This window comes from Pseudomonas sp. SDO5532_S415, from assembly GCF_054071155.1.
The window spans coordinates 1-55402 of the sequence record NZ_JBSVWS010000009.1; the positions used below are offsets into that span (position 1 = coordinate 1).

The window sequence follows — 55402 nt, forward strand, 5'->3', positions numbered from 1 at the left end:
CACAGGGATCTCTGTGGACACATTATTTTTGAACAACAAAGAAACCTGTGGGAGCGGGCTTGCCCGCGATGGGGCCAGTCAATTTACCGCAAAACTCAGTTCTCCTGCGCGCGATAAGCCCCAGGTGTCAGCCCCGTCCACTTTTTGAACGCCCGATGAAACGCCGATGGCTCGGAGAACCCCAGTTGCTCGGCGATCTGCTGCAAGGGCAGATCGTTGCGGCTCAGGTGATAGATCGCAATGTCGCGGCGCAGATGGTCCTTCAACGCCTGAAAACTGGTGCCTTCCTCGCGCAGATGCCGACGCAGCGTCTGTGGGCTGATGTGCAGGTGCGCGGCCACGGCTTCCAAGTCCGGCCAGCGTGAGCTGTCGCGGCTGAGCAAGCGCCGCAACTGACTGCTCAGGCTGTGGCCGTCGTCCGGGCGCGACAGCAGGTTGGCGGGTGAGTGTTCAAGGAAATGCTTGAGGGTACGTTCGTCCTGCAGCAACGGCATGTTCAGGTATCGGCTGTGGAACAGCAGGCTGCTCTGTTCCGTCGCGCTCGTTGTTGTAGAAAAAACCAGCGGACAGGAAAACAATAAATCGTATTCAGCCCCGTGTTCCGGTCGTGGATAGCTGAACGTGGCCTGCTCCAGCCGTATGCGCTGGCCGATCAGCCAGCTGCCGAACCGGTGCCAGATCACCAACAGGCTTTCGGTGAGGAAATGATCCGGATCCCAGAGCTGCGAATCGTCCAGGCTCAGGCGGATCATGTCACCTTCATGCGTCAGAGTCAGGCACGGTGCATCAGGGAATAGGCTATAAAACAATAGGCCGCGGTTGAGCGCCTTATCCAGGCTGCGGCAGTGGATCACGGCATGGCACATCATCGCAAAGCTGCCCGGTTTGCTCGGCGCCTGGCCGAACCCCAGGTATTCGTCGCCCAGCGCCAGCCACAGTGCCTGGATCAGTCGGGTGAACTGCTCCGGCGCGATGCGCGCCCGCGGCTCGTCGAGCAACTCGGGGCTGATCCCCACTTGCTGCAGCAGCTGTGAATAGTCGTAGCCACGACGTTGCGCGCCACGCAAGGCAGCGCGGGCGAAATGACTGGCGATGGTGCGTTCGCGCATAACAGGCAAATCCGTCCATTGAACGACGGATGGTAGCTGCGGTTTGAAGCGATGAACAAGGCGGATATCCGCCAATTTACGGGATGGGTTTTGGTCGAGGGGCGGAAATCCGCCACTACGTTGTAACCGTTCGCGGGCATTGATAAACCTGCAACCCTTGATATCAAAAGGCTTGCAGGGGTTTTGCGCAAGGTGGCACGGGCTTTGCGATACAACGAGCAGATGTCTGCCGTCGCGCAGCTCGAAAAAACAAATCCCTCCAGTGCAGGAGGGTTCGCAAATGAGGTGTCGAGGGCAACAGATGGATGTTGTCGGCGCGCACTCTTGAGGAACTTTGCAATGACGACTCGTCAGCCACTGTACAAATCCCTGTATTTCCAGGTGATCGTTGCAATTGTCATCGGTATTTTGCTCGGTCACTACTATCCGCAGCTCGGTGTGGCGGTCAAGCCACTGGGTGACGGGTTCATCAAACTGATCAAAATGATCATCGCCCCGATCATCTTCTGCACCGTCGTCAGCGGTATCGCCGGCATGCAGAACATGAAGTCGGTCGGCAAGACCGGCGGTTACGCGCTGTTGTACTTCGAAATCGTTTCGACCATCGCTTTGATCGTCGGTCTGGTGGTGGTCAACATTGTGCAGCCGGGCGCCGGCATGCACATCGACGTGACCACGCTGGATGCCTCCAAAGTGGCTGCCTATGTCTCGGCCGGTGCTGATCAAAGCGTCGTGGGCTTCCTCCTCAACGTGATCCCGTCCACCATCGTCGGTGCGTTCGCCACGGGCGACATCCTGCAAGTGCTGATGTTCTCGGTGATCTTCGGTTTCGCCCTGCATCGCCTGGGTGCCTACGGCAAGCCGCTGCTGGACTTCATTGATCGCTTCGCCCACGTGATGTTCAACATCATCAACATGATCATGAAGCTCGCGCCGATCGGTGCCTTCGGTGCCATGGCCTTCACCATCGGTGCCTACGGTGTCGGCTCGCTGGTGCAACTGGGTCAGTTGATGGCCTGCTTCTACATCACTTGCCTGCTGTTCATCCTGATCGTGCTGGGCGGTATCGCTCGCGCTCACGGCTTCAGCGTACTGAAACTGATCCGTTACATCCGTGAAGAACTGCTGATCGTGCTGGGTACTTCTTCTTCGGAATCGGTACTGCCACGCATGCTGATCAAGATGGAGCGTCTGGGCGCGAAGAAATCCGTCGTGGGTCTGGTGATCCCGACCGGTTACTCGTTCAACCTCGACGGTACCGCGATCTACCTGACCATGGCGGCCGTGTTCATTGCCCAGGCCACTGACACTCACATGGACATCACGCACCAGCTCACTCTGTTGGTCGTGCTGCTGCTGTCGTCCAAAGGTGCCGCGGGTGTGACCGGTTCGGGCTTCATCGTACTGGCCGCCACCCTGTCCGCTGTTGGCCATCTGCCGGTTGCCGGCCTGGCGCTGATCCTCGGTATCGACCGCTTCATGTCCGAAGCACGTGCCCTGACCAACCTGATCGGTAACGCTGTTGCCACCGTGGTTGTTGCCAAGTGGGTCAAGGAACTGGACACCGACGTACTGCAAGCCGAGCTGGCCTCGGGCGGTCGTGGCATCTCTAACGAGCGTGAAGAAGACGACCTGGGTGTGGCCGAAGGCCAGGCCTCGAACGTCAAGTAAGACCTCGTGAATTGAAAAACCCGCTTCGGCGGGTTTTTTATTGCCTGCGACTTGAGCGTAACGGTCAGCGTCACTGGCGCATACGGTGATTGCTCCCGCGCGTTCGCCTGCCTAGTCTGGGGGCAACTTAGGGGGAGAATTTCATGCTCGGTCCACTGGCATCACTCAAGGTTCTGGATTTTTCGACACTGCTGCCGGGGCCGTTCGCCTCGTTGTTGCTGGCAGACATGGGCGCCGAGGTGCTGCGCATCGAATCGCCATCGCGCATGGACCTCGTTCGCGTGCTGCCACCCCACGATCAGGGCGTATCGGCCAGCCACGCCTATCTCAATCGCAACAAACGCAGCCTGGCCCTGGACCTCAAGCAGCCTGCGGCGCTGGAGGTGATCAAGCAGTTGCTCACGGAGTACGACATCGTGCTGGAGCAGTTCCGCCCCGGCGTCATGGAACGCCTGGGCCTGGGTTATGAAGCCTTGAAGGCGATCAATCCCAGGCTCATTTATGTGTCGATCACCGGCTACGGGCAGACCGGTCCTTACAAAGATCGCGCGGGCCATGACATCAACTACCTGGCGCTGGCCGGGCTGGCGAGCTACACCGGCCGCGTCGACAGTGGTCCGCTGCCCTTGGGCGCGCAGGTGGCGGATGTCGCCGGTGGTTCGCTGCATGGCGTCATCGGCCTGTTGGCGGCAGTGATTGCCCGGCAGCACACCGGACAGGGGCAGCATCTGGATGTGAGCATGACCGACTGCGCATTTAGCTTGAACGCCATGGCCGGTGCCGGGTACCTGGCGTGCGGCGTCGAGCCGGGGCGGGAAAACCAGATGCTCAATGGCGGCAGCTTCTACGATTATTACCGTTCGCGGGATGGGCGCTGGTTGTCGGTGGGCAGCCTGGAGCCGGGCTTCATGAAACAGCTGTGTGCGGCGTTGGGCGTGGAAGAATTGGCGAGCCTGGGGCTGTCAGCCCAACCGGCACAGCAGAAAAAGCTCAAGGACGCGCTGAGGGTTGAGTTCGAGAAGCATGACTTCACCGAGCTGTGCGCCTTATTCTCCGAGCTGGATGCCTGTGTCGAGCCGGTATTGAGTCTGGGGGAGGCGGTGCGGCATCCGCAGTTTCAGGCGCGCAAACTGGTGACAGATGTGCCGCGCGGTGATGGATCGACGCAGGCGCAGATGGCTTGCCCATTGAAGTTTTCCAATGGCTTGCCCGAGCCGAAGCATATTGGTTCGGCGCTGGGGGAGCATACGGATCAGGTGTTGGAGGCGTTGGGGTTCAGTGCTGCGCGGGTTGAAGAACTGCGGCGTGCCAAGGTAATTCTCTAGCGCCTGTCAGGCCGTCTTCGCGAGCAGGCTCGCTCCCACAAAGGATCCATGTCGCACTGGACAGCCCCTGTGGGAGCGAGCCTGCTCGCGAAGGGGCCAGCCCAAACACCACAAGTCCAACTACTCGACCCTCATCTCCCCACTGAATATCAACGTACTGCGACACCGCCGACACAAATATCGCCGCCCCTGTCGTACCAGGCCATGGCGCTGCGCTGAAAACGGGAAATCGCTGTCCGGGCAAGGGCATCTGTAGATATAGCGGGTCACGCTGCGGCGTTTGACGTCGTAGGTGTGGCATCGGTTCGGCGGCAGTTCGTACACGCCGCGCATGATCAATTGCCACTCTTCGCCATGGGGCTGGATACGGTCGCCGAACAGTTGATGGGCGATCAGGTGGGCGACTTCGTGAGCCACGGTTTGCTTGAGGAAGTCTTCGGTGTTTTCCCGGTACAACTGCGGGTTGAAGCGCAGCAGGTTCTCGTGCAAATGCGCGACACCGGCTTTTTGCCCGCGCAGCTTGAGGCTCACCACCGGGCGTTTGAAAGGTCGTTTGAAAAAGGATTCAGCTTGTTGGAAACAGTCTTCGACGCGGGTATTGAGTTGCTCGGGCATGCTTGATGGATCTCCAGAGACGTCGAGTATGCCGCAACCCTCGGGCCTTGCGAATCGCTCAAGTGCCGAATGGTCGTTGCCGTTCCAGTTGCTCAAGCATTGAAAGGCCGCCTTGCGGCGGCCTGTGTTGGCAGATCTAGTTTTTTGGGTGGTGAGTTGCTAATTGGTATAGACCGGCCCCACGCCGAGTCCCCAGACAATCACGGTAAACGCCATGATGGCCACCAGCACCACCAGGCCTACCGCGAGCACCGAGCTTGAAAACAGGAATCCCTCGTCCGATGGAATGTTCATGAATGTCGGTAGCCCGACGTACAGCAGGTAGACGGTGTAGCAGATCGCCGCGGTGCCGACGATCATCCCCAGCCACAAGTGCGGATACAGCGCCGCTATGCCGCCAATGAACAGCGGAGTCGCGGTATAAGTCGCAAACGCGACGCAGCGGGCCAGGCTCGGGTTGGCGTCATAGGTGCGGGCCATCCAGTGGATGAATGCGCCCATGACCGCAACGCCGCCGAGCATTGCCAGGTACGACATGATCGACATCCAGAGTGCGCTTTCCATGGTCAGCATCACGGGCGCTCGATTGCCGATGACCCAACCGACCTGGGTCGTGCCGATAAACGCCGACACTGCAGGGATCGCCGCCAGAATCAGCGTGTGAGTCAGGTACATGTGGCTGATGCTTTCCTCCTGGTCGCCACGGATTTCTTTCCATTCCTGGTCAGGGTGGGTGAAGAGCCCCACTACGTGATGGATCATGCCAGTCACTCCTCTTGTTTTTACCGTCGCCCCCCAGTGGAGCGCCTACGGGCCAAATTGGCCAAGTCAGTAATAGGTCTGGTTATGTCTGCGACCTTATGACGCAGTATAGGAAGGAGTTAACCCTACAGGTGGTAGGGCTTAGAGCAAATTGCGCTGTAAAGCGCTGGCTTAATCGCACTTGTGTCTGTAAGGCAGCAATCTGTCAGGACGCTTCGCCCCCGAAGGGTTTTTGCGTAAAATGCCCGCCTTTCGTCACACCTCACGGATTTCGCGTCATGGGCACTCTTACGGTCAACCAGAACAAACTGCAAAAGCGCCTTCGCCGCCAGGCCGGTGAGGCTGTCGCCGACTTCAACATGATTGAAGACGGCGATAAGGTCATGGTCTGCCTGTCCGGAGGCAAAGACAGCTACACCATGCTTGATGTGCTGATGCACTTGCAGAAGGTCGCACCGATCAAGTTCGAGATCGTGGCCGTGAACATGGACCAGAAACAGCCAGGCTTTCCGGAGCACGTGCTGCCGGCCTACCTCAAGGAACTGGGCATCGAGTACCACATCGTCGAGAAAGACACCTACTCGGTGGTCAAGGAGCTGATTCCCGAAGGCAAGACCACCTGTTCGCTGTGCTCGCGCCTGCGTCGCGGTACGCTCTACACCTTCGCCGACGAAATCGGCGCGACCAAGATGGCGCTCGGTCACCATCGCGACGACATCGTCGAGACCTTCTTCCTGAACATGTTCTTCAACGGTTCGCTCAAGGCCATGCCGCCGAAACTGCGCGCCGACGATGGTCGCAACGTGGTGATCCGCCCGCTGGCCTACTGCAACGAGAAAGACATCCAGGCCTATTCGGACCTCAAGCAATTCCCGATCATCCCGTGCAACCTCTGCGGTTCCCAGGAAAACCTGCAACGTCAGGTGGTCAAGGAAATGCTGCAAGACTGGGAACGCAAGACCCCTGGCCGTACCGAGAGCATTTTCCGCAGCCTGCAGAATGTGATTCCGTCGCAATTGGCCGACCGCAATCTGTTCGACTTCACCAACCTGAAGATCGACGAGACGGCGGCTTCGCGCTTCGTCAACGTAGTGAACCTTTAAGCAAGATTAAATGTGGGAGCGAGCCTGCTCGCGAAGGCGTGGTGTCAGCCGACATCAATGTTGAATGACACACCGCCTTCGCGAGCAGGCTCGCTCCCACAGGTTTTTTGTTCACAGGTATAGGTTTTTAGTTTCCCGGGAGAGGGCATGCGCGACTACAAGTGGCTGAACGAATACTGCTTGAACCGCTTCGGTTCGGCGGCTGAACTGGAAGCCCATCTGCCCGTTCCCAAGACGGCGGCGCAATTGCGCGACATTACCGACGATCGCTACCTGTCGACCATGGCGCTGCGCGTGTTTCGCGCGGGTCTCAAGCACAGCCTGGTGGACGCCAAGTGGCCGGCTTTCGAGGAAGTGTTCTTCAAGTTCGACCCGGAGAAAGTCGTGCTGATGAGTGCCGAACACCTGGAGCGCCTGATGCAGGACGCGCGGATCATCCGCCATCTGGGCAAGCTCAAGAGCGTACCGCGTAACGCGCAGTTCGTGCTGGACGTGGCCCATGAACAGGGCAGCTTCGGCGCGATGATCGCCGATTGGCCGGTGACCGATATCGTCGGGTTGTGGACCTTGCTGAAGAAGCGTGGCCATCAATTGGGCGGCCTGTCGGCTCCGCGTTTTCTGCGGATGGTCGGCAAGGACACCTTCGTGCCGAGTTATGACGTGGTGGCGGCGTTGAATGCACAGGACATCATCGACAAGGTGCCGAGCAGTCTGCGCGACCTGGCGTTGGTGCAGGACGTGTTCAACCAGTGGCATGCAGAAAGTGGCGGACGGCCCATGAGCCAGATCTCGATGATGCTCGCGTATACAGTGAATCATTGAGACCGAGTAGGTCCAATCGCCAGCAGGCTGGCTCCCACAGGGGACTTGTGTACGGCACAGATCCAATGTGGGAGCGAGCCTGCTCGCGAAAGCGGTGTGTCAGGCGACGGAGATTTCGCCTTCGCCCGCCAATTTGCGATTCAACTGATACCGCCACCGCACGTACAACAGCGCCGAGCAGAACACCGCCAGGCTTGCCCCCATTTCCAGCAAACCGAACATCTGCCGGTTCGGGTCATACGCGGCCAGTGCGCCCTTGATGAAATACAGGTTCACCACAAAACACATCCACGAATGCCCGCGCGGGCTGCCGATGATCATGCCAGGTGCCAGCAACAGCAACGGCACCAGCTCGATCAGCAAAATCACCCATGGCCGGGCGCCGTGCAGGTCGGCCAACAGCAGGTAGTAGATACACAGCAAGCCCACCAGGCCGAAAAAACACAGCAGACTGATGACGCGCATGGCCCGGACACGGGGTTCAAGCCATTCGATGGCGGGCAGGATCTTCGGCTTCTTGGCCACTCTCAACCCTCCAGTTTCTGCGCCGTTTTGGCCAGGCGCATGCCCAGTGCGCGGCACAGCGCCACTTCATGGGCATCCAGACCGCTTTTGCCATCGGCACCGGCGTGGTGGCTGGCGCCATAAGGCGTGCCGCCACCCTGGGTTTCCAGGAGCGCGGACTCACTGTAGGGCAGGCCGGTGATCAACATGCCGTGGTGCAGCAGCGGCAACATCATCGACAGCAACGTGGTCTCCTGGCCGCCGTGCAGGCTCGCGGTGGAAGTGAACACGCCGGCCGGTTTGCCCACCAGGGCGCCGGTCAGCCACAGGTTGCTGGTGCCGTCGAGGAAATACTTGAGTGGCGCCGCCATGTTGCCGAAGCGGGTCGGACTGCCCAGGGCCAGGCCAGCGCAGTTTTTCAGGTCGTCGAGGCTGGCGTAGAGCGCGCCTTCTTCCGGAATATCCGGCGCCACGGCTTCGCATTCAGTGGAAATCGCCGGCACGGTGCGCAAGCGCGCTTCAAGCCCCGCCTGTTCCACGCCACGGGCAATCTGCCGGGCCATTTCATTGGTTGCGCCGCTGCGGCTGTAATACAGCACCAGAATGTACGGCGCGCTCACGGCAACAGCTCCAGGATTTGCTCCGGTGGACGACCGATGACGGCTTTGTCGCCGACTTCGAGAATCGGTCGCTCCATGAGTTTCGGGTGAGCGGCGATGGCGGCGATCAATTGCGCCTCGCTCAGGCTGCTGTCGGCCAGGTTGAGGGTTTTGTACTCGTCCTCGCCAGTGCGCAGCAATTGTCGGGCGCTGATGCCCAGCTTGGTCAGCAGGCTCTGGATTTGCTTGGCGTCCAGCGGGGTTTCCAGGTAGCGGACCACGGTCGGCGTCAGGCCACGGACTTCGAGCAGTTCGAGCGCACCGCGGGATTTCGAGCAGCGCGGGTTGTGATAAAGCGTCAGATCGGTCATGAGCGGGTCGCATCTTGCGTAAGGTGGCGGCTATTCTAACTGTGCAGCGCGTAATCCAGAACCTCGGGAGGCGATGGGTCGCAGGCGCATTCAATTTTTGACAAGGAACACGACATGACTAGGCGACTGGCAGCGGCATTGACGATCATCGGGACGTTGATGCTGGGGGGCTGCGGTAACGACTACGGGATCGATCAGAGTGGACAGAAAGTCGCTGCCGAGCGTCTGGACAAACAATGGCTGGTGCTCAATTACTGGGCCGAATGGTGCGGCCCGTGCCGGACCGAGATCCCGGAATTGAACGCGTTGGCCGAGCAGCTCAAGGACAGGAAAATCGGTGTGTTCGGGGTCAACTTCGACAATGTGCAGGGCCAAGAGCTGAAAAGCGCCAGCGAGAAGCTCGGGATCAAGTTCACCGTGTTGGCGCAGGACCCTGCCGAGCTGTTCGAACTGCCGCGCAGTGAGGCGTTGCCGGTAACCTACATCATCGATAACAAGGGCAAGGTGCGGGAACAGTTGATGGGCGAGCAGACAGCGGCGGGGGTGATGGCGAAGCTGGAGGCGTTGCAGGCTAAAAACTGATCAGGATGCTGGTCTATGGCTTAGAGTTTTTTGTGGCGAGGGAGCTTGCTCCCGCTCGGTTGCGGAGCAATCGTAAAACCAGTGCATGTGGTGTATCTGTCGAAACGAGTTGGCCGGGTTTAGGGCTGCTTCGCAGCCCGGCGGGAGCAAGCTCCCTCGCCACAGTCATTTGCCAGGAGGCAGAGGAGGGTCAATCAACCCTCTTCAAGCCACCAGCGCAGCGGCTTGCCTTCAGCCGGCCAGAAGCGCATCTGGTCGATCGATGAAACGTCCCAGCGCTGCACGTTTTCCAGGGCCTGGAGGAAGCGTTTTTCCTGCTCCATCAGTGCTGGGGCGCAGAGTTTGCGGGTGCTGCCGATCTTGCCGAAGCTCAGCTTGTTACCTTCCAGGGTATATGGCGCAAACCAATGGTTGCAGCCGCCGCTACCGTAGGCGCGACCGTCCTCATCGAGCGTGATGGTCAGGTGGCTGTAATCCATCAACGGCCGTTCGCCGATCCACTCCAGGATGTAGCTGCGGTTTTGTTGCAATTGCACAGGCTCGGCGGCGCAACCCAGCAGGCTTGCACCGACCATGCCGGCCAGAGCGAGGCGTTTCATCACGCGGGCTCCTGGCATTTCGGGCACAGGTGTTTCTCGCCGACGGTGCTCCAGCCCAACTCGGTAATCCGCGCGGTGGCGGCAGGCTTTTCGGCCTTGTTGCCCAGTTTGGCGTCGACCGCGAACTCGAAGCTCAGCTCCTTGGCGCAGTTGTCGCAGTTCACTTTCCACGTATGGATCGCCAGTTCGCCGAACACCGGACCACTGGCCACCGCGACCCATTGGCCGGGCGGATTGATCAAGTGGCGAACCGTTTCGACGGTCAGGCGCATGGACAAGTCCTTGGCGCCCTTGAGGGTCACGACCAGCACGTCATTGTTGCGAATCGAGCCGCCGTTGCCGGTGACTTGATAACGCCCCGGTACCAGGGCGCGGCATTCGGTGAGGGTGTGTTGCGGGTTCATCAGGCTGTAGCGGAAATCGTGTTCGACCATGGGTCCTCCAAATATGCGCGATATGCTAGCACGGGCATACGCGCAGCATGGCGCGGGCAGATGACCTTCGATCAGGTTCAGTCGTCCGTTACACGATTCTCGGGGGTGCCCGCCATCCAGGCCGCGATATTGCGCAAGGTGGTGGTGGCAATCGCGCCGAGGGCTTCGCGGGTCAGGAAGGCCTGGTGTGCGGTGACGATCACGTTAGGAAAGGTCAGCAGGCGTGCCAGTACATCGTCCTGCAGCGGCAGGTCGGAACGGTCTTCAAAGAATAGCTGTGCTTCCTCTTCATACACATCCAGTCCCAGATAACCCAGCCGACCTTCCTTCAATGCGTCGATCAGCGCAGGCGTGTCCACCAGGCCGCCGCGGCCGGTGTTGATCAACATCGCACCCGGTTGCATGTGCGCCAGCGATTCGCGGTTGATCAAATGTTTGCTCTGTTCGTTGAGCGGACAGTGCAGGCTGATGATCTGCGATTCGGCCAGCAACTGCGGCAAGCTCAGATAGTGCGCACCCAGGGCTTCGACCTGCGGGTTCGGGTAAGGATCGTAGGCCAGCAACCGGCAACCGAATCCGTTCATGATTTTGGCGAAGGTCGCACCGATCTGCCCGGTGCCGACCACGCCGACGGTCTTGCCCACCAAGTCGAAACCGGTCAGGCCATGCAAACTGAAATCGCCTTCGCGGGTACGGTTGTAGGCGCGGTGCAAGCGGCGGTTCAGCGCCAGGATCAGCGCCACCGCGTGCTCGGCCACGGCGTGGGGCGAGTAGGCCGGGACGCGCACAACCGCCAGCCCCAGGCGTTTCGCTGCCGCCAGGTCGACATGGTTGTAACCGGCCGAGCGCAGGGCGATCAGGCGCGTGCCGCCGGCCGCCAGGCGTTCGAGTACCGGGGCGCCGAGGTCGTCATTGATGAAGGCGCAGACCACCTCGTGATGCTCCGCCAACGCCGCCGTATCCAGGCTCAGTCGCGCCGTTTGAAAGTGCAGTTCAATGCCGGCCGGCAGGTCGGCGGCAAGGAAACTGTCGCGGTCGTAGCTCTGGCTGCTGAAAAGTATCGTGCGCATGCGGTCCTCCTGGCAATTAAATCTTCAAGGCTTTCCCCCAACCCTGTGGGAGCTGGCTTGCCAGCGAAGAGGCGCTTAAATCTTGTGTTGTTCTTGAGGGTGCCTTCGCTGGCAAGCCAGCTCCCACAGGGATGAGGGTGAGCTTAGCGCCTGGTACTCACAGCGTCATTGCGCCATATCAAGCATTGATACGCGCCTGGGCGGCCAGGCGATTGATCGCCCGGTCGAGTTCTTCGAGGGCGCCGAAGGCTTTCGGGTCCTGCTGCTTGAGCAGGGTTTCGCTGCGTTGGCAGGCAGCGCGCAATTGCGGTACGCCGCAATAGCGGGTGGCGCCATGCAGGCGATGAACCCGTTCGATCAGGGCATTGTGGTCGTGGCTTTCCTGCGCCTGGCGGATCGCTTCGCGGTCGGCCTCCAGCGATGCCAGCAACATCGCCAACATGTCCGCCGCCAGATCGGCCTTGCCGGCCGCCAGGCGCAAACCTTCTTCGTGATCCAGCACCTGCAGTTCGTAGGCGCCGCCGTGGCTTTCGCCGGAGCGCTCCGGACCCTGGTTGCGCAGCGCCAGGCCGCTCCATTTCAATACCACCTGGGCCAGTTGCCGCTCGCTGATCGGCTTGGTCAGGTAGTCGTCCATGCCACTCTGCAACAGCGCACGTTTTTCGTTGGCCATGGCGTGGGCGGTGAGGGCGACGATCGGCAGCGGCGTGCAATGCCGTTCGCTTTCCCACTGGCGGATGGCTTCGGTGCTCTGGCGTCCGTCCATACCGGGCATCTGCACGTCCATCAGCACCAGGTCGAAGGTCTCGCTCTGTACCGCCCTGACAGCTGCGTAACCGCTTTCCACTGCAAGTACTTTGGCCCCCATGTCTTCGAGCAGGGTTTGTACCAGCAGCAGGTTGGCCGGGTTGTCGTCGACGCACAGCACTTTCGGTGCGCGGCTCGAGACCGGTTCACCGGGTTCGTTGCGGGGCTGGCGCGGGTTGACCAGATCGGACAGCGCCCGCCGCAATTTGCGCGTGCAGGCCGGTTTCGCCTGGAGCTGGCTGTGAGGGTTGGGCACCGAAAGGTGGAACAGCGTCTGTTCCGTGGTCGGGCACAGCACCAGCACTTTGCAGCCCAGGTGTTCGAGGTCCCAGATGTACTGGTTGAGGCGCTCCGGCGGCATGTCGTTACTGGTGACACCCAGCACCGCGAGGTCGATCGCCTGATCGGTCTGATGGGCGACGGTCACGCCGTTGGTCAGGCTTTCCAGGTTAGTGAACGGGGTGACAGCCAGGCCGCAGTCCTCCAATTGGTGCTGCAGCGCCTGGCGCGCCAGTTCGTGGTTTTCCAGCACCGCCACGCGGCGCCCGGACAACGGCGGACCGGGCAGGTCTTCAGTATCGTCGCGGGTTTTGGGCAGGCTCAGGCTGATCCAGAACTCCGAACCTTCGCCCGGCGTGCTGTCGACACCAATCTCACCGCCCATTTGTTCGATCAACCGTTTGGAAATCACCAGCCCCAGACCTGTGCCGCCGGGTTGCCGGGACAGCGAGTTGTCGGCCTGGCTGAATGCCTGGAACAGCGCGCGCACGTCCTGGTTCGACAGGCCGATGCCGGTGTCCTGGATGCTGATGCGCAGTTGCACGCTGTCTTCGTGTTCTTCTTCGAGCATGGCACGGGCAACGATGGTGCCTTCGCGGGTGAACTTGATGGCGTTGCTGACCAGGTTGGTGAGGATCTGTTTGAGCCGCAGCGGATCACCCACCAGCGACAGTGGCGTGTCGCGGTAAACCAGGCTCACCAGTTCCAGCTGTTTGGCGTGAGCGGCCGGGGCGAGGATGGTCAGCGTGTCTTGCAGCAGGTCGCGCAGGTTGAACGGAATATGATCGAGCACCAGTTTGCCGGCCTCGATTTTCGAGAAGTCGAGAATCTCGTTGATGATTCCCAGCAGGCTGTCGGCGGACTTTTCGATGGTGCCCAGGTAGTCGAGCTGGCGCGGGGTCAGCTCGCTTTTCTGCAGCAGGTGGGTGAAGCCGAGAATGCCATTGAGCGGCGTGCGGATTTCGTGGCTCATGTTGGCGAGGAATTCGGACTTGATCCGGCTCGCCTCCAGGGCTTCCTTGCGCGCCAGATCGAGCTCGATGTTCTGGATCTCGATGGTTTCCAGGTTCTGGCGTACATCTTCAGTGGCCTGGTCGATGCTGTGCTGCAATTCTTCCTGGGCGTTCTGCAAGGTGCCAGCCATGCGGTTGATGCCGGACGCCAGTTCATCCAGTTCCTGGCTGCCGAGGGGCGGCAGGCGGGTTTCCAGATGGCCGTCCTTGAGCTGTGCCACGGCTTGTTTGATCTGGCTCAAGGGGCGATTGATCGTGCGACCCATGCGCAACGCCAGCAGCGCCGCGCCCCCCAAACCTGCGAAGATCATCAGCAGGCTGGCGAACAGGCTGCGGTAACCGCGCAGCAGCATGCCGTTGTGGGACAGTTCGAGTTCGACCCAGCCCAGCAGGCGGTCGGCTTCATCGGGAATCACATCGCCCGCCAGATTGCGGTGTTTACCGAACACCGGCAGCAAATAACGCGTTGCATCATTGCCACTGCGGCGCAGCATCTGCGAGCCATCGCCCAGTGGCGCCTGATTGAGCATGATGGGGCCGGCGTGGGCGAGCAGCGAGCGGTCCGGTGCGAGGAAGGTCACGGCACGCACGTCCTGTTGTTCCAGGGACTCGGTGGCAATCCGCTCCAGCAGCTCGTTATTTTTGTGCCCCATGGCCGGCGCCACCAGCGGCGCGAGCTGCTCGGCGATCATTTCGCCGCGTTGCATGAGTTGGGCTTGCAGGTCGGATTGCTGCATCCAGGTAAAATAGCCGCCCAGGACCAACGCCATCAGGCTGGTCGGCAACAGGGTCAGCAACAGCACGCGGCCTTTAATTCCCAGTTTCTTGAGCACGCATCTCTCCTGCTTCCAGCGATCGATAGACCTGCACATGCGTCCCGCACGCGCCACTTGCGCAGTGTAGCGATTTGCAGGCAGGCAATCCTCGTAAAATTGAAGTCGTCATTCGTCGGTCGGTTCGACACTTTTGCGCGCAGGACACCCCCCTGGGTTGCCCTGTGCCGCGCAATCTTGAATAATTATCAACTGAGAATTATTTGCAGATACTCATGACTCCCATCACTGCCGACCATCCCCGTATCCTCTCCATCGAAGACGACCTCGTGCTCGGTGCCTATGTGCATGAGCATCTGGGGCGTAGCGGCTTTCAGGTGACCTGGTGCCAGAATGGACAGGAAGGCCTGGACGCTGCCCGTCGGCAAGCCTTCGATGTGGTGCTGATGGACATCCTGCTACCTGGCCTGGATGGGCTTTCTGTGTTGACGCAACTGCGCCAGAGCCATTCCACCCCGGTGCTGCTGATGTCGGCGCTTGGGGCCGAGGCGGATCGCATCAGCGGTTTTCGCCTGGGGGCCGATGATTACCTGCCCAAGCCTTTCAGCATGGTCGAGTTGCGGGTGCGCATCGAAGCGATTCTGCGTCGGGTGGCGCTGGATCGTCGGCCGACGCCGGTGGCCGTTGCTCAGGCGGCGGACAGTCTGCGTTTCGACGATGAGCTGTTCGAGGTTTTCTATGGCGAGCAGGCGGCCGGGCTGACCCGCAGTGAGTATCGGCTGCTGGAAACCCTGAACCGCAACGGCGATGAAGTGTTGAGCAAAGCCTTCCTTTATCAGCATGTGTTGCAGCGTGGCTACGCGGCCCACGACCGTAGCCTGGACATGCACATCAGCCAGATCCGTCGCAAGCTCAAGGCCATCGGCTATACCGAACGCGAAGTGCGCACGGTGTGGGGCAAGGGTTACATCCTGAGTGCCGGCGATGAAATGTAAGCTGCCGGGGCGGCATTCGCTGTTCTGGAAACTGGCCTGTCTGCTGGTGGCGTTCTGTCTGCTGATGATCTGGCTGAGCTGGTCCTGGGGGCGCTACATGGAGCAGCGCAACCAGTTCCTGTCGGATGAAGCGCGCGGCACCCTGACGCGCTATGCCGCCGAGGCCGAGCAAGCGTGGCGGCAGCGCCAGCAGGAGGGCGTCGATAACTGGCTGCAGAGCATGTACCAACGCGAAACGGGTTGGGTGGGTGTCATTGGTGGTGATTTACAGTCGTTGAGCAGCTATACGCTGACGGACAGGGAAATCGAGCGACTGACCTTTCTTCGGGGTCTGGATTGGCCCATCCACAAAAAAGGCCGGCCATGGATGCGTGTACCGTTTCCGGGTGACTCGTCTGCCGGCAGCCTGGTGATCGAGCTGCCCGAACGTTTTGTACCCGGGCGCTATCGGGTGTTCTGGCGCGTGATCACCAACGGTGTGATTCCAGGGCTGTTCACCTTGTTGCTCTGTGTCGGCCTCTATCGTTTGCTGGTGGTACCGCTTAACCACCTGCGCGCCCAGGCCAACGCCTGGCGCGCCGATCAGTTGAATGTGCGGTTGTCGCGTCGTACCACCAACCGTTCCGACGAATTGGGCGAACTGGGCAGGGCGTTCGATCACATGTCCGAGCGCCTGCAAAGCACCGTGGCGTTGCAACAGCAACTGCTGCGCGACTTGTCCCACGAGTTGCGCACGCCGCTGAGTCGCCTGCGGGTGGCCAGTGAAAGCGAGCAGGGGCTGGACGCCTTGCGCGAACGTATTGGCCGTGAGGTCGATGGGATGCAGCGGCTCGTCGAAGACACGCTGCAACTGGCCTGGCTCGACACCGAGCGCACCCGTTTGCCCGACGAAGCGATCCAGGTCCAGGCCCTGTGGGAAATGCTCACCGAAAATGCGTGTTATGAAAGTTGCTGGCCGCAAGGGCAGTTGCAGTGCTCGGTGGATTCCTCCTGCTGGGTGCGCGGCCATCTCAATACCCTGGCCCAGGCCCTGGAAAACATGCTGCGCAACGCGATTCGACATTCACCCGAAGGTGGTGTGGTCACGCTGGGTGGTCGACGTGATGGCAAATACTGGCATTTGTGGCTGGAAGATCAGGGCGGCGGTGTGGCGGAAGCTGATCTGGAGCGGATTTTCCTGCCCTTCACCCGTCTTGATGGCTCACGGCCGGGGGATGGTGGATTTGGCTTGGGCTTGAGCATTGCGAGGAATGCGGTGCAGCGTCAGGGCGGCAGGCTTTGGGCTGAAAACACCGGGAGCGGGTTGCGGATGAATATGCGGTTGGTGGCGCAGGGCGCCTTCGCGAGCAGGCTCGCTCCCACCCTGGACATTGATTGCCCGCAGATTACGTGACCGACCCCGATCCCGGCGGGAGCGAGCCTGCTCGCGAAGATGGCCCACCCAACAACGACCGTTCTGATTTTGCCAGAGCGTTCCCGAGATTCTGTACGACTTTTCCCAAAGGGTATCACCGGTCATTTCAAACATCCTTGGCGGTTTAAGCTCACGCTTTTACTCATGTTCAAGGAGTCATGCATGACTGTACCCCAGGCGCCCGGTAGCAGAACCGACGACCGTTTCAATGAAGTACTTGCACTGATTCAAAGCGCCAGACGACAGGCCATGCAGGCGGTGAATACGCAACTGATCGAGTTGTACTGGCAGGTTGGTGCTTATATCAGCCGTAAGCTCGAGAAAGCCGAATGGGGCGATTCCGTGGTCGGTCAACTGGCCGAGCATCTGGCTCAGACGCAGCCAGGATTGCGTGGCTTCACCCGGCGCAATCTGTTCCGGATGCGGCAGTTTTATGAGGCTTATCAGGGCAATGAAAAAGTGTCAGCACTGCTGACACAATTACCCTGGACCCACAATCTGCTCATTCTGACTCAGAGCAAACGTCCACAAGAACGCGAGTTCTATTTGCGTCTGGCCGTGCAGGAAAAGTGGTCGACGCGTGAATTGGAGCGTCAGCTCAAAGCTGCGCTGTTTGAACGCAGCGTGACTCAGCCGGCCAAAGTCTCCGCAGCACTCAAACAAACGCAGCCCTCAGCACTTGAGATATTCCGTGACGCCTACATGGTCGAGTTTCTCGACCTGCCCGGCGCCCACTCCGAAACTGACTTGCATCAGGGCTTGCTGGCGCGTCTCAAGGAGTTTTTGATCGAGCTTGGCCGCGATTTCTGCTTTGTCGGCTCCCAATACCCGTTACAAGTCGGCGGGCGTGATTTTGCGCTGGACTTGTTGTTCTTCCACCGCGGTCTCAACTGCCTGGTGGCCATCGAGCTCAAGGTCGGACGCTTCGAACCGGAGTATTTGGGCAAGTTAGGCTTCTATCTTGAAGCCCTGGATCGCGAAGAACGCAAACCTCATGAAAACCCTGCAATCGGTGTCTTGCTCTGTGCCAGCAAGGAGGATGAAGTTGTCGAGTACGCCCTTAACCGCAGCCTGTCGCCAGCGCTGATTGCGGAGTATCAGGTCCAGCTGCCGGATAAACAGTTGTTGCAGGCCAAGCTGCATGAGTTCTATGCCTTGAATGTCACACAAACGGAAGAGGGCTGAATCAGTCGCTTATTCCCATAAACCATAAGCACCACACTTTGCGTGATATGGGCTTGCGAGGTTTGCCGGTATGATAGGCGCCCCCGCAGTCTGGATTGCGAATACGCCATGACCTTGCAGTACCCAACCATCGCCGATTGCGTCGGCAACACTCCGCTGGTCCGTTTGCAGCGCCTGCCCGGCGAAACCAGCAACACCCTTTTGCTCAAGCTCGAAGGGAACAACCCGGCGGGTTCGGTCAAGGACCGTCCGGCGCTGTCTATGATCACCCGTGCCGAGTTGCGCGGGCAGATCCACGCCGGCGATACGCTGATCGAAGCGACCTCGGGTAATACCGGGATCGCCCTGGCCATGGCTGCCGCGATCAAGGGTTACAAGATGATCCTGATCATGCCGGACAACTCCAGTGCCGAACGCAAGGCCGCCATGACCGCCTACGGTGCCGAGCTGATTCTGGTCAGCCAGGAACAAGGCATGGAAGGCGCCCGAGACCTCGCGCAGAAGATGGAAGCCGAAGGCCGCGGCAAGGTACTGGATCAGTTCGCCAACGGTGACAACCCGCAAGCGCACTACACCACCACCGGCCCGGAAATTTGGCGCCAGACCGAAGGCACCATTACCCATTTCGTCAGCTCCATGGGCACCACCGGTACCATCATGGGTGTTTCGCGCTACTTGAAAGAGCAGAACGAAAACGTGCAGATCATCGGTCTGCAACCTATGGAAGGTTCGGCGATTCCGGGTATCCGTCGCTGGCCTCAGGAATACCTGCCGAAGATTTACCAGGCCGATCGTGTGGATCGCATCGTCGACATGGCCCAGAGCGAAGCCGAAGACGTGACCCGTCGCCTGGCCCGCGAAGAAGGCATCTTCTGCGGCGTGTCGTCGGGTGGTGCAGTGGCCGCCATGCTGCGTCTGTCGAAGGAAGTTGAAAACGCGGTGATCGTCGCGATCATCTGCGACCGTGGCGACCGTTACCTGTCGACCGGCATTTTCGACGCGCCCAACTGATGGCCAAGCATGAGAGAGGCTTGCGTTTCCAGCCCACGGGCGGCAGCAAGGCCCCGCAAGTCCCGACCGGCAAAAAGCAGCGCCTGACCATCGAGCGTCTGGCCAATGACGGTCGTGGTATCGCGTTTTTCGAAGGACGTACCTGGTTCGTCATCGGCGCATTGGCCGGTGAAGAAATCGAGGCGCGCGTGCTCGGTGCCCACGGCAAAGTGGTCGAGGCGCGTACCGAGCGGGTGTTCAAGGCCAGCGAACTGCGTCGCCCGGCGCCGTGTGCCCATGCCGGTCGCTGCGGCGGTTGCAGCGTGCAACATTTGCCTCACAGTGAACAGCTCGCCCTGAAACAGCGCATGCTCGCCGAGCAATTGACCCGGGTCGCCGGTGTAGAACCCGAAGAATGGGCGGCGCCTTTGAGCGGTCCGGAATTCGCTTACCGTCGTCGCGCCCGGGTAGCGGTGCGCTGGGACATGAAGGCGAAAAAACTCGAAGTCGGTTTCCGCGCGGCCGGCAGCCAGGACATCGTCGCCATCGATGAATGCCCGGTGCTGGTACAGCCCTTGCAACCCATCATGACCCGCTTGCCGGAGATGCTGCGGCGCTTGAGCAAACCCCAGGCGCTCGGGCACGTGGAGTTGTTCAGCGGTTCATCGCTGGCGGTCTTGCTGCGACACATGGCGCCGCTGTCGGAAAGTGACATGACCATCCTCAAGGATTTTTGCGCGTTCCATGAAGCCCAGTTGTGGCTGCACGGCGATGGCGAGCCGCATCCGGTCGAAGCCGATCAATCCTTGGGCTATCGTCTGGAACAGTGGAACCTGGAGTTGGCGTATCGACCCGGAGATTTCGTCCAGGTCAATGCGGGGGTCAACGAAGCCATGGTGGCCCAGGCTCTGGACTGGTTGAAACCGACAGCGGATGAGCGAGTACTCGATTTGTTCTGCGGCCTGGGCAACTTTGCCTTGCCGCTGGCCCAGGCCGTTCGTGAAGTGGTGGCGGTGGAAGGCGTGGAGGTGATGGTCGAGCGGGCAGCCGCGAATGCCGTCAGCAACAATCTGAATAATGCGAAGTTTTTTCAGGCCGATTTATCCCAGCCTCTGACCGATGCCGAATGGGCGCGTGAAGGCTTTTCTGCGGTACTCTTGGACCCACCGCGTGACGGTGCTTTCGAGGTGGTGCGCAAGCTCAAGTCCCTGGGCGCCGAACGGTTGGTGTATGTGTCGTGCAACCCGGCAACTCTGGCGCGCGACACGGTCGAATTGATCAAGCAGGGCTACCGGTTAAAACGTGCCGGGATTCTCGATATGTTTCCTCAAACGGCGCATGTCGAAGCCATGGCGTTATTTGAAGCGAGCTAGGAAGGCTCGTCTGGTCCGACTGACCAGTCCGTGCAGCCGCGTACCAGCCCGGCGTGGGCTCACGGGCAATGAAGGTCAGCGATTCTGACGCATTGAATCTGCGTCGTAGGGAAGGTAAGCAAGATGGTACAGGTGAGAGCACACCAGCCGATCAACACCGACGGCAGTATCAATCTCGAGGCTTGGCTCGATCATGCGGTCAGTGTCGATCTGGCACTGGATCGCGAAGCCTTGAAGGAAGCCTGCGAGTACGCTCGCGAGGCGGAACAACAAGCCAATGCGGCAAAGAATTTGTGGTCCGAAGGCAACTCGAGTTTCCGCACCGGCCTTGAAATCGCCGAGATCCTCGCCGACCTCAAACTCGATCAGGATTCGCTGGTCGCCGCGGTCCTCTACCGGGGTGTGCGCGAAGGCCAGATCCAGTTGCCGGCGGTCAGCCAGCGCTTCGGTCCGGTGGTGGCCAAGCTCATCGACGGCGTGCAGCGCATGGCGGCGATCAGCGACAGCCTGAGCCCGCGTAAATCCCTGGTGCTGGGCACCCAGGGCCAGGTGGAAAACCTGCGCAAGATGCTGGTGGCCATGGTCGACGACGTGCGCGTCGCCCTGATCAAACTGGCCGAACGCACCTGCGCGATCCGTGCGGTGAAAACCGCCGATGACGAAAAGCGCAACCGCGTGGCCCGCGAAGTGTTCGACATTTACGCGCCACTGGCCCATCGCCTGGGTATCGGTCACATCAAATGGGAACTGGAGGACTTGTCCTTCCGTTACCTGGAGCCTGACCAGTACAAGCAGATCGCCAAGTTGCTCCACGAGCGGCGACTGGATCGCGAGCGCTTCATCAGCGACGTGATGAGCCAACTGAAAAACGAATTGCAGGCCACCGGTGTCGAGGCCGACATCAGCGGCCGGGCCAAACACATCTATTCGATCTGGCGCAAAATGCAGCGCAAGGGTCTGGAGTTCAGCCAGATCTACGACGTGCGCGCCGTTCGCGTGCTGGTGCCGGAAATGCGCGACTGCTACACCGCGCTCGGCATCGTCCACACCTTGTGGCGGCACATCCCCAAAGAGTTCGACGACTACATCGCCAACCCGAAAGAGAACGGCTACCGCTCGCTGCACACGGCGGTGATCGGACCCGAGGGTAAGGTGCTGGAAGTGCAGATCCGTACCCACGCGATGCACGAGGAAGCGGAGCTGGGTGTTTGCGCGCATTGGCGCTACAAGGGCACCGACGTCAAGTCCGGCTCCAATCACTACGAAGAGAAAATTTCCTGGCTGCGTCAGGTGCTCGAGTGGCATGAAGAGCTGGGCGACATTGGTGGTCTGGCGGAACAGCTGCGAGTCGATATCGAACCTGATCGCGTCTACATCTTCACGCCGGACGGTCACGCCATCGACTTGCCGAAGGGCGCGACGCCGCTGGACTTCGCCTACCGCGTGCATACCGAAATCGGTCACAACTGCCGCGGCGCCAAGATCAACGGGCGCATCGTGCCGCTCAACTACAGCCTGCAAACCGGTGAACAGGTCGAGATCATCACCAGCAAGCACGGCACGCCGAGCCGCGACTGGCTGAACCCGAACCTGGGTTACGTCACCACCTCGCGGGCACGGGCGAAGATCGTTCACTGGTTCAAGTTGCAGGCGCGCGACCAGAACGTTGCTGCCGGTAAAACCCTGCTTGAGCGTGAGCTCAATCGCCTCGGTCTGCCGGCGGTGGATTTCGACAAGCTGGCCGACAAGGCCAACATGAAAACCGCCGAGGACATGTTTGCCGCGCTCGGTGCCGGCGACTTGCGCCTGGCGCAACTGGTCAATCTGGCGCAGCAACTGGTCGAACCGGAGCGCGGCAATGAACAGCTGGAACTGATTCCGCGCAAGGCCACCGGTTACAAGCCGGGCAAGCGTGGCGACATCCAGATCCAGGGCGTCGGCAACCTGATGACCCAGATGGCGGGCTGCTGCCAGCCGCTGCCGGGGGATGCGATCGTCGGTTACATCACCCAGGGCCGTGGCGTGAGCATTCACCGCCAGGATTGCGCCTCGGTGCTGCAACTGGCCGGGCGCGAGCCGGAGCGGATCATCCAGGTCAGTTGGGGACCGGTGCCGGTGCTCACCTATCCAGTGGACATCATCATCCGTGCCTACGACCGTTCGGGACTGCTGCGTGACGTTTCCCAAGTGCTGCTCAACGAGCGGATCAACGTGCTGGCGGTCAACACCCGCTCGAACAAGGAAGACAACACCGCGTTGATGTCCCTGACCATCGAGATTCCGGGGCTGGATGCGCTGGGGCGGTTGCTGGGGCGAATTTCCCAATTGCCGAACATCATCGAAACGCGGCGTAACCGTACCCCATGATGATTGGCGCCGATCCAATGTGGGAGCGAGCCTGCTCGCGAAGAGGGAGTGCCAGCCGACATCAATGTTGTCTGACATACCGCTTTCGTCGGAACGCCGCCCGGAGCCTGCTCGCTCCCACAAGGGTTTTGCAGTGAGAGTGACCGATGTACAGCCTTGAAGACCTGCTGCACCTGATGAACCGCCTGCGCGACCCGCAGTTCGGCTGCCCGTGGGACATCAAGCAAACCTACGCCACCATCGTCCCGCATACCCTTGAAGAAGCCTACGAAGTCGCCGACGCCATCGAGCGCGGTGACTTCGATCACCTGCAAGGTGAGCTGGGCGATCTGCTGTTCCAGGTGGTTTATTACAGCCAGCTGGCGCGGGAGGAAGGGCGCTTCGAATTCGACGGTGTGGTCGACAGCATCACCCGCAAGCTGATCCGTCGTCATCCCCATGTGTTCCCCACCGGCGATCTGTACGCGCCGCTGGATGTGCCGCGTCTGAGTGAAGAACAGGTCAAGCAGCGTTGGGAAGAGATCAAGGCCGAAGAGCGCGCGGAGAAATCCGACGCTCCGCAACAACTGTCCTTGCTCGATGACGTCCCCGCCGCGTTGCCGGCGTTGTCCCGCTCGGCCAAGTTACAAAAGCGTGCAGGGCAAGTCGGTTTCGACTGGCCCGATGCGCTGCCGGTGCTGGACAAGGTCCGTGAAGAGCTCGATGAAATACTCGAAGCGATGGCCGACAACGACCCGACGGCGATTGCCGATGAGGTCGGCGATCTGCTGTTTTCCGTGGTCAATCTGGCGCGACACCTCAAGGTCGACCCGGAAACTGCGCTGCGTGGCGCCAACAGCAAGTTCGAACGACGCTTCCGTTTTATCGAACAGGCATTGCGCGACACCCACCGTCCCATGGAAGATTGCACCCTCGAAGAGTTGGACGCCCTATGGGGCGAAGCCAAACGTCAGGAAAAGAATGTGCCCAGCTGCGGTTGAGCAGTTGCCTAAGTGAGTAATAAGCACCATGAGCATTTCCCTTCGCGACCAGTTGCTCAAAGCAGGGCTGGTCAACCAGAAGCAGGCCAAGCAGGTCAGCAAAGAAAAGCAGAAACAGCAGCGCCTGGCCCACAAAGGTCAGATCGAACTGGATGATTCCCAGCAGCGTGCCGCCCAGGAAGCCATGGCCGAGAAGGTCAAGCGCGATCAGGAGCTCAACCGCCAGCAGCAGGAAAAAGCCGAGGCCAAGGCCCGTGCCGCGCAGGTCAAGCAATTGATCGAAGCTACACGCCTGCCGAAGTTGACGACCGAGGACTACTACAACTTCGTCGACGACAAGAAGGTCAAGCGCCTCTCGGTCAACACGCTGATGCGCAACAAGCTCAGCAATGGATCATTGGCCATCGTGCATCACGCCGGCGGTTATGAAGTGATCCCGCGTGAAGCAGCCCTGAAGATCCAGGAGCGCGATCCGCAGCGCATCGTGCAGATGAACGTCAAGACCGAAGAGGTCAGCGCCGAGGACGATCCGTACGCGGCGTACCAGATCCCTGATGATCTGATGTGGTAAACCGCTGAGGACGGCTACAACGACAAACCCCGTCATGGATGTGGTTTTGTGTAGGAGCTAGCTTGCTCGCGATGGTCGTTAACGATTACGCGTGTTTACTGGCTAAGCGCAGCGCTCTTGAGTCCATCACGAGCAAGCTCGCTCCTACGCGGAGCGTAGCGCTCGTTGCTGCTCCAGAACTTCCAGTTCGGCCTTGTAGTTGTGGGCGTCTTTCTCGGAATGGAACATCCCGACCAGCAGGTCCTGTTGGTACACATCCCAGATCCGTACACCGGCGGCTACGCCTTCATGGGACATGTGTGAATCGTCGCGTTCAGTTACTTTTACAGTCATCTGCTAGCTCCAATCTCTGTTATCTGCAGCAAGGCGTGTGCAGGACTCTGTTATAGGTTTTGTTAGCCTGCTAAGTAAACGACTGAGTTTGGATAGGGTTTTTTGCAAAAATGGAAACAGTCCTGCAGCCCGCGAAATCCGTGGCATTCAGTCGCAGGGCGTTTGGTTTCATGACAAAAGCTTCATGTTCTTGCCGAAGATCTGCGGGCAAAACACGACCCTGTGGGAGCGAGCCTGCTCGCGAAGAGGCCGGTACCTTCAACATCAATGTCGCCTGACACAGCGCGTTCGTCGGGGCGCCGCCCGGAGCCGGCTCGCTCCCACAGGTTTTTGCGTTTTTGGAGGACGAAAAAAAACGCCCCGAACCAGTCGGGGCGTTTTCATGTGCGGCTCAGCGGCGGGGTATTACTTACCCTGCCAGCGCTTCAGTACCAGGGTGGCGTTGGTGCCACCGAAACCGAAGCTGTTGCTCATCACGGTATCGATCTTGGCGTTTTCCTGGGTCTTGGTCAGTACCGGCAGGTCGGCCACTTCAGGGTCCAGCTCATCGATGTTGGCGGAGCCGGCAATGAAGTTGCCTTCCATCATCAGCATGCAGTAGATCGCTTCGTGAACGCCGGCGGCGCCCAGGGAGTGACCCGACAGGCTCTTGGTGGAGCTGATGGCCGGAGCCTTGTCGCCGAACACTTCACGCACACCTTTCATTTCCGCGACGTCGCCGACCGGGGTCGAGGTGCCGTGGGTGTTCAGGTAGTCGATCGGGGTGTCGACGGTGGACAGCGCCTGCTGCATGCAGCGGATCGCGCCTTCGCCACTTGGGGCAACCATGTCGTAGCCGTCGGAGGTCGCGCCGTAGCCGACGATTTCCGCGTAGATCTTCGCGCCACGGGCCAGAGCGTGTTCCAGCTCCTCGACCACGACCATGCCGCCGCCGCCAGCGATGACGAAACCGTCACGGTCGGCATCGTAGGCACGGGAGGCTTGTTGCGGGGTGTCGTTGCGCTTGCTGGACAGGGCGCCCATGGCGTCGAACAGGAACGACTGGCTCCAGTGTTCTTCTTCACCGCCGCCGGCAAATACGATGTCCTGCTTGCCCATCTGGATCTGTTCCATAGCGGTACCGATGCAGTGAGCACTGGTGGCGCAGGCAGAGGCGATGGAGTAGTTCAGGCCCTTGATCTTGAACGGGGTGGCCAGGCAAGCGGAAACGGTGCTGCTCATGGTCCGCGTTACACGGTATGGGCCGACGCGCTTGACGCCTTTCTCGCGCAGGATGTCCAGCGCTTCCATCTGGTTCAGCGTGGAGGCGCCACCGGAACCGGCGATCAGGCCGGTACGCGGGTTGGAAACCTGCTCTTCGGTCAGGCCGGAGTCAGTGATGGCGTCTTTCATGGCCAGGTAGGCGTAAGCCGCCGCGTGGCCGACGAAGCGATAGATCTTGCGATCGATCAGTTCTTCAAGGTTGAGGTCAATGGAGCCGGAAACCTGGCTACGCAGACCCATTTCGGCATATTCCGGGTTGAACCGGATGCCAGGGCGGCTTGCACGCAGGTTAGCGGAGACGGTCTCTTTGTCATTGCCCAGGCACGAAACAATGCCCAGACCAGTGATAACGACGCGGCGCATGCGAATAACCCTTAGAAGTTGTCAGTGGAGGTGAACACGCCGACCCGGAGGCCTTCGGCGGTGTAGATTTCGCGACCGTCGACAGTGACCGAACCGTCGGCGATGGCCAGGTTCAGCTTGCCCTTGAGGACGCGCTTGATATGAATGTTATAGGTGACTTTCTTGGCGGTCGGCAGGACCTGGCCGAAGAATTTCACTTCGCCCGAACCCAGGGCGCGACCGCGGCCTGGCAGGCCTTGCCAACCGAGGAAGAAGCCGACCAGTTGCCACATGGCGTCGAGGCCCAGGCAGCCCGGCATCACCGGATCGCCTTCGAAGTGGCAGGCGAAGAACCACAGGTCCGGAGTGATATCCAGCTCGGCGACCAATTCACCTTTGCCGTACTTGCCACCCTCTTCGCTGATCAGGGTGATGCGATCAACCATCAGCATGTTCGGGGCGGGCAGTTGCGCGTTACCTGGGCCGAACAGCTCACCGCGACTGCAGCGCAGCAGGTCTTCCCGGGTAAAGGCGTTTTGTTTGGTCATGCGAGCTCCTCAATAGTCCCATGCGGCAGGTGGGGCAAATCTTCCCGGCCGATCGAAGCGTTCATGCCTCGAACCGGCAGCCTACTCATAGACTATTGCGTTGTGGTGAAAGTCACAGCACCAAGGACATGAATGTACACTTGTGCACTGAAATTTTTATTCAAGCCCCTTTTCGGGCCTGTTCGGGTGCCTAAGACTGCCGCACTTTCGCCTTTCACGCCAGTCGCAGATGCTCGAAAGGCCTGTACTACTGCACCCAACGCTGCAGAATTTGCTGAAGATCAGTACGTTTGAAGGGCTTGGCCAGGTAATCGTTCATCCCCGCCGACAAACAGGCTTCGCGATCCCCCTGCAGGGCATTGGCGGTCAGGGCGATGATCGGCAAGTCGGTGCAACCGGGCAGCTGGCGAATCTGCCGGGTGGCCTCGTAACCATCGATGACCGGTAATCGGCAGTCCATCAGGATCGCTTCGAAAATCAGGGTCTCGGCACTGCGCACCGCCTGCGCGCCATCGGCGGCGACGCTGACAGTAAAGCCCAGGCTGCGCAACATGGCTTCGATGACCGTCTGATTGACCGGGTTGTCCTCGACCAGCAACACATTGCGACCTTCGCCATCATCATTACCGGTGGGCGCTCGCGGCGTCAGCACCGGCAGTGGCTGCTGATAAATCGCCAGCGGGATTTCCAGCGTGAACACCGAGCCACGACCTTCTTCGCTCTGCGCTCGCAGGGTACCACCCATGCGTTCGGCCAGGGTGCGGGCAATCGGCAGGCCCAGGCCGGTGCCGCCGTAACGTCTTGAAATAGAACTGTCGGCCTGTTGAAACGCGTTGAACATCAATTCCAGGCTCTCGGCCGCAATGCCGATTCCGCTGTCGCGCACGGTACAGGTGAACCACAACAATTCGTGATCCAGTGACTGCCACTGCGGTTCGATGGACACACGGCCCTGCTCGGTAAATTTCAGCGCGTTGCCGATCAGGTTGACCAGAATCTGCCGGATTCGTGTCGGATCGCCTTGCACCTGCAACTCCCGCATATCCTCCGGAATGTGCAATTGCAGATCCAGGCCGCGTTGGGCCGCGCTGTGCTGGAATGACTGCGCACAGGCGCCGATCAGGTCGGCGAGGTTGAACGGAATGTGCTCCAGCTCCAGTTCCGAACGTTCGATGCGCGAGAAATCCAGAATGTCGTTGATGACTTTGAGCAAATGCTCGGTGGACTCCGAAGCCAGCGCCGCGTATTCGACCTGCTCCGGCGTCATATCCGTGGTCTCAAGCAACTGAAGCATGCCCAGCACGCCATTCATCGGCGTGCGCAGTTCGTGGCTCATCATCGCGAGGAAGTCGGACTTGGCCTTGTTGGCCTTTTCCGCTTCTTCGCGGGTCTGGATCAACTGTGCCATGGCCTGGTGCTGTTCGCGGCTGGCCTGTTCGAGGCCGCTGGCGAGGTTATTGATGTGCTGCGACAGTGCACCCAGCTCGGTGTCATCGACAATGGGCAGCGGCGTTTTGTAGTCGCCGTCCTGGATTGCCTTGACCGCGTTGCCGATGTCGCGGATCGGTTGCGACAGGCTGCCCGCCAGGCGCCGGGCGAGGATGAAGGTAAACAGCAGGGCGAACAGGGCCAGGATCGCGGCCTTGAACAGGATCTCCTGCTGGCGCTGACTGAACGCATCGTTGGACAGGCCGACGATCACCCGGCCCAGATAGTCCTCGGCGGGGGCGTTGGTGGCGACCTTGTTGTTCTGGAAGAAATCGTTGTGCAGGGGGATCCGCTGCAATCGCACCGGCGCCTGGAACACTTCGACCTGATGCGGGCGGGCGTGGTTGGCCGACGGTTGTTCGACATACACCAGAATCCGGTTGGCACTGTCCTGGATTTCCAGGAAGCGTACGTTGGGCGTGGCCAGTGTGGCCTTGAGCAAGCTTTCCAGCACTTCGTTGTTGCCGGAAATCACCCCGTATTCGGTGGCCGGGGCCAATTGGTTGGCGATGAGTTGCCCGGTGTGGTTGAGCTCCTGGCGCAGATCCTGGATTCGCACAAAGGTAAAGAAGCTGATCAACAGCAATGTCAGCAGCAGGGCAGGGCCGAGGCTGATGAGCTGGGTCCGGGTGTTGATGTCCCAACGGCGGCGGAAGGTCATGGGCGGCGTTCTCTTTCAGCCAACAGTGTTGCGACAGACGCTTCGTTTATCTGTTCAATACCTAATGAACGAGCCACCTGCGGGTTGCTTGAGACTTTGAAGCGAAGCGGGTAGTACGTGCGCGGCCAGGTCGAGGGTGGCAAGTCGAGCAATTCATCGAGAATGGTCAGCCAGTCGTTCTGATCGCTGTAGGTGCTGGCCAGGCTCCCGGCTCTGACGAAGCCGGCGTTGGGGCCGATCAGTGCCCGTTGTCGTGAGTAACTGCTGAGCAGCAGGTTTTTGGCGGTTTTCGGGTTGTACAGATCGGGGTCATCCAGGCCCAGCAGCACATCGCTGTTGTTCAGCAAGGTTTGCAATGGACGGCTGTCGTGGATGTTGTCCCAACGCTCGGTAACCACTTCAAGCCCAAGGGGATGAGCGGCCCGGCGCAGTTCTTTCAATAGAAACTCGCTGTGTTCGTCGTACAGCACGCCGACCCGTTTAACTTGGGGCAGGAGCAGTCGGGTCAGGCGCAATTGACGCTCCAGCGGCGGGTCGCTCCAGAGCAGGCTCAGGTGCTCGGGCAGATTGTCGCCCAGGTGTTGTCGAGCTTGCAGGCGGCTGATGCGCAACACCAGTGTCGCCGGGCCTTGGTCGTCTTGCAGGCGCCAATCGAGGCTCGGCAAGTCGAGCAGAATCAAGCGGATGTCGTCCGACAGTTTTCCCGGTGACGGCAGGTCGGCCAACGGCTGGAAGCGTACGCGATCGCCAGGGCGCAATTCGCGCAGGGCCTGGACGAAGGTTTGCACGCCGGGACTGTCTTCGGCACCCGTCAATAGAATCTCCGCGGCATTGGCCGACAGGCTGCCCAGCCAACCGCTGACCACCAGGCACAGCATCGCCAGCAGGCGACCAATGCCTGGCGTCTTGCGTGGCGGACAATGTGCCATTTAAAACGCCAGCTCCGCACTGAAGTACATCACCCGACGCTCATCGTAGTTGTTGTCGACGAAAGTGGTAGGCTGATGATCGAGGCGTTGCTGGAGCACGCCGGCCAGTTCCAGGCTGGCCTTGCCCAGGCCGATACGTTTGGCGATGCGGGCGTCGACCCGCTCGAAGCGGTAGCCATTGAGTGCATCGTCGCCATAGTAGAAAAGTGCAGTGTTCCAGCCATGGCCCCAGTCCCGCATCCAGCCGGCGGAACCGCTGTTGCGCGCGGTCTGTCGTGCGTCTTGGGGATCGCTTGCGTCGGCATCGACGTAGGCATAGGTCAGGCGCAATCGATCGGTATTGCCGATTCTCCAGTCGAGTTGGGTTTCGGCACCCGAAAAGCGCGCCGTGTTGCTGTTACTGGCGATGAACTGATTGTTGCGCAGCGGTTCGCTGATCATGCCGGTGATTTCGTCATGGAACAGCTTCACATCGATCGCCAGCCCCCCCTCGGCAAAATAGCCGTTGTAGCCCAGTTCCCGCGATCGCATGTGTTCTTGATCAAGGTCACCAGGGCCGCGGGTCTTGACGAAATAGCGGGCGCTGGACTGGCCATAGGCAGCGGGTTGCAGGTTGGTGACCTGGTAACTCCAGTTGACGCTGTTCTCGAACATGTCCGGCGAACGGATAGCTTCGGAATACACCGCGCGCAAACCGTGGCGCGGGTTGATCAGGTAATTGACCGCCACCCTCGGGGTCAGCGAGCTGCCGATCAACTGCGTGTCTTCGAACATGGCGCCGCCTTGCAGCAACCAGTGTTCACTGGCACGCCATTCGAGCTGGCCGAATGCACGCCAGGTGGTGTCATCGAGGGTGCCATTGAAGTAGGTCTCGGAGTCTGCACGGTCGTAACGATAGTTCAAGCCGCTGACCAGGCGCAGGCTATCGGACAGGCTCAGGGTGTCCTGCAGTTCGAGGTCGTAGCGTGTCTCCCGGGTGCTCTGGTCGATGTCGCCGCAAACCGTCTGCCGGGCGCCGTTGCGCCATTGGTCGAGTACCTGGTTGGCCAATGCCTGCTGGCCGGGACCGCCGGCGGGTGCACCGGGACCGGTGAAACGCTCGATGTTGCGTGCCAGACGCTCGGTGTAGTTCGGGTTGAGCTGCCAGAGTTCGGTCAGCTGCGGGCTGAACGACACTTCGGCATCACAGGCGCGCCAGGTTTGCTGTCGATCCCAATGCTGCGCCGAGCCCTGGATGTACAGGCTGTGATCGGGATTGATGTCGAAGTTCCAGCGCAGCGAGCCGGCGTAGTCCTTGGCGGTGACGTCGGAATTGTTTCCGGAACTGGTAATCCCGGAAAACACCGGTCGGTAGGTATAAGGCCGCTGGTTGCTGCCTTCCTTGGCGTTCAATTGCCAATCGATGCTTTGCCGCTCGTTGAGTGCCTGACTGACGGCCAGGTTGAAGCGGTTCAGGCGGCGACTGTCGCGGTAATCGGCGCCGTTGCGATCGGTGTCGAAGCCATCATCCTGCTGGCCGGACAGCGACAGGCGCAAGTCGCCGTCATCCCATCCCACGCCCTGGCTGGCATAAAAGTCGTTGATGCCGCGTTGGCCTCGAGTGACTTTCATCCGCGTACCGTGGCTGTCGGCCGGATTGCGCGTGATGATGTTGACCACCGCCATCAGCGCATTGGCGCCATAGCTGACGGTGTTCGGGCCGCGGAAAACCTCGATGCGCTCGATGTCTTCCATGGCCACCGGAATATCGCTCCAGTCCACCGTGGACAGGCCGGCACGGTAGACCGAACGACCATCGATCAAGACCTGCATGCGTCGCGCTTCGGTGGCATTGGTCCCGTGATAGTTCACCACCGCCTGATTGCCGCTGATGTTGCCGACCATCATGCCCGGCACCAGCCGCAGCACTTCGCCGATGTCGCGGGCACCGCTGGCGTTGATCAGGGCATTGTCGATCACCGTCATGCTCCCCGGCACGGCGGCCGGCGACTGTTTCAGGCGCGTGGCCGTGAGCACTTGCGGCAGCGGATCGCTGTCGAGGAACAGATCGTCGGCCAGCAATGGCGAGCTGAAGACCAGCGCCAGTACCAACGGCGAGCGGGGTGAAGGCGAACCCAATGGCACAACACATCCTTGTTATTAATTGTTGGCGCGCATGTTAACCGAGCTGAATGACTTTTCCAGTCACGATGTCAGCACTTTCCTCGGTTTTATCGGACTTCTATGCTTGTGCGCGGGTAATTGACGCGGGGGCTGGCCGCCACTGGGGCGCTCCGTATAATGCCGACATCGCCACTGGTATGGATTAACGGATTGCATATGACTGAACAGCGCCCGATTGCGGTCCTGGGAGGCGGAAGTTTTGGTACCGCCGTGGCTAACCTGCTGGCTGAAAACGGACATCAGGTCCTGCAGTGGATGCGTGACCCCGAACAGGCCGAGGCCATCCGGGTCAACCGCGAGAACCCGCGGTATCTCAAAGGCATCAAGATTTTGCCGGGCGTGACCGCGGTCACCGACCTGCAAGCCACCCTGGAGGCCTGCGACCTGAGTTTCGTCGCATTGCCGTCCAGCGCATTGCGCTCGGTGCTGGCGCCACATGCCGAACGGCTGAGCGGCAAGCTACTGGTGAGCCTGACCAAGGGCATCGAAGCCCACACCTTCAAACTGATGAGCCAGATCCTCGAAGAGATCGCCCCGCAAGCACGTATCGGCGTGTTGTCGGGGCCGAATCTGGCCCGTGAAATCGCCGAGCACGCGCTGACCGCCACGGTGGTCGCCAGTGAAGACGAAGAACTCTGCGAACGGGTTCAAGCCGTGCTGCATGGCCGTACCTTTCGTGTGTACGCCAGCGGCGACCGTTTCGGCGTGGAGCTGGGCGGGGCGTTGAAAAACGTCTACGCAATCATCGCCGGCATGGCGGTGGCAATGGGCATGGGCGAAAACACCAAGAGCATGCTGATCACCCGGGCTCTGGCGGAAATGACCCGCTTCGCGGTGAATCAGGGCGCCAACCCGATGACTTTCCTCGGTCTGGCGGGCGTGGGTGACTTGATCGTGACCTGCTCATCGCCCAAAAGCCGTAACTATCAAGTCGGGTTTGCCCTCGGCCAGGGGCTGAGCCTGGAAGAGGCGGTCAACCGTCTGGGCGAAGTGGCCGAAGGCGTGAACACCCTCAAGGTACTCAAGGCCAAGGCCCAGGAAGTGGGCGTGTACATGCCGCTGGTCGCCGGGCTGCACGCGATCCTGTTCGAAGGGCGCACGCTTGAGCAGGTGATCGGGCTGCTGATGCGCGGCGAACCGAAAACCGACGTCGACTTTATTTCCACCAGCGGCTTCAACTGAGCCCTCAACGCAACAGGAACGGAGCGAAACATGAGCGATCAAAAAGTAGAAGCCAAATACGAGTCCATCCTGCTGCGGGTGTTGTGGATGATCGTTTTTGTGCTGGTCTGGCAAGTGGCGCAATTCATCCTTGGCGCCTTGGTGCTGGTGCAGTTGATCTATCGTTTGATCTATGGCGCCCCGAGCGCCAGCCTGATGAACTTCGGCGACAGTCTGAGCCAGTTTCTGGCGCAGATCGGTCGTTTCGGCAGTTTTCACAGCGACCAGAAGCCTTGGCCGTTCGCCGATTGGCCAGCGCCGCGTACGCCGGAAGGTGAAGCGCCGCACGTCGTGGCACCCGCCCCGCATCCGGCCCGAGATGAGGAACCCAAGCTATGAAACTCTGGGTATTGCGTCATGGTGAAGCCGAGCCACACGGTTCCAAGCCCCACGATTCGGAGCGGGAACTGACTGCCAATGGTCGTGAAGAAGTACTGCGTGCCGCCGCCAACCTGATTGGTCAGCCGCTGACAGCGATTTATGCCAGTCCCTACATGCGAGCGCAGCAGACTGCGCAACTGGTAAAAGACACCTTGGGTTTCGAACCGGAGATTCGCACCGTTGAGTGGCTGACCCCGGATTTCGATCCCGACAGGGTTACCGACCAGCTGAAGTCGGTGACCAATGTGCTGCTGGTTTCTCATAATCCGCTGGTAGGGCATCTGCTCAGTTACCTGCAACATGGTGCAGGTCATCCACCGGAGAGGCTCAGCACCGCCGGCCTGGCCGAACTGGAAAGCAATGAACTGCTGATCGGGGCGATGAAGCTCAACAGCATCAAGCATCCTTAACTCAGCTTCAGGGTTCCCTACCTCCCCTGAAAAAGACCGATCACTGTGGGAGCGAGCCTGCCCGCGATGAGGGAGTGTCAGTCGCCATCAATGTAGCCTGACACGCCGCTTTCGCGAGCAGGCTCGCTCCCACAGGGGAGATCAGTGTTTGAAAAAAATTGTATGAAATAGCTAACCAAGCACTTGCTTGGTTAGCTACGCTTGCTCCACAACAAAAAAAAGGAGCGAGTCGCATGTCTGCTGCTTTCCGTTTGCCGCTGGACGTGTTCTACGAGCGTGAGGCCCGTCACCCCCGTCAACGCTTTCTGGTCCAGCCCATCGGCGGCGGACAGGTCGAGACACTGACCTGGGCCGACGTCGGTCATCAGGCCCGCTGCGCGGCGCACTGGCTGCGGTCGCGGGAACTGCCCCAGGGCAGTCACATCGCCCTGATCTCGAAAAACTGTGCGCACTGGATCATTGCTGACCTGGCGATCTGGATGGCCGGGCATGTCTCGGTGCCGCTGTACCCGAACCTTACCGCCGAGTCCGTGTCCCAAGTGCTGGAACATTCGGAAGCGGCGCTAGCCTTTATCGGCAAACTCGATGACTGGCCCGGCATGTCCCGTGGGGTCAGCCCGGACCTGGTGACCATCAGCCTGCCGTTGCATCCACCGGGCGACTTCGATTTCAGCTGGGCCGATCTGCAACACAGCACGCCGATCCAGGACGACCCGAAACCCGGCGCCGATCAACTGGCGACCATCATCTACACCTCCGGCACCACCGGCATGCCCAAAGGGGTGATGCACAGCTTCGGCACCCTGGGATTCGCCACCACCCGCGGCACGCAACTGTTCGGCCTGAGTGAGTCGGACCGACTGCTGTCTTATCTGCCTCTTTGTCATGTTGCCGAGCGAATGTTCGTCGAACTGGCGTCGATCTACACTGGACAAACCGTGTTCTTTGCCGAAAGTCTCGACACCTTCCTCGACGATCTGCGGCGCGCCCGGCCGACGGCGATGTTTGGTGTGCCGCGCATCTGGACCAAATTCCAGATGGGGGTGTACAGCAAGATTGCGGCAAAACGCCTCGACTTCCTGCTCGGCCTGCCGATCATCGGCAAGCGCGTCGGGCACAAAGTCCTCGCCGGGCTGGGGCTCGATGCCTTGCGCGTGGCGTTGTCCGGCGCCGCGCCAGTGCCGCTGACGTTGTTGCGCTGGTATCAGAAGCTTGGGCTCGACGTGCTGGAGGTCTACGGCATGACCGAAAGTTGCGGCTATTCGCACATCTGCCTGCCGGGTCAGTACAAGGAAGGCTGGATCGGCAAGCCCTGCCCGGAAGTCGAAGTACGAATCGATGAGTCGGGTGAGGTACAGGTGCGCAGCGGCGCGACCATGCTCGGGTACTTCAAGGATCCGCAGAAAACCGCCGAGACCATCACCGAGGACGGTTTCCTGCGCACCGGCGACAAAGGTGAAGAAGACGTTGAAGGCAACCTGCGCCTGACCGGGCGCCTGAAAGAAATCTTCAAGACCAGCAAAGGCAAATACGTGGCGCCGGCACCCATCGAAAATCGCTTGGCGGTGCATTCGCGTATCGAGCAGGTATGTGTGGTCGGCGACGGCTTGAGTGCGCCGCTTGGCCTGTGCGTACTGTCTGCGGTGGGGCAGCAGGACGCGGGCGGTACGGCGCGCGCCGGCTTGCATTCGAGCCTGGAGAAACTGCTGGAAGAGGTCAACGCGGCCCTTGATAAGCACGAGCGCTTGCGGCGGCTGGTGGTGGTCAAGGACAGTTGGGCCGTGGAAAACGGCTTCCTCACGCCGACCCTGAAGATCAAGCGCAATGTGATCGAAGCGGCCTATGGTGCCCGCTTCGAAGAATGGAGCGAGCGCAGCGAAGTGGTGCTGTGGCAGGATTGAGACACGAACAAAACCAACAAGGAAAATCGGCGATGAGTCTGTGGCGCACCCTTCCCAACATCGAACAGTTGAATGCTTTCCAGAAAAACACCATCGGCGAAGTGCTGGATATCCGTTTCGAAGCCGTCGATGACGATTCTTTGACCGCGAGCATGGTCATCGATCACCGCACCCATCAGCCTTACGGCTTGCTGCATGGCGGTGCCTCGGTGGTGCTGGCCGAGACCGTCGGTTCCATGGCCAGTTTCCTGTGCATCGACTCCAGCAAGTTTTACTGCGTGGGCCTGGAAATCAACGCCAACCATCTTCGCGGCCTGCGCAGTGGAAGGGTGACGGCAGTGGCCAGGCCGATCCACATCGGCCGCACGACCCATGTCTGGGATATCCGTTTGACCAGCGACGAAGGCAAGGCCAGTTGCGTCTCGCGGTTGACCATGGCGGTGGTGCCGTTGGGTGAGAATCCGCCGGCGCGCTGACCAACGAAGCCCTGTAGGAGCGAGCTTGCTCGCGATGGTCGTTAACGAAAACCCGGGGAGCCTGGTACCCCGCGGCGTTCTTGAATCCATCGCGAGCGAGCTCGCTCCTACAGTACAAGGATCGGCATTCGCATGACCGGACTGTCATCATTCCTGTCAGTTACGGTCATTGCCGCAGGACGCGGTCTTACGGACAATCAACACCTGTTTTCGCTCATGGATTTGCCGGTTATGTCGCAACAGATATTTTTCGCCCATGCCAATGGATTCCCTTCGGGCACCTACGGCAAGTTGTTCGCGGCGCTGGCGCCCGAGTATCAGGTGACGCATCTGGAGCAGCACGCCCATGACCCGCGTTTCCCGGCGGACGACAATTGGTACAACCTGGTGGATGAGCTGATCCATCACCTGCGCCAGCAAGCCGAACCGGTGTGGGGCGTCGGCCATTCCTTCGGTGGTGTGCTGCACCTGCATGCCGCGTTGCGTTGCCCCGAGCTGTATCGCGGGGTGGTGATGCTCGATTCGCCGGTATTGACCCGTGCCGATCAGTGGGTGATCCGTGCCGCCAAGCGCTTGGGCTTCATCGACAAGCTGACGCCCGCTGGCCGTACGCTGGGACGACGCGAAGAATTCGCCGACCTCGAAAGCGCCCGTCGCTATTTCGCCGGTAAAACCCTGTTTCGCGGTTTCGACCCGGACTGTTTCGATGCTTACCTGCAATACGGTTTGCAGCAGGTTGGCGACAAGCTGCGCCTGCGCTTCGATCCGGCCACGGAAATCAGCATCTATCGGGGCGTGCCCCACACCAGCCCGGGCCGTGCCCGGCAGTTGAAAGTGCCGCTGGCGGTGGTTCGCGGGCACAAGAGCAGGGTGGTGATGCGTCATCACGCCAGTTCGGTCGGGCGCATGCCGCTCGGCGAAGCCCTGACCATGCCCGGTGGTCATATGTTTCCCCTCGAACGCCCTCAGGATACTGCCGCGATGTTGAAGAACCTGTTCAGTCGCTGGGACGGTCGCCAACAGGACTGCGCATGAGCAGCGTCGTCGAAGAGGTTCGCCTGAGCCTGCCGCACATCGAGCTGGCGGCACACCTGTTCGGTCCCGAAGACGGTTTGCCGGTGATTGCCTTGCACGGCTGGCTCGACAACGCCAACAGTTTCGCCCGGCTGGCACCGAAGCTCAAAGGCCTGCGCATCATTGCCCTGGACATGGCCGGTCACGGTCATTCCGGGCATCGCCCGAGCGGCGCCGGCTACGCCATGTGGGACTACGCACACGATGTGCTGCAAGTCGCCGAACAGCTTGGCTTGCGCCGATTTGCGCTGATGGGGCATTCCATGGGGGCGATCGCTTCCTTGATCATCGCCGGTTCGCTGCCGGATCGGGTCACACATCTGGCGTTGATCGACGGCGTCATTCCTCCTACAGACAAAGGCGAAAATGCTGCCGAACGCATGGGCATGGCCCTGCAGGCGCAGCTGGATTTGCGGGAAAAACGCAAGCCGGTCTACAACACGCTCGAACGGGCCATCGAGGCGCGCATGAAGGGCTTGGTGGCGGTCAGTCGCGAAGCCGCGGAGTTACTGGCCCAGCGTGGCTTGATGCCGGTGCCGGGAGGTTACACCTGGCGCACCGACAACCGTCTCACACTGCCATCGCCGCTACGCCTGACCACTGAACAGGCCATGGCCTTCGTCCAGCGCATCAGTTGTCCTGCAAAACTGGTGGTGGCTGCCGACGGCATGCTCGCCAAACACCCCGAATTGCTGGAGCGTCTACCCTTTAGCCGTGAACAGCTGCCAGGTGGCCATCATTTGCACCTGAATGACGAGTCCGGTGCCGATCTTGTCGCAGACTGTTTCAATCGGTTTTTCGCCGTTCCTTGACTTGCGCCGGGCAACTGTCGAGGCTGGGCGGGTTGAAATGGGAGACAACCATGATAGATCTGTACACCGCTGCGACCCCGAATGGCCACAAGGTCTCTATCGTGCTCGAGGAACTCGGCTTGCCTTATACGGTGCACGCGTTGAGTTTCGACAAAAAGGAACAGAAGTCCCCGGACTTCCTCAAGATCAACCCCAACGGCCGGATTCCGGCGATTGTCGACCGCGCCAACGGCGATTTCGCCGTGTTCGAATCCGGCGCCATCCTGATTTACCTCGCTGAAATGACCGGCAAACTGTTGCCCGCCGACCCCAAGGGGCGCTCGGTGGCGTTGCAGTGGCTGATGTTCCAGATGGGCGGGATCGGCCCGATGCAGGGGCAGGCCAACGTGTTTTTCCGTTACTTCCCGGAAAAACTCCAGGGCGCCATCGACCGCTATCAACATGAAACCCGGCGCCTCTACGAAGTGCTCGATACGCGTCTGCAAGACGTTGAGTATCTTGCCGGCGAGTACAGCATTGCCGATATTGCGACGTTCCCCTGGGTGCGTGGCTACGAGTGGTCCGGTGTTCCGGTGGATGGTCTGACGGCGTTGCAGCGCTGGATGGCAACCATGGAGGCGCGGCCGGCGGTGCAGCGCGGGTTGCTGATTCCTGAACGCACCGATGACGAAAGCGTCGTCAAGGGTGCCCAGGCCATGCTGATCCGATGAGTCTATCGATGCGTTCTCTCAGTCTGCTGGCGCTGTGCAGTTTCAGTCCCTTGTTGTTTGCTGCTGATATTCCAGGCAGTCAGGACCTGCCGATCGTGCCGCGCATGGTCGATGCGCAAATCGTCGACTATCGCCCGGCGACCGAACTTGAGCGGATTTATCCCCTGGGTTCGATCCGCAAGATCAGCGGCCAGTTGCGCTTCGATGGCCAGGTCAGCGCCCGTGGCAACGCCACCTCGGTGACTTATGAACTGCCACCGGAGCATTCGGCGACGCAAGCTTTCACCGCTGCCCGCGAAGCCTTGCAGAAGCAGGACGCCCAGTTGCTGTTCTGGTGCCAGGCCCGCGATTGCGGCGAAAGCAGCCTGTGGGCCAATGAGGTGTTTGGCAACGCCAAGCTCTATGGCTCGGATAATGAGCAGGCGTACCTGCTGTTGCGTCTGGCGGCGCCGAAGGACAACACGCTGGTGGCGCTCTACAGCATCACGCGCGGCAATCGCAAAGCTTATCTGCATGTCGAACAGTTCGAGGCTGCGGCACCTCTGGGCGATTTGCGGCCGACGTCCGCGACTTTGCTGCGTGAACTCAAAAGCACTGGCGAACTCGACTTCCCCAAGCTGACCAGTGCACCCGATGACACCTGGTTGCGCTTGATCTCCCGTGGCTTGAACCTGGACACGACGCTGAGGGTCAGTGTTTCCGGTCCGACTGCCGAAGCCTGGCGTCAGGCGCTGATCGAACAGGGCGTGCGTGCCGCGCGACTGGAAACCGGTAGCATCGAAGGCTCTGGCCTGCACATCCAACTGTTGCGATAAGCTTTATCGGGCGAACGCGTATCGAAGCGTTCGCCTACTCTTTTGCTGACTGATTTATTCGAGATTTCAAATGATCAATAACGATCGGCTGTTGGTGCAGATCCTGCTCCTGGTGCTGTTTGGCGCGAGCTTCTGGGTGATGGCACCGTTCTGGTCGGCGCTATTCTGGGGGGCGGTGCTGGCGTTCGCCAGTTGGCCGCTGATGCGCCTGCTGACCCGCTGGCTCAATGGTCGCGAGTCCCTGGCGGCAGCAGTGTTGACCGTGGGCTGGATGGTGCTGGTGGCGGCGCCACTGGTGTGGCTGGGATTCAACCTGGCGGATCATGTACGTGATGCCGTGGCGTTCATCAAGGATGTGCAGATGGATGGCCTGCCGGAAGCGCCGGACTGGCTGGGCGGTATTCCGTTGGTGGGCGGGCGTCTGATGGGGATCTGGAACAGCATCGACCAGCAGGGTGCGGCGATGATGGTGTCACTCAAGCCCTATTTCGGGCAGGTCGGTAACTGGTTGCTGGCGCGCAGTGCGCAGATCGGCGGCGGCATTCTCGAACTGACCTTGAGCATTGTCTTCGTGTTCTTTTTCTATCGTGACGGGCCACGGTTGGCGGCGTTTGTTCATAGCCTGCTGGAGCGCCTGATCGGCAAGCGTGCAGGGTACTACATCGAACTGGTGGCGGGCACGGTGCAGCGCGTCGTTAACGGGGTGATCGGCACGGCGGCGGCCCAGGCGGTATTGGCGTTGACCGGGTTCCTGATTGCCGGGGTGCCGGGGGCGCTGGTACTCGGTATCGTGACGTTCCTGCTCAGCCTGATTCCCATGGGGCCGCCGCTGGTGTGGATTCCGGCCACGGCCTGGCTGGTCTGGCAAGGCGAGTACGGGATGGCGGTGTTCCTCGGGATCTGGGGCACATTCATCATCAGCGGCGTGGACAACGTGCTCAAGCCGTACCTGATCAGTCGCGGCGGGAACTTGCCGTTGGTGATCGTGCTGCTGGGGGTGTTTGGCGGTTTGATCGCGTTCGGTTTCATCGGATTGTTCATCGGTCCGACGTTGCTGGCGGTGGCGTACAGTTTGTTGACCGACTGGAGCAAGAGTCAGGCCCGGGTCGAAGACCGTCGCTGATTCGAGGAGGGATTGCGAGAGGGCAGGAATACAGACTCGCGTTGGTCCGGCGGACGGATGATGGGGACCGTCAGACCAACGCCAGGCTGTAAAAGCGGCTCGGGCTTCCTTGCCCGAGTCGTGTAGCGGGGTCAATCAGAACTTGGCTTCGGCATCCAGTTGCAGGGTGTTGATGTCCGAATCCTTGAGGGTGGCGTTGGTGTAGTCGGAGTTCGCCATGAAGTACGTCGCACCCAGGGTGAAGTTCTTGTCCAGCTCGTAGCTCACTTTCAGCTTGCTGCCGCGCGAACCGGTGAAGCCGTTGGCGAAGTCGGAGTCGGTGAACGCACCCACAACGGCGTTACGCTGTACATCGCGGTAGTTGTAATCCAGACCGAAGCCATAGACCTTGGTTTTGACACCGGCCAACCAGCCCATGTCCTGGTCGTTGCTGGCATCGTCGTTGTTGACGACTTGACCGTACAACGACAGCGGCATTGGCAGGCCGCCGATGTCGATCTGACCAAAGCCTTCGTACAGTTTGAACTGCTCGCCCGGGCTGTTGCCATTGACGGCCAGTGCGCATGGCGCGGTGACGGTGCCGGAGGTAGGGCAGGCGCTGTCCTGGTCGTTGTCGTAGGCGTAGATGCTGCCACCCAACGTCATTTTCAGGTTGTCGGTGATGGCGAAGCGTGCGCCCAACTGGCCGGCGTAAAGACGCAGGTCGTGCTTGAACTGCACGCCTTCGCCGTCGACGTTGTCCTTGAGGGTGTAGTGACCGGCGCTACCGAACAACTCGGTGGAGCCGCCCAACGGGTATTTGTAAGTGACTGCCAGACCTTCCGGGTTGATGTCGCTATCCCAGATGATGTCGCCCATGCTTACCCATGGTTGTGGCATCTTGCCGCCGATCAGGTGCAGATTCTTGATGGCGTCGGGGTGGTAATCCACGTAACCCTGGTCCAGCCAGATCTGCTTCTTGTCGAAGTAGTTGTTCAGGTCCTGGTTGGTGGAGCGGGCGTCGTCGCTGCTGCCGGTAGCGATACGGATACCGGTGTCGACCTGGGAGTTGATCTCCGTGTAGGCACCCAGACGGGCACGAATGCGTTGGCGATCCGAGTCTTTGTTATTGGAGACGCCGTCGTTCTTGATGGTTTCCTGACGGAAACGCACGTCGCCCTTGAATTGGGTCTTGGCAGCCCAGGCCAGTTTCTGGTCGAAGGTGCTCAGTTCGTTGGTTTTCTTCGCGGTGGCCGCGATCTGCTCGTTGGTCTCTTGCTGAGCCTGGCGGGCGATTTGCTGTTCTTTCTGATCCCTGGCCAGCTCGGCTTGCAGTTCGCTGTACTGCGCGTTGGTAATCGAGCCGTTAGCCTTGAGCATGTCGAGCAGTTTGGCGTCGACTGCGGCGCTGGCAGGAACACTCATGGCCAGCAACAGACCACCACACAGGGCTGCCGCAGTTTTCGTGGAAGCAAGACGCATATCAATCTCCGAAGATGAGAGTGGATGACTGAGCCATCCCGGGCACAACCGACCATTGATGGACGGAAAACAGTGGCCGGGCTATAACCCGGCGCTCTAAAAACAGGCGCCAGTATCGCGACGGTTTATGACAGGGCGGTGGCAATGTGATGGCATGTCGATGACGATACGAAGTCTTCGCGAACTATTGAGCTAGAGCGCTGTCGTCGATTTGATCGTGTGCAATGGATGGCGATGCGCGATACTCGCGAGGCTTTCACGCCATGAATGAGTGAGGATGGTGATGCCGTTGCAACGCCTGCAAAGTCTGTCCGAAATCGTCCCGCACACGTGGGACGCCCTGGTGCCCGAGAATCAGCCGTTTCTGTGCCACGCATTCCTCAGCGCGCTGGAGGACAGTGGTAGCGTCGGTCCCCATTCCGGTTGGCAGCCTGAACATTTGCTGCATGTCGAAGGCGATCGACTGATCGCCGCACTGCCCAGCTACCGTAAATGGCATTCCTACGGTGAGTACGTGTTCGATCACGCCTGGGCTGATGCCTGTGAGCGTGCCGGTATCGATTACTACCCCAAACTCTTGACCGCCGTGCCATTCAGCCCGGTCAGCGGCCCGCGTTTGCTGGCAGCCAGCGTCGAGGACGGCTTCGAACTGTTGAAAAGCCTGCCGGGCTATCTGGAGATCGAACAACTCTCCAGTGCCCACATCAACTTCACCGACCCGTTCACCGATGCGGCATTGGCCGAACAACCGGGTTGGTTGCAACGCATCGGCTGTCAGTACCATTGGCAGAATCGCGACTATCGGGACTTCCAGGATTTCCTCGACGCCCTGAGTTCGCGCAAACGCAAACAGATGCGCAAGGAGCGCGAGCAAGTGGCGGGGCAGGGCTTCGAATTCGAATGGCTTGAAGGTCGGCAACTGACCCAGGCACAGTGGGATTTTGTCTATGCCTGCTACGCCAATACCTACGCGGTGCGTCGGCAAAGGCCTTACCTGACGCGAGCGTTTTTCAGCTTGCTGGCCGAGCGCATGCCGCACTCGATTCGCGTGGTATTGGCCAAACAAGGTTCACGGCCGGTGGCGATGGCGTTCAGTCTGGTGGGGGGAGACAGTTTTTACGGTCGTTACTGGGGGAGTCTGGCGGAGTTCGACCGCCTGCACTTCGAAACCTGTTTCTACCAGGGCATGGACTATGCGATTGCCAACGGCTTCCAGCGCTTCGATGCCGGCGCCCAGGGTGAGCATAAATTGATCCGCGGGTTTGAACCGGTGATCACCCATTCCTGGCATTACCTGCGCCACCCCGGGCTGAAGGCCGCAGTCAAGGACTTCCTGCATCAGGAACGGGTTGGGGTGCTGGCGTATGCCGAGGATGCGCGGACGGCGTTGCCCTATCGGCAGGAGTGATCGGGGATCACTAACCCTGTGGGAGCGAGCCTGCTCGCGAAGACGAAGTGTCAGAAAACAAATTTGTCAGATGATACACCACCTTCGCGAGCAGGCTCGCTCCCACAGGTTTTATGTGAACTCCGAATCTAGTCGATTCCGACAAACCCACCTGTCTGGTGCTGCCATAACCGCGCATACAAACCGCCATGGGCCAGCAGTTCGGCGTGGCTGCCGGTTTCGGCGATCTTGCCGTTTTCCAGCACCACCAGGCGGTCCATGCGGGCGATGGTCGAGAGCCGGTGGGCGATGGCGATCACGGTTTTGCCCTGCATCAGGGTTTCCAGGCTTTCCTGGATCGCCGCTTCCACTTCCGAATCCAGTGCCGACGTGGCTTCGTCCATGATCAGGATCGGCGCGTCCTTGAGCAACACGCGGGCAATGGCGATCCGCTGACGCTGGCCGCCGGAGAGTTTCACCCCGCGTTCACCGACGTGAGCATCGAAGCCGGTGCGGCCTTCGGCGTCCGACAGGGTAGGAATGAAACCATCGGCCCGCGCCTTGTGCACCGCTTCCCAGAGTTCGGTGTCGGTGGCGTCGGGTTTGCCATACAGCAGATTGTCGCGGATCGAGCGATGCAGCAGGGACGTATCCTGGGTGATCATGCCAATACGTTCGCGCAAGCTTTCCTGGCTGACGTCGGCAATGTTCTGGCCATCGATGAGTATTTTCCCGCCCTCCACGTCGTACAGGCGCAGCAGCAGGTTGACCAGCGTCGACTTGCCGGCGCCGGATGGACCGATCAGGCCGATCTTTTCACCGGGTTTGATCGTCAGGTTGAGCCCGCCGATGATCCCGCTCTGCTTGCCGTAGTGGAAGTCCACGTCCTCGAAACGCACTTCGCCACGGGCCACGGCCAAGGGTTGGGCCTGGTCGCGGTCAGTGACGCTGACCGGTTGCGAGATGCTCTGCAAACCGTCCTGAACCATGCCGATGTTTTCGAAGATGCCGGTCACCACCCACATGATCCAGCCGGACATGTTGACGATCCGGATCACCAACCCGGTGGCCAGGGCGATCGCGCCCACGGTGATCAGCGATTGCGTCCACAGCCACAGCGCCAGCCCGGTGGTGCAGACGATCAACAGGCCGTTCATGCTGGTAATGACCACATCCATGCTGGTGACGACACGACCGGCGAGCTGGGCTTTTTCGGTTTGTTCCTTGATCGCTTCGCGGGCGTACTGTTGTTCGAAGTTGGTGTGGGCAAACAGCTTCAGGGTGGTGATGTTGGTGTAGCCATCGACGATCCGCCCCATGAGTTTGGAGCGCGCATCGGAGGCAACCACCGAGCGATCCTTGACCCGTGGTACGAAGTAGTAGAGGGCGCTGATAAAGGCGACGATCCAGGTCAGCAACGGGATCATCAGGCGCCAGTCGGCTTCGGCGAACAGCACCAGCGAACTGATGGCGTAGATCAGCACGTGCCACAGCGCATCCACCGCTTGCACCGCTGAATCGCGTAGGGAGTTGCCGGTTTGCATGATGCGTTGGGCGATGCGTCCGGCGAAGTCGTTCTGGAAAAAATTCAGGCTCTGCTTGAGCACGTAACTGTGGTTTTGCCAGCGGATCAGGCTGGTCATGCTGGGGCTCAGGGTCTGGTGCACCAGCAAGTCATGCAGGCCGACGAACACCGGGCGCAGGATCAGCGCCACCACCACCATCCAGGCCAGTTCAACGCCGTGTTCCTTGAAAAAGTCGGCGTTTGGAGTGCCCTGGGCCAGGTCGATGATGCGACTCAGGTAGCTGAACAGTGCCACTTCAATCAGCGCGCCGAACAGACCGACGATCAGCAGGGCAACGAAACTCGGCCAAACCTGCTTGAGGTAATAGGTATAGAAAGGCAGGACCCGGTCCGGCGGTGCGGCAGTCGGGGCGTCGCGAAAGATGTCGATCAGTTTTTCAAAACGGCGATAAAGCATCGGTTTTTCACCCGCGAACGGGTACTCCTTCAACGGTTTGAGCGTTGCCGGTCAAACCGGCAAACGCTCGGACATCCCTGGCCAGCTTAGTCTCAGTCGATGCGCTTGGCCGACTTGATGAACACCGGGTCGGCCGGTACATCCTTCATGCCGCCGCGCACGGTGGTTGGCGAGTTGACGATGATATCGACCACATCCATGCCCTTGACCACTTTGCCGAACACCGCGTAGCCGTCACCCTGGTCAAGGAAATCGTTGTCCTTGACGTTGATGAAGAACTGACTGGTGGCCGAATCCGGCACCGAAGTGCGCGCCATGGACAAGGTGCCACGAACGTTGACCAGGCCGTTCTTGTGCTCGTTCTTGATCGGCGCCTTGGTTTCCTTTTGCTGCATTTGTTGGGTGAACCCGCCGCCCTGGACCATGAAGCCCGGAATCACGCGGTGGAAAATCGTGTTGTTGTAGAAGCCGCTGTCCACGTACTCAAGGAAATTCTTGGTACTGATCGGGGCCTTGACCGGGTCCAGTTCGATTTCGATCTGGCCGTTGGTGGTTTCCAGCAGCACATGCGGCGCCTTGGCAGGCGTTGCCGCCATCAGGTTGGCGGCAAACAGAACGGAGCCGGCGGCGAGGGCGATTTTTTTCAGCATGGGTCAGTGATCCTGAGTGTGGTGGTATCGACTGCGGTGAGAAACTCGAGCAGTGTCTGGTTGAAGCGTTCGGGCTGGTCCAGCGGGGTGGCGTGACGGGAGTCGGCAATCACGACCAGCCGCGCATCGGGCAGCAGTTTTACGTAGTTTTCCTTCAGTGCGACCGGTGTGTAATCACGGTCGGCGCTGACGACGAGGGTTGGACAGGACACTTTCGAAAGTCGTTCCTGAACTCCCCAGCCAACGATTGCATCGAAGCTGGCGAGATAAGCATGTTTGTCGTTTTTTGCCCAGCGTTCGGCCATTTTTTGTCGCAAATCCGCCTGATCTGGCTTGGGGAACAACTTGCCACCCAAGGCCTTGCCAATGGTGCGCAGGCTGAGGACGCGCATCAGGCTCCAGCGTTTGAACCACTGCCAGTAGTCGTCACGGCTGCGCAGTTTGACCTCGGGCGCGCTGTTGACGATGCACAGGCTCTTGAGCAGATGCGGCTGATCCACAGCCAGTTGAAAACCGATCATGCCGCCCATGGACAGGCCCACAAAATGGGTCGGCCCGAGGTTCAAATGCTCGATCAGTGCGACCAGGTCTGCGCTGAAACCGGCGATGCTGTAGCGCTCGCGGGGTTTGTCGGAGCGCCCGTGACCGCGCACATCGGGAACGATCACCCTATAGCGCGTGGCCAGTGCGGGGATCTGTTTTTCCCAGTCCAGCGTGCTGGAGCCCAAGCCGTGGACCAGTAGCAACGGCGTGCCGTGGCCATATTCCTCATAGTGCAGGTTACAACCTTCGTGTTCGAAATAGGCCATGGGTACACTCCGTGTCAGGCTTGTTCAGGGGCCGCGAAAGGTGCGTCCAGCGGCGCGGTGTCGAAAGTGCGCAGCAGTTCGATGAGGATCTGTGTGGCCGGCCCCAGTGGTTTGTCCTTGTTCGAATACAGGTAAAAACTCGGGTTGCGGCTACCGCCCTGATCCAACGGTAGCAGCTTGAGCGTACCTTCTCGCAGTTCCCGTTCGATCATGTGCCGCGGCAACCAGGCAAACCCCAGGCCACTGCTGACGAAGGTCGCGGCGGTGGCCAGGCTGCCGACGGTCCAGCGTTGTTCGGCGCCGAGCCAGCCGACGTCCCGTGGTTGCTGGCGACCGGAGTCGCGGATAACCACTTGCATCTGGCTTTCCAGGTCCTGGAAATTCAGCTCGCGGTTGAGTCGGTGCAGGGAGTGTTCCGGATGGGCGACCGCCACGAATTCGACATCGCTCAACTCCGCCCCCAGGTAACCGGGAATGCTGAAGCCGGTGATGGCCAGGTCGGCCACGCCTTCGAGCAGCACTTCTTCCACACCCGACAACACCTCTTCGCGCAGCCGCACCCGGCAGCCACGGCTTTGCGGCATGAACGCGGTCAGCGCACGGACGATGCGGGCGCTGGGGTAGGCGGCGTCGACCACCAGACGCACTTCGGCTTCCCAGCCTTGTTCCATGTGGTGGGCCAGATCTTCCAGCTGGCTGGCCTGTTTCACCAGTTGCCGGGACCGGCGCAACAGCACGCCACCGGCTTCGGTAAGCACCGCTTTGCGCCCGTCGATGCGCAGCAGTGGCACGCCGAGCTGGTCCTGCATGCGCGCCACGGTGTAGCTGACTGACGATTGCGAGCGGTGCAGCGCTTCGGCGGCCTGGGCGAAACCTCCGTGGTCGACCACGGCCTGAAGCGTTCGCCATTGATCAAGGGTCACGCGGGGCGCTTTCATGATGGGCTCCTATTGTCCTAAGCTGCGCAGTTCTTATTGGAGACTGCTGAATGAAAAAAATCGTTTGTGTCCTGCTGGCGATGTTGCCGCTGACTGCGTTTGCTTATCCGATCGATGTACAAAAAGAACTCAATGGGTTGAAGATCGACTACACCACCTACGCCTCCGATTACGATCTGGGCTCGATCACCCTGAACAACTACGGTGATACCGCTGCCGAGTGCGCGGTGGTGTTTCGCAATGGCCCGGAATCGCCCAAGACCCGCAGGGTCAATCTGGATGCCGGCAAAAGCGCCGACCTCTCAGCCAAGTTCAATCGCAAAATCATCAAGCTGTACATCAGCATGACCTGCAAGCCGAAATGACCCTCAGCGGAGCAGGCCCATCGGCCATGCTCCGCTTATAAACGAATTTATTGATCGGTTATAGCAGTTATTTGCGCTTTTTGATCGATACGACACTGTTTAACCTTCACTCCATCGCCTTACAGCATTCTCAGATGGAGCCTACATCCCATGTCCCGCGTTCTGATCATCGAAAGCAGTGCCCGCCAGCAAGACTCAGTTTCCCGTCAACTGACCCAGACCTTCATCAACCAATGGAAAGCCGCGCACCCGAACGATCAAATCACCGTTCGTGACCTGGCCGTCAACCCGGTGCCACACCTGGACATCAACCTGCTGGGCGGCTGGATGAAACCCGCCGATCAGCGCAGCGACCTCGAACAGCTGTCCCTGGAACGCTCCAACCAATTGACCGACGAACTGCTGGCCGCCGACGTGCTGGTGATGGCCGCACCCATGTATAACTTCGCCATTCCGAGCACCCTCAAAGCCTGGCTTGACCATGTGCTGCGTGCCGGCGTGACCTTCAAGTACACCGAAACCGGTCCCCAGGGTTTGCTCAGCGGCAAGCGTGCCTACGTCCTGACTGCTCGCGGCGGCATCCACGCCGGCGCCCCGTCGGATCACCAGGAACCGTACCTGCGTCAGGTCATGGGCTTCATCGGCATCCACGACGTCACGTTCATTCACGCCGAAGGCATGAACCTGGGCGGCGGCTTCCAGGAGAAAGGTCTGAACCAGGCGAACGCCCGGCTTTCGCAAGTTGCCTGACCGGTTAATCGCCAGATAATCGCTGGATGGTCTAGTGACCTGGCGCAACCCTTCAAGCCTGTACGCGCATCGAACCTCCCTTTGCACTTATTGCTCCTGAGTGCCGTAGCCCGATTGAACGCATTTGCGAGATCGGGCTTTTTTTTGCCCGCTATTTTCTGATTGCACACAAACCCCTTGTGGGAGCGAGCCTGCTCGCGAATGCGGTGGGTCAGACAACAATGATGTCGACTGACACTCCCGCCTCGCGAGCAGGCTCGCTCCCACAGAGATTTGTATGCTGTCTGACGATTCGCAGTGAATGACAAAACCCGTTATCTTCGCCGCCATTCGAAACGAGGCGAGCATGGGCTATCTACTTTTTGTCACGCTGATCCAGGCGTTTTCCTTCAGTTTGATCGGCGAGTACCTGGCTGGCCATGTCGACAGTTACTTCGCGGTACTGGTGCGGGTATTGCTGGCGGGGCTGGTGTTTATTCCACTGACGCGCTGGCGTTCGGTGGAACCGGTTTTCATGCGTGGCATGTTGCTGATCGGCGCGTTGCAGTTTGGCGTGACTTACGTCTGCCTGTACTTGAGCTTCCGCGTGCTGACGGTCCCGGAAGTGTTGCTGTTCACTATTCTCACACCGTTGCACGTGACCCTGATCGAAGACGCGTTGAACCGCCGGTTCAATCCCTGGGCGTTGATCGCGGCGCTGGTGGCGGTGGCGGGCGCGGCAGTGATTCGCTTTGATCGCATCAACCCGGATTTCTTCATGGGGTTCCTGCTGCTGCAGCTGGCCAACTTCACCTATGCCGCCGGACAAGTGCTCTATAAGCACCTGGTCGCACGGCATCCGAGCGACCTGCCGCATTACCGGCGCTTCGGCTATTTCTACCTGGGTGCGCTGGCGGTAGCGTTGCCGGCGTTCCTGCTGTTCGGCAAACAAAACTTCCTGCCTGAAGCACCGTTGCAATGGGGCGTGCTGCTGTTCCTCGGCCTGGTCTCGACGGCGCTGGGGCTGTATTGGTGGAACAAAGGCGCGTGCCTGGTCAATGGCGGGACGCTGGCGGTGATGAACAACCTGCACGTGCCGGTGGGATTGCTGGTCAATCTGCTGATCTGGAACCAGCATGAAGAGTTGGGACGGTTGCTGCTGGGCGGGTCGGTGATATTGATGGCGGTGTGGATCAGTCGGTTGGGTATACGCCAACCTGCAGTCGCACACTAAGCCCTTGTGGGAGCGACCTGCTCGCGAAGACGGAGTGTCAGATAACAGATATGTCGACTGATGCACCGTCTTCGCGAGCAGGCTCGCTCCCACAAGGAGATCGTGGGGTTACATGATGTGTTTTTCCGGCTCGGGGATATGGCTCGCACCCAACACCGCCGGTAACAGCCCGGCCCTTAGATCCGTACCGCTGGGCTGCTGATAGAGGCTTAAGCCGAACTCCGGCAGCACCGCCAGCAAGTAATCGAAAATATCCCCCTGGATCCGCTCGTAATCGGCCCACGCCGTGGTGCGGGTGAAGCAGTAGATTTCCAGCGGGATGCCCTGGGCCGTGGTCTGCATCTGCCGAACCATGCAGGTCATGTTCGGCTGAACCTCGGGATGGCTTTTCAGATACGCCAGCGCGTAGGCGCGGAATGTTCCGATATTGGTCATCCGTCGACGGTTGGCCGACATGGCCGCGACATTGCCCTGGGCTTCATTCCAGGCCTTGAGTTCAGCCTGCTTGCGGCTGATGTAGTCAGTCAGCAGATGCACCTGGGACAGTTTCTGCTCTTCATCATCGCGAATGAAGCGCACGCCGCTGGCGTCGATGAACAGGCTGCGCTTGATCCGGCGGCCACCGGACTGCTGCATGCCGCGCCAGTTCTTGAACGACTCGGACATCAGGCGCCAGGTCGGGATCGAAACGATGGTCTTGTCGAAGTTCTGCACCTTGACCGTGTGCAGGGTGATGTCCACCACATCGCCATCGGCGCCGACCTGCGGCATCTCGATCCAGTCGCCGACCCGCAGCATGTCATTGCTGGTCAGCTGCACGCTGGCGACAAACGACAGCAAGGTGTCCTTGTAGACCAACAGAATCACTGCCGACATGGCGCCAAGACCCGACAGCAGCAACAGCGGCGAACGGTCGATCAGCGTGGCGACGATGATGATTGCGCCGAACACGTACAAGACCATTTTTGCCAGTTGCACGTAGCCCTTGATCGAGCGGGTGCGGGCGTGTTCGGTGCGGGCATAGATGTCGAGCAAGGCGTTGAGCAGGGCACTGATGGACAGCACCAGGAACAGAATGGTGAAGGCCAGTGCCACGTTGCCGAGAAAAACCATCGCGGTTTTACTCAGCTCCGGCACCAGGTGCAGGCCGAACTGGATCACCAGTGACGGCGTCATTTGTGCCAGGCGCTGGAAGACCTTGTTGTGGCGAAAGTCGTTGATCCAGTGCAGGGCAGGCTGGCGACCGAGCATTCGGCTGGCATGCAGGATCAGGTAGCGTGCCACTCGTCCGAGCACCAGGGCGATCACCAGCAACAGTACCAGGGCCAGGCTGGCGTGCAGGAGAGGGTGCTGATCAAGGGCACCCCAAAGGTCTTGGGCGTTGAGCCAGAGCTGTTTGATATCCATGGGAGAAACGATTCTTCTGTAAGACGCGACGGGCAATTAGAGCATTTAAGACGCTTTGTATTACGTTTGGGGACAAATCAGGCAACAAAAAAGCCACTGTTTGCGGTCGATTGCATAAAGAAACTCGGCCTTCGCGCTCGAAACCGTTACCCTATGCAGCTGATTTTTTGCATTTCTTCGAGGTAGCACCCGTGTTTTCCGAATTCGCCCTGCACGAACGCCTGCTCAAAGCCGTGGCCGAACTGAAATTTGTCGAGCCGACGCCTGTGCAAGCAGCGGCTATTCCGCTGGCGCTCCAAGGGCGTGACCTGCGGGTGACGGCGCAAACCGGCAGCGGCAAGACCGCCGCTTTCGTCTTGCCGATCCTCAACCGCCTGATCGGCCCGGCCAAGATCCGTGTCAGCATCAAGACCCTGATCCTGCTGCCGACCCGCGAACTGGCCCAGCAGACCTTGAAAGAAGTTGAACGCTTCTCGCAGTTCACCTTCATCAAGTCCGGCCTGATCACCGGCGGCGAAGACTTCAAGGTCCAGGCTGCCATGCTGCGCAAGGTGCCGGACATCCTGATCGGTACGCCGGGCCGGATGATCGAGCAACTGAACGCCGGCAACCTCGACCTCAAGGAAGTCGAAGTGCTGGTGCTCGACGAAGCCGACCGCATGCTCGACATGGGGTTCGCCGAAGACGTACAGCGTCTGGTAGACGAGTGCACCAACCGCCAGCAGACCATGCTGTTCTCCGCCACCACCGGTGGTTCGGGCCTGCGCGAGATGGTCGCCAAGGTCCTGAACAACCCTGAGCACTTGCAGCTCAACGCGGTCAGCCAGTTGAACGAAACCACCCGTCAGCAAATCATCACCGCTGACCACAACCAGCACAAAGAACAGATCGTCAATTGGCTGCTGGCCAACGAGACTTATCAGAAGGCCATCGTCTTCACCAACACCCGGGCCATGGCCGACCGTATCTACGGCCGCCTGGTGGCACAGGAATACAAGGCGTTCGTCCTGCACGGTGACAAGGACCAGAAGGATCGCAAGCTGGCGATCGACCGTCTGAAGCAGGGCGGGGTGAAAATCCTCGTGGCGACCGACGTTGCCGCTCGCGGCCTGGACGTCGACGGCCTGGACCTGGTGATCAACTTCGACATGCCGCGCAGCGGCGACGAATACGTACACCGTATCGGTCGTACCGGTCGTGCCGGCAACGATGGCCTGGCCATCTCGCTGATCTGCCACGGCGACTGGAACCTGATGTCGAGCATCGAGCGCTACCTCAAGCAGAGCTTCGAGCGCCGTACCATCAAGGAAGTCAAAGGCACCTACGGCGGACCGAAAAAGGTCAAGGCCTCGGGCAAGGCTGTCGGCGTGAAGAAGAAAAAGACCGACGCCAAGGGCGACAAGAAAAAAGTCGCCGCCAAGACCCCGACCAAGCGCAAGAGCGTCAATCGACCGAAGAGCGATTCCCTGGTCAGCAAGGACGGCATGGCTCCGCTCAAGCGCCGCAAGCCAGAGGCCCCGGCTGCTGAATAAGCGCTTTGGCTGAACAAAAAATGCCCGTATCGTCAGATACGGGCATTTTTGTTTAGATGTCACATAGTCCTGAGGAAGTGATTTTCCATGCTGGTGATTTCCAACAACGTGCAGATACCGGATGCCGAGATCGAGTTGACCGCCATTCGCGCCCAGGGCGCCGGTGGGCAGAACGTCAACAAGGTTTCCAGCGCCGTGCACTTGCGCTTCGACATACCGGCCTCGTCCTTGCCCGAGTTCTACAAGGAGCGGCTGTTGGCGCTGCGCGACAGTCGCATCACCAGCGAAGGCGTGTTGATCATCAAGGCCCAGCAATACCGCACCCAAGAACAGAACCGTGCCGATGCGCTGGAGCGTTTGACCGAACTGATCCTGAGCGCCACCAAGGTCGAGAAGAAACGCCGCCCGACCAAACCAACCCTCGGTTCGAAGACCCGCAGGCTTGAATCCAAAAGCAAACGCGGCAACATCAAGGCCGGGCGCGGCAAGGTGGATTTCTAGCGGGTTTCCCGTGTCTGGCGATGTTTCGGTGCCTGCCGGTACAGGTAGATGCAGAGCATCAAACTGCTGAGGGCGGCCAGTGCGGCGAACAGGAAGATCGACGCAAAACCGAACCCCGCCGCCACCGCGCCGGCCAATGGCCCGGTGATCCCCAGTGACAAGTCAATGAACAGTGAATAAGCGCCGACCGCCGCGCCTCGACTGGAGGCAGGCACCAGGTTGACCGCTTCAACTCCCAGCGCCGGAAACACCAGCGAGAAGCCGAAACCGCTCAGCGCGGCACCCGCCAGCGCCCAATGAGCATCCGGAGCCAGCCACAGCAGCAACAGGCCCAGGGTTTCCACCGAGAGGCAGGCAATCGCCACGCGAAAGCCACCCAGGCGATTGATCAGGTTACCGAACAACAGCCGCGCACCGATGAAGCTGGCACCGAACAGGCTCAGGCACAGCACCGCGTTATCCCAGTGTTGGGTGGCGTAATACAGGGTGATAAATGTAGCGATGGTGCCGAAACCGATGGAGCCCAACGCCAGGCCGCAGCCGTGGGGCAGTACCCGCCCGAGTACGTGCATGAACGGCAGGCGTTCACCGACCACGATCGGTGCGGCGGTTTTCGGCCAGGCCAGTACCAGGCCGAAAGCCGCCAGCAGCACAATGCTCACACCCATGCTCCACAAGCCCAACTGACTGACCAGCCACACACCCAGCGGCGCGCCGACCGCCAGTGCGCCGTAACTGGCGATGCCGTTCCAGGAGATGACCTTGGCGGTGTTCGCCGCGCCGACCCGGCCGATGCCCCAGCCAATGGAGCCGGAGCCCACCAGGCTTTCCGCGCTGCCGAGCACCAGGCGACCGATGAACAGGCTGATCAGGCTCAGCATCGGCAGGCTTTGGGTCCAGGCCGAAATCAGCATGAACACGCCGCTCAAGCCGCAACCGGCCAGGCCATACATCACCGCCAGTTTACTGCCCTTGTTGTCGATGATTTTCCCGGCGTAGGGACGGCTGAGCAGGGTGGCCAGGTATTGCACGCTGATCACGAGCCCCGCAATCACTGCGCCGAAGCCCAGATCGCTGTGGACGTACCCGGGCAGTACCGCCAGGGGAATGCCGATATTCAGGTAGCCGATAAAGGTGAACAGGACGATGGAAACAACTTGCAGCGTGACCGCCAGGGGGCGCTGGTTTTCAGACATGGGTAAAGGTCCACGGAGAAGCAGGATTAGATAGGCTGCTTATGATAACGGTGCTAGCGTTCGTGGGTTGTGAAAAAGTAAAACTATTTGCCGGGCGGGGCCGTCAGGGCTTGGCAGGCGCCACCAGTTGCGTGGTGACCAAAGCGGCCAACGCATTTTCCTCGCTGCCGAAACGGGCGAGCAAAGCGGCTTGTTTCTCGGGGGAGAGGCGATTCCAGATCTCGATCATTTTCTCGGCGGTGCCGATC

Annotated in this window: 52 protein-coding genes and 1 pseudogene (1 of these 53 cut by a window edge); 29 read left to right on the forward strand and 24 right to left on the reverse strand. The window is 60.2% G+C overall.

Going from position 1 to position 55402, the window contains the following annotated elements:
• Window positions 1–95 precede the first annotated feature (95 nt).
• Complete coding sequence (locus ACW9HW_RS04935; protein WP_457398758.1) at window positions 96–1109, reverse strand: AraC family transcriptional regulator; 1014 nt, start codon at window positions 1107–1109, stop codon at window positions 96–98.
• 339 nt (window positions 1110–1448) lie between these two features.
• Here ACW9HW_RS04935 and ACW9HW_RS04940 point away from each other — a divergent pair, with 339 nt between their 5' ends.
• Window positions 1449–2780 (forward strand): dicarboxylate/amino acid:cation symporter, encoded by a 1332-nt coding sequence (locus tag ACW9HW_RS04940; protein ID WP_095195789.1) that lies wholly within the window; start codon window positions 1449–1451, stop codon window positions 2778–2780.
• Between the two features lie 143 nt (window positions 2781–2923).
• Window positions 2924–4105, forward strand: a complete 1182-nt coding sequence (locus ACW9HW_RS04945; protein ID WP_457398760.1) for a CaiB/BaiF CoA transferase family protein — start codon at window positions 2924–2926, stop codon at window positions 4103–4105.
• Window positions 4106–4225: 120 nt separating this feature from the next.
• On the opposite strand, the gene ACW9HW_RS04950 is transcribed toward ACW9HW_RS04945, so the two are convergent.
• Both ACW9HW_RS04950 and ACW9HW_RS04955 read right to left on the reverse strand, forming a co-directional pair.
• Complete coding sequence (locus ACW9HW_RS04950; protein WP_095195787.1) at window positions 4226–4720, reverse strand: SprT family zinc-dependent metalloprotease; 495 nt, start codon at window positions 4718–4720, stop codon at window positions 4226–4228.
• Between the two features lie 159 nt (window positions 4721–4879).
• On the reverse strand, window positions 4880–5482 hold the full coding sequence (locus tag ACW9HW_RS04955; RefSeq protein ID WP_095195786.1) for a Yip1 family protein: 603 nt from the start codon (window positions 5480–5482) through the stop codon (window positions 4880–4882).
• A 278-nt stretch (window positions 5483–5760) separates the two neighbouring features.
• Here ACW9HW_RS04955 and ttcA point away from each other — a divergent pair, with 278 nt between their 5' ends.
• Both ttcA and ACW9HW_RS04965 read left to right on the forward strand, forming a co-directional pair.
• Window positions 5761–6585 carry a tRNA 2-thiocytidine(32) synthetase TtcA gene (gene ttcA, locus ACW9HW_RS04960; RefSeq protein ID WP_047532261.1) on the forward strand — a complete coding sequence of 275 codons (825 nt, stop codon included), beginning with the start codon at window positions 5761–5763 and terminating at the stop codon, window positions 6583–6585.
• A gap of 147 nt (window positions 6586–6732) precedes the next feature.
• Window positions 6733–7407 carry a DNA-3-methyladenine glycosylase I gene (locus ACW9HW_RS04965; protein WP_095195785.1) on the forward strand — a complete coding sequence of 225 codons (675 nt, stop codon included), beginning with the start codon at window positions 6733–6735 and terminating at the stop codon, window positions 7405–7407.
• A 99-nt stretch (window positions 7408–7506) separates the two neighbouring features.
• On the opposite strand, the gene ACW9HW_RS04970 is transcribed toward ACW9HW_RS04965, so the two are convergent.
• The 3 genes from ACW9HW_RS04970 to arsC are packed head-to-tail and all read right to left on the reverse strand — an operon-like array spanning window position 7507 to window position 8881.
• On the reverse strand, window positions 7507–7932 hold the full coding sequence (locus ACW9HW_RS04970; protein ID WP_457398762.1) for a DUF2069 domain-containing protein: 426 nt from the start codon (window positions 7930–7932) through the stop codon (window positions 7507–7509).
• A 2-nt stretch (window positions 7933–7934) separates the two neighbouring features.
• The gene (wrbA, locus tag ACW9HW_RS04975) at window positions 7935–8531 is read right to left on the reverse strand and encodes an NAD(P)H:quinone oxidoreductase (protein WP_095195783.1); all 597 of its coding nucleotides are present in this window, start codon (window positions 8529–8531) and stop codon (window positions 7935–7937) included.
• Window positions 8528–8881 carry an arsenate reductase (glutaredoxin) gene (gene arsC / locus ACW9HW_RS04980; RefSeq protein ID WP_095195782.1) on the reverse strand — a complete coding sequence of 118 codons (354 nt, stop codon included), beginning with the start codon at window positions 8879–8881 and terminating at the stop codon, window positions 8528–8530. The genes wrbA and arsC overlap by 4 nt, the downstream gene beginning before the upstream one ends.
• A 114-nt stretch (window positions 8882–8995) precedes the next feature.
• On the opposite strand from arsC, the gene ACW9HW_RS04985 reads away from it, so the two are divergent.
• Entirely contained in the window at window positions 8996–9463 is a 468-nt protein-coding gene (locus tag ACW9HW_RS04985; protein WP_095195781.1) for a TlpA disulfide reductase family protein, read from the forward strand.
• A gap of 194 nt (window positions 9464–9657) precedes the next feature.
• On the opposite strand, the gene ACW9HW_RS04990 is transcribed toward ACW9HW_RS04985, so the two are convergent.
• The 4 genes from ACW9HW_RS04990 to ACW9HW_RS05005 all read right to left on the reverse strand — a co-directional run bounded on the left by ACW9HW_RS04990 (window position 9658) and on the right by ACW9HW_RS05005 (window position 14498).
• Entirely contained in the window at window positions 9658–10062 is a 405-nt protein-coding gene (locus tag ACW9HW_RS04990) for an META domain-containing protein (protein ID WP_095195780.1), read from the reverse strand.
• On the reverse strand, window positions 10062–10496 hold the full coding sequence (locus ACW9HW_RS04995; RefSeq protein WP_095195779.1) for a hypothetical protein: 435 nt from the start codon (window positions 10494–10496) through the stop codon (window positions 10062–10064). The genes ACW9HW_RS04990 and ACW9HW_RS04995 overlap by 1 nt, the downstream gene beginning before the upstream one ends.
• Before the next feature lie 77 nt (window positions 10497–10573).
• Entirely contained in the window at window positions 10574–11566 is a 993-nt protein-coding gene (locus ACW9HW_RS05000) for a 2-hydroxyacid dehydrogenase (RefSeq protein ID WP_457398765.1), read from the reverse strand.
• Window positions 11567–11744: 178 nt separating this feature from the next.
• On the reverse strand, window positions 11745–14498 hold the full coding sequence (locus ACW9HW_RS05005) for a response regulator (protein WP_457398767.1): 2754 nt from the start codon (window positions 14496–14498) through the stop codon (window positions 11745–11747).
• A gap of 215 nt (window positions 14499–14713) precedes the next feature.
• Here ACW9HW_RS05005 and ACW9HW_RS05010 point away from each other — a divergent pair, with 215 nt between their 5' ends.
• From ACW9HW_RS05010 to ACW9HW_RS05045, 8 genes are all read left to right on the forward strand, one after another.
• Window positions 14714–15433, forward strand: a complete 720-nt coding sequence (locus ACW9HW_RS05010) for a response regulator transcription factor (RefSeq protein ID WP_457398769.1) — start codon at window positions 14714–14716, stop codon at window positions 15431–15433.
• Window positions 15423–16826 carry a sensor histidine kinase gene (locus ACW9HW_RS05015; protein ID WP_095195775.1) on the forward strand — a complete coding sequence of 468 codons (1404 nt, stop codon included), beginning with the start codon at window positions 15423–15425 and terminating at the stop codon, window positions 16824–16826. Before ACW9HW_RS05010 ends, ACW9HW_RS05015 begins: the two co-directional genes overlap by 11 nt.
• Before the next feature lie 183 nt (window positions 16827–17009).
• Window positions 17010–18032 (forward strand): PDDEXK nuclease domain-containing protein, encoded by a 1023-nt coding sequence (locus tag ACW9HW_RS05020; protein ID WP_457398800.1) that lies wholly within the window; start codon window positions 17010–17012, stop codon window positions 18030–18032.
• Between the two features lie 108 nt (window positions 18033–18140).
• Entirely contained in the window at window positions 18141–19043 is a 903-nt protein-coding gene (gene cysM, locus ACW9HW_RS05025; protein WP_095195774.1) for a cysteine synthase CysM, read from the forward strand.
• Window positions 19043–20395 carry a 23S rRNA (uracil(1939)-C(5))-methyltransferase RlmD gene (gene rlmD, locus ACW9HW_RS05030; protein WP_095195773.1) on the forward strand — a complete coding sequence of 451 codons (1353 nt, stop codon included), beginning with the start codon at window positions 19043–19045 and terminating at the stop codon, window positions 20393–20395. Before cysM ends, rlmD begins: the two co-directional genes overlap by 1 nt.
• Window positions 20396–20518: 123 nt before the next feature.
• The gene (gene relA / locus ACW9HW_RS05035) at window positions 20519–22762 is read left to right on the forward strand and encodes a GTP diphosphokinase (RefSeq protein ID WP_095195772.1); all 2244 of its coding nucleotides are present in this window, start codon (window positions 20519–20521) and stop codon (window positions 22760–22762) included.
• 146 nt (window positions 22763–22908) lie between these two features.
• Window positions 22909–23742, forward strand: coding sequence for a nucleoside triphosphate pyrophosphohydrolase (gene mazG, locus ACW9HW_RS05040; RefSeq protein ID WP_095195771.1), 834 nt, complete (start codon window positions 22909–22911; stop codon window positions 23740–23742).
• A 28-nt stretch (window positions 23743–23770) separates the two neighbouring features.
• Complete coding sequence (locus ACW9HW_RS05045) at window positions 23771–24313, forward strand: DUF2058 domain-containing protein (RefSeq protein ID WP_095195770.1); 543 nt, start codon at window positions 23771–23773, stop codon at window positions 24311–24313.
• 144 nt (window positions 24314–24457) lie between these two features.
• Here the strand turns inward: ACW9HW_RS05045 and ACW9HW_RS05050 are convergent, their stop codons facing one another.
• The 6 genes from ACW9HW_RS05050 to ACW9HW_RS05075 all read right to left on the reverse strand — a co-directional run bounded on the left by ACW9HW_RS05050 (window position 24458) and on the right by ACW9HW_RS05075 (window position 32001).
• Window positions 24458–24646, reverse strand: a complete 189-nt coding sequence (locus tag ACW9HW_RS05050; RefSeq protein WP_095195769.1) for a hypothetical protein — start codon at window positions 24644–24646, stop codon at window positions 24458–24460.
• Between the two features lie 405 nt (window positions 24647–25051).
• Window positions 25052–26272 carry a beta-ketoacyl-ACP synthase I gene (fabB, locus tag ACW9HW_RS05055; RefSeq protein ID WP_095195768.1) on the reverse strand — a complete coding sequence of 407 codons (1221 nt, stop codon included), beginning with the start codon at window positions 26270–26272 and terminating at the stop codon, window positions 25052–25054.
• Window positions 26273–26283: 11 nt separating this feature from the next.
• Window positions 26284–26799: a 3-hydroxyacyl-[acyl-carrier-protein] dehydratase FabA gene (gene fabA / locus ACW9HW_RS05060; protein ID WP_003179264.1), complete on the reverse strand. Its 516-nt coding sequence runs from the start codon at window positions 26797–26799 to the stop codon at window positions 26284–26286.
• Between the two features lie 247 nt (window positions 26800–27046).
• Window positions 27047–28948 (reverse strand): ATP-binding protein, encoded by a 1902-nt coding sequence (locus ACW9HW_RS05065; protein WP_095195766.1) that lies wholly within the window; start codon window positions 28946–28948, stop codon window positions 27047–27049.
• Window positions 28945–29877 (reverse strand): ABC transporter substrate-binding protein, encoded by a 933-nt coding sequence (locus ACW9HW_RS05070; RefSeq protein WP_457398774.1) that lies wholly within the window; start codon window positions 29875–29877, stop codon window positions 28945–28947. The genes ACW9HW_RS05065 and ACW9HW_RS05070 overlap by 4 nt, the downstream gene beginning before the upstream one ends.
• Window positions 29878–32001 carry a TonB-dependent receptor plug domain-containing protein gene (locus ACW9HW_RS05075; RefSeq protein WP_457398775.1) on the reverse strand — a complete coding sequence of 708 codons (2124 nt, stop codon included), beginning with the start codon at window positions 31999–32001 and terminating at the stop codon, window positions 29878–29880. It lies immediately after the preceding gene.
• 195 nt (window positions 32002–32196) lie between these two features.
• Here ACW9HW_RS05075 and ACW9HW_RS05080 point away from each other — a divergent pair, with 195 nt between their 5' ends.
• The 10 genes from ACW9HW_RS05080 to ACW9HW_RS05125 all read left to right on the forward strand — a co-directional run bounded on the left by ACW9HW_RS05080 (window position 32197) and on the right by ACW9HW_RS05125 (window position 40963).
• The gene (locus ACW9HW_RS05080; RefSeq protein WP_137805345.1) at window positions 32197–33222 is read left to right on the forward strand and encodes an NAD(P)H-dependent glycerol-3-phosphate dehydrogenase; all 1026 of its coding nucleotides are present in this window, start codon (window positions 32197–32199) and stop codon (window positions 33220–33222) included.
• Window positions 33223–33252: 30 nt separating this feature from the next.
• On the forward strand, window positions 33253–33600 hold the full coding sequence (locus ACW9HW_RS05085) for a DUF4389 domain-containing protein (RefSeq protein WP_095195762.1): 348 nt from the start codon (window positions 33253–33255) through the stop codon (window positions 33598–33600).
• Window positions 33597–34052 (forward strand): phosphohistidine phosphatase SixA, encoded by a 456-nt coding sequence (gene sixA / locus ACW9HW_RS05090; protein WP_457398777.1) that lies wholly within the window; start codon window positions 33597–33599, stop codon window positions 34050–34052. Before ACW9HW_RS05085 ends, sixA begins: the two co-directional genes overlap by 4 nt.
• A gap of 233 nt (window positions 34053–34285) precedes the next feature.
• A complete protein-coding gene (locus ACW9HW_RS05095; RefSeq protein ID WP_457398779.1) occupies window positions 34286–35953 on the forward strand; it encodes an AMP-binding protein in 1668 nt (555 codons plus the stop codon).
• 32 nt (window positions 35954–35985) lie between these two features.
• Entirely contained in the window at window positions 35986–36429 is a 444-nt protein-coding gene (locus ACW9HW_RS05100; RefSeq protein ID WP_095195759.1) for a hotdog fold thioesterase, read from the forward strand.
• A 231-nt stretch (window positions 36430–36660) separates the two neighbouring features.
• Window positions 36661–37464: an alpha/beta fold hydrolase gene (locus ACW9HW_RS05105; protein ID WP_095195758.1), complete on the forward strand. Its 804-nt coding sequence runs from the start codon at window positions 36661–36663 to the stop codon at window positions 37462–37464.
• Window positions 37461–38315: an alpha/beta hydrolase gene (locus tag ACW9HW_RS05110; protein WP_457398781.1), complete on the forward strand. Its 855-nt coding sequence runs from the start codon at window positions 37461–37463 to the stop codon at window positions 38313–38315. Before ACW9HW_RS05105 ends, ACW9HW_RS05110 begins: the two co-directional genes overlap by 4 nt.
• Window positions 38316–38365: 50 nt before the next feature.
• Window positions 38366–39025, forward strand: coding sequence for a glutathione S-transferase family protein (locus tag ACW9HW_RS05115; protein ID WP_095195756.1), 660 nt, complete (start codon window positions 38366–38368; stop codon window positions 39023–39025).
• A gap of 8 nt (window positions 39026–39033) precedes the next feature.
• On the forward strand, window positions 39034–39840 hold the full coding sequence (locus tag ACW9HW_RS05120) for a DUF4892 domain-containing protein (RefSeq protein WP_095195755.1): 807 nt from the start codon (window positions 39034–39036) through the stop codon (window positions 39838–39840).
• 70 nt (window positions 39841–39910) lie between these two features.
• Entirely contained in the window at window positions 39911–40963 is a 1053-nt protein-coding gene (locus ACW9HW_RS05125; protein ID WP_095195754.1) for an AI-2E family transporter, read from the forward strand.
• Window positions 40964–41098: 135 nt separating this feature from the next.
• On the opposite strand, the gene ACW9HW_RS05130 is transcribed toward ACW9HW_RS05125, so the two are convergent.
• Window positions 41099–42424: a putative porin gene (locus ACW9HW_RS05130; RefSeq protein ID WP_095195753.1), complete on the reverse strand. Its 1326-nt coding sequence runs from the start codon at window positions 42422–42424 to the stop codon at window positions 41099–41101.
• Window positions 42425–42707: 283 nt separating this feature from the next.
• Between ACW9HW_RS05130 and ACW9HW_RS05135 the strand changes: the two genes are divergently transcribed.
• Window positions 42708–43832: a GNAT family N-acetyltransferase gene (locus tag ACW9HW_RS05135; protein WP_457398784.1), complete on the forward strand. Its 1125-nt coding sequence runs from the start codon at window positions 42708–42710 to the stop codon at window positions 43830–43832.
• 128 nt (window positions 43833–43960) lie between these two features.
• On the opposite strand, the gene ACW9HW_RS05140 is transcribed toward ACW9HW_RS05135, so the two are convergent.
• The 4 genes and pseudogenes from ACW9HW_RS05140 to ACW9HW_RS05155 all read right to left on the reverse strand — a co-directional run bounded on the left by ACW9HW_RS05140 (window position 43961) and on the right by ACW9HW_RS05155 (window position 48190).
• A complete protein-coding gene (locus tag ACW9HW_RS05140) occupies window positions 43961–45793 on the reverse strand; it encodes an ABC transporter ATP-binding protein (RefSeq protein ID WP_095195752.1) in 1833 nt (610 codons plus the stop codon).
• Window positions 45794–45885: 92 nt separating this feature from the next.
• Window positions 45886–46443 carry a peptidylprolyl isomerase gene (locus tag ACW9HW_RS05145; RefSeq protein ID WP_095195751.1) on the reverse strand — a complete coding sequence of 186 codons (558 nt, stop codon included), beginning with the start codon at window positions 46441–46443 and terminating at the stop codon, window positions 45886–45888.
• A gap of 3 nt (window positions 46444–46446) precedes the next feature.
• A pseudogene (locus ACW9HW_RS05150) lies at window positions 46447–47252 on the reverse strand (alpha/beta fold hydrolase).
• Window positions 47253–47266: 14 nt separating this feature from the next.
• The gene (locus ACW9HW_RS05155; protein WP_095195749.1) at window positions 47267–48190 is read right to left on the reverse strand and encodes a LysR family transcriptional regulator; all 924 of its coding nucleotides are present in this window, start codon (window positions 48188–48190) and stop codon (window positions 47267–47269) included.
• A gap of 50 nt (window positions 48191–48240) precedes the next feature.
• Here ACW9HW_RS05155 and ACW9HW_RS05160 point away from each other — a divergent pair, with 50 nt between their 5' ends.
• The 3 genes from ACW9HW_RS05160 (at window position 48241) to ACW9HW_RS05170 (ending at window position 50518) form a co-directional block, all read left to right on the forward strand.
• The gene (locus ACW9HW_RS05160) at window positions 48241–48555 is read left to right on the forward strand and encodes a 3-phosphoglycerate kinase (protein WP_207266663.1); all 315 of its coding nucleotides are present in this window, start codon (window positions 48241–48243) and stop codon (window positions 48553–48555) included.
• Window positions 48556–48705: 150 nt separating this feature from the next.
• Complete coding sequence (locus ACW9HW_RS05165; protein WP_095195747.1) at window positions 48706–49305, forward strand: FMN-dependent NADH-azoreductase; 600 nt, start codon at window positions 48706–48708, stop codon at window positions 49303–49305.
• 346 nt (window positions 49306–49651) lie between these two features.
• Window positions 49652–50518 carry a carboxylate/amino acid/amine transporter gene (locus tag ACW9HW_RS05170; RefSeq protein ID WP_457398787.1) on the forward strand — a complete coding sequence of 289 codons (867 nt, stop codon included), beginning with the start codon at window positions 49652–49654 and terminating at the stop codon, window positions 50516–50518.
• 108 nt (window positions 50519–50626) lie between these two features.
• Here ACW9HW_RS05170 and ACW9HW_RS05175 read toward each other — a convergent pair whose 3' ends face one another.
• On the reverse strand, window positions 50627–51925 hold the full coding sequence (locus tag ACW9HW_RS05175; protein WP_137805362.1) for a mechanosensitive ion channel family protein: 1299 nt from the start codon (window positions 51923–51925) through the stop codon (window positions 50627–50629).
• Between the two features lie 191 nt (window positions 51926–52116).
• Here ACW9HW_RS05175 and ACW9HW_RS05180 point away from each other — a divergent pair, with 191 nt between their 5' ends.
• Both ACW9HW_RS05180 and arfB read left to right on the forward strand, forming a co-directional pair.
• On the forward strand, window positions 52117–53457 hold the full coding sequence (locus ACW9HW_RS05180; protein ID WP_095195744.1) for a DEAD/DEAH box helicase: 1341 nt from the start codon (window positions 52117–52119) through the stop codon (window positions 53455–53457).
• 87 nt (window positions 53458–53544) lie between these two features.
• Window positions 53545–53958: an alternative ribosome rescue aminoacyl-tRNA hydrolase ArfB gene (gene arfB, locus ACW9HW_RS05185; RefSeq protein WP_095195743.1), complete on the forward strand. Its 414-nt coding sequence runs from the start codon at window positions 53545–53547 to the stop codon at window positions 53956–53958.
• Here arfB and ACW9HW_RS05190 read toward each other — a convergent pair.
• Entirely contained in the window at window positions 53955–55154 is a 1200-nt protein-coding gene (locus ACW9HW_RS05190; protein ID WP_095195742.1) for an MFS transporter, read from the reverse strand. The two genes, arfB and ACW9HW_RS05190, sit on opposite strands and share 4 nt — an antisense overlap.
• A gap of 103 nt (window positions 55155–55257) precedes the next feature.
• Window positions 55258–55402: the 3' portion of a hypothetical protein gene (locus ACW9HW_RS05195; protein ID WP_457398788.1), read on the reverse strand. Its footprint extends 92 nt past the window's final position; only the last 145 of its 237 coding nucleotides appear in the window; the start codon falls outside the window, past its right edge — the gene reads right to left on this strand; the stop codon is at window positions 55258–55260.

What these genes read in the sequence shown, in the direction of transcription:
- fabB (WP_095195768.1), bottom strand. Translation starts at nt 26,272, where the DNA reads ATGCGCCGCGTCGTTATCACTGGTCTGGGCATTGTTTCGTGCCTGGGC.
- arfB (WP_095195743.1), top strand. Translation starts at nt 53,545, where the DNA reads ATGCTGGTGATTTCCAACAACGTGCAGATACCGGATGCCGAGATCGAG.
- sixA (WP_457398777.1), top strand. Translation starts at nt 33,597, where the DNA reads ATGAAACTCTGGGTATTGCGTCATGGTGAAGCCGAGCCACACGGTTCC.
- ACW9HW_RS04985 (WP_095195781.1), top strand. Translation starts at nt 8,996, where the DNA reads ATGACTAGGCGACTGGCAGCGGCATTGACGATCATCGGGACGTTGATG.
- ACW9HW_RS05115 (WP_095195756.1), top strand. Translation starts at nt 38,366, where the DNA reads ATGATAGATCTGTACACCGCTGCGACCCCGAATGGCCACAAGGTCTCT.
- ACW9HW_RS05165 (WP_095195747.1), top strand. Translation starts at nt 48,706, where the DNA reads ATGTCCCGCGTTCTGATCATCGAAAGCAGTGCCCGCCAGCAAGACTCA.
- ACW9HW_RS05155 (WP_095195749.1), bottom strand. Translation starts at nt 48,190, where the DNA reads ATGAAAGCGCCCCGCGTGACCCTTGATCAATGGCGAACGCTTCAGGCC.
- ACW9HW_RS04935 (WP_457398758.1), bottom strand. Translation starts at nt 1,109, where the DNA reads ATGCGCGAACGCACCATCGCCAGTCATTTCGCCCGCGCTGCCTTGCGT.
- ACW9HW_RS05045 (WP_095195770.1), top strand. Translation starts at nt 23,771, where the DNA reads ATGAGCATTTCCCTTCGCGACCAGTTGCTCAAAGCAGGGCTGGTCAAC.
- ACW9HW_RS05110 (WP_457398781.1), top strand. Translation starts at nt 37,461, where the DNA reads ATGAGCAGCGTCGTCGAAGAGGTTCGCCTGAGCCTGCCGCACATCGAG.
- rlmD (WP_095195773.1), top strand. Translation starts at nt 19,043, where the DNA reads ATGGCCAAGCATGAGAGAGGCTTGCGTTTCCAGCCCACGGGCGGCAGC.
- ACW9HW_RS05000 (WP_457398765.1), bottom strand. Translation starts at nt 11,566, where the DNA reads ATGCGCACGATACTTTTCAGCAGCCAGAGCTACGACCGCGACAGTTTC.
- ACW9HW_RS05095 (WP_457398779.1), top strand. Translation starts at nt 34,286, where the DNA reads ATGTCTGCTGCTTTCCGTTTGCCGCTGGACGTGTTCTACGAGCGTGAG.
- cysM (WP_095195774.1), top strand. Translation starts at nt 18,141, where the DNA reads ATGACCTTGCAGTACCCAACCATCGCCGATTGCGTCGGCAACACTCCG.
- ACW9HW_RS04955 (WP_095195786.1), bottom strand. Translation starts at nt 5,482, where the DNA reads ATGATCCATCACGTAGTGGGGCTCTTCACCCACCCTGACCAGGAATGG.
- ACW9HW_RS05105 (WP_095195758.1), top strand. Translation starts at nt 36,661, where the DNA reads ATGTCGCAACAGATATTTTTCGCCCATGCCAATGGATTCCCTTCGGGC.
- ACW9HW_RS05100 (WP_095195759.1), top strand. Translation starts at nt 35,986, where the DNA reads ATGAGTCTGTGGCGCACCCTTCCCAACATCGAACAGTTGAATGCTTTC.
- ACW9HW_RS05020 (WP_457398800.1), top strand. Translation starts at nt 17,010, where the DNA reads ATGACTGTACCCCAGGCGCCCGGTAGCAGAACCGACGACCGTTTCAAT.
- ACW9HW_RS05175 (WP_137805362.1), bottom strand. Translation starts at nt 51,925, where the DNA reads ATGGATATCAAACAGCTCTGGCTCAACGCCCAAGACCTTTGGGGTGCC.
- ACW9HW_RS04990 (WP_095195780.1), bottom strand. Translation starts at nt 10,062, where the DNA reads ATGAAACGCCTCGCTCTGGCCGGCATGGTCGGTGCAAGCCTGCTGGGT.
- ACW9HW_RS05170 (WP_457398787.1), top strand. Translation starts at nt 49,652, where the DNA reads ATGGGCTATCTACTTTTTGTCACGCTGATCCAGGCGTTTTCCTTCAGT.
- mazG (WP_095195771.1), top strand. Translation starts at nt 22,909, where the DNA reads ATGTACAGCCTTGAAGACCTGCTGCACCTGATGAACCGCCTGCGCGAC.
- fabA (WP_003179264.1), bottom strand. Translation starts at nt 26,799, where the DNA reads ATGACCAAACAAAACGCCTTTACCCGGGAAGACCTGCTGCGCTGCAGT.
- ACW9HW_RS05065 (WP_095195766.1), bottom strand. Translation starts at nt 28,948, where the DNA reads ATGACCTTCCGCCGCCGTTGGGACATCAACACCCGGACCCAGCTCATC.
- ACW9HW_RS04940 (WP_095195789.1), top strand. Translation starts at nt 1,449, where the DNA reads ATGACGACTCGTCAGCCACTGTACAAATCCCTGTATTTCCAGGTGATC.
- relA (WP_095195772.1), top strand. Translation starts at nt 20,519, where the DNA reads ATGGTACAGGTGAGAGCACACCAGCCGATCAACACCGACGGCAGTATC.
- ACW9HW_RS05160 (WP_207266663.1), top strand. Translation starts at nt 48,241, where the DNA reads ATGAAAAAAATCGTTTGTGTCCTGCTGGCGATGTTGCCGCTGACTGCG.
- ttcA (WP_047532261.1), top strand. Translation starts at nt 5,761, where the DNA reads ATGGGCACTCTTACGGTCAACCAGAACAAACTGCAAAAGCGCCTTCGC.
- ACW9HW_RS05135 (WP_457398784.1), top strand. Translation starts at nt 42,708, where the DNA reads ATGCCGTTGCAACGCCTGCAAAGTCTGTCCGAAATCGTCCCGCACACG.
- ACW9HW_RS05190 (WP_095195742.1), bottom strand. Translation starts at nt 55,154, where the DNA reads ATGTCTGAAAACCAGCGCCCCCTGGCGGTCACGCTGCAAGTTGTTTCC.
- ACW9HW_RS05070 (WP_457398774.1), bottom strand. Translation starts at nt 29,877, where the DNA reads ATGGCACATTGTCCGCCACGCAAGACGCCAGGCATTGGTCGCCTGCTG.
- ACW9HW_RS05085 (WP_095195762.1), top strand. Translation starts at nt 33,253, where the DNA reads ATGAGCGATCAAAAAGTAGAAGCCAAATACGAGTCCATCCTGCTGCGG.
- ACW9HW_RS05015 (WP_095195775.1), top strand. Translation starts at nt 15,423, where the DNA reads ATGAAATGTAAGCTGCCGGGGCGGCATTCGCTGTTCTGGAAACTGGCC.
- ACW9HW_RS05120 (WP_095195755.1), top strand. Translation starts at nt 39,034, where the DNA reads ATGCGTTCTCTCAGTCTGCTGGCGCTGTGCAGTTTCAGTCCCTTGTTG.
- arsC (WP_095195782.1), bottom strand. Translation starts at nt 8,881, where the DNA reads ATGACCGATCTGACGCTTTATCACAACCCGCGCTGCTCGAAATCCCGC.
- ACW9HW_RS05010 (WP_457398769.1), top strand. Translation starts at nt 14,714, where the DNA reads ATGACTCCCATCACTGCCGACCATCCCCGTATCCTCTCCATCGAAGAC.
- ACW9HW_RS05125 (WP_095195754.1), top strand. Translation starts at nt 39,911, where the DNA reads ATGATCAATAACGATCGGCTGTTGGTGCAGATCCTGCTCCTGGTGCTG.
- ACW9HW_RS05130 (WP_095195753.1), bottom strand. Translation starts at nt 42,424, where the DNA reads ATGCGTCTTGCTTCCACGAAAACTGCGGCAGCCCTGTGTGGTGGTCTG.
- ACW9HW_RS04945 (WP_457398760.1), top strand. Translation starts at nt 2,924, where the DNA reads ATGCTCGGTCCACTGGCATCACTCAAGGTTCTGGATTTTTCGACACTG.
- ACW9HW_RS04965 (WP_095195785.1), top strand. Translation starts at nt 6,733, where the DNA reads ATGCGCGACTACAAGTGGCTGAACGAATACTGCTTGAACCGCTTCGGT.
- ACW9HW_RS04995 (WP_095195779.1), bottom strand. Translation starts at nt 10,496, where the DNA reads ATGGTCGAACACGATTTCCGCTACAGCCTGATGAACCCGCAACACACC.
- ACW9HW_RS05140 (WP_095195752.1), bottom strand. Translation starts at nt 45,793, where the DNA reads ATGCTTTATCGCCGTTTTGAAAAACTGATCGACATCTTTCGCGACGCC.
- ACW9HW_RS05145 (WP_095195751.1), bottom strand. Translation starts at nt 46,443, where the DNA reads ATGCTGAAAAAAATCGCCCTCGCCGCCGGCTCCGTTCTGTTTGCCGCC.
- ACW9HW_RS05050 (WP_095195769.1), bottom strand. Translation starts at nt 24,646, where the DNA reads ATGACTGTAAAAGTAACTGAACGCGACGATTCACACATGTCCCATGAA.
- ACW9HW_RS04950 (WP_095195787.1), bottom strand. Translation starts at nt 4,720, where the DNA reads ATGCCCGAGCAACTCAATACCCGCGTCGAAGACTGTTTCCAACAAGCT.
- ACW9HW_RS05080 (WP_137805345.1), top strand. Translation starts at nt 32,197, where the DNA reads ATGACTGAACAGCGCCCGATTGCGGTCCTGGGAGGCGGAAGTTTTGGT.